The 56,395-nt window shown below is 70.2% G+C and carries 56 protein-coding genes and 1 pseudogene (1 of these 57 cut by a window edge); 11 read left to right on the top strand and 46 right to left on the bottom strand.

Translation table 11 applies throughout. The features are described from left to right. From AC0Z36_RS08010 to hisI, 14 genes are all read right to left on the bottom strand, one after another. Positions 1-549, bottom strand: the 5' portion of a protein-coding gene (locus AC0Z36_RS08010) for a DsbA family protein (protein ID WP_485462014.1). Its footprint begins 378 nt before the window's first position; 549 of the gene's 927 nt are visible here — the first part of the coding sequence; it begins with the start codon at positions 547-549; its stop codon lies beyond the left edge, outside the window. A gap of 61 nt (positions 550-610) precedes the next feature. Beyond that, positions 611-1,144 carry a MauE/DoxX family redox-associated membrane protein gene (locus AC0Z36_RS08005; RefSeq protein ID WP_485462013.1) on the bottom strand — a complete coding sequence of 178 codons (534 nt, stop codon included), beginning with the start codon at positions 1,142-1,144 and terminating at the stop codon, positions 611-613. A gap of 310 nt (positions 1,145-1,454) precedes the next feature. Next, positions 1,455-2,201 carry a DsbA family protein gene (locus AC0Z36_RS08000; protein WP_485462012.1) on the bottom strand — a complete coding sequence of 249 codons (747 nt, stop codon included), beginning with the start codon at positions 2,199-2,201 and terminating at the stop codon, positions 1,455-1,457. A gap of 126 nt (positions 2,202-2,327) precedes the next feature. Next, entirely contained in the window at positions 2,328-3,125 is a 798-nt protein-coding gene (gene trpA, locus AC0Z36_RS07995; protein ID WP_485462011.1) for a tryptophan synthase subunit alpha, read from the bottom strand. Positions 3,126-3,127: 2 nt separating this feature from the next. After that, positions 3,128-4,357 (bottom strand): tryptophan synthase subunit beta, encoded by a 1,230-nt coding sequence (gene trpB, locus AC0Z36_RS07990; protein ID WP_485462010.1) that lies wholly within the window; start codon positions 4,355-4,357, stop codon positions 3,128-3,130. Positions 4,358-4,571: 214 nt separating this feature from the next. Next, on the bottom strand, positions 4,572-4,724 hold the full coding sequence (trpM, locus tag AC0Z36_RS07985) for a tryptophan biosynthesis modulator TrpM (protein ID WP_485462009.1): 153 nt from the start codon (positions 4,722-4,724) through the stop codon (positions 4,572-4,574). Between the two features lie 8 nt (positions 4,725-4,732). Then, positions 4,733-5,542: an indole-3-glycerol phosphate synthase TrpC gene (gene trpC, locus AC0Z36_RS07980; RefSeq protein WP_485462008.1), complete on the bottom strand. Its 810-nt coding sequence runs from the start codon at positions 5,540-5,542 to the stop codon at positions 4,733-4,735. A 296-nt stretch (positions 5,543-5,838) separates the two neighbouring features. After that, positions 5,839-6,294 (bottom strand): DUF2752 domain-containing protein, encoded by a 456-nt coding sequence (locus AC0Z36_RS07975; RefSeq protein ID WP_485462007.1) that lies wholly within the window; start codon positions 6,292-6,294, stop codon positions 5,839-5,841. A gap of 3 nt (positions 6,295-6,297) precedes the next feature. Then, positions 6,298-6,729, bottom strand: coding sequence for a CD225/dispanin family protein (locus AC0Z36_RS07970; protein ID WP_485462006.1), 432 nt, complete (start codon positions 6,727-6,729; stop codon positions 6,298-6,300). Positions 6,730-6,812: 83 nt separating this feature from the next. Beyond that, positions 6,813-7,028 carry an HGxxPAAW family protein gene (locus AC0Z36_RS07965; RefSeq protein ID WP_485462005.1) on the bottom strand — a complete coding sequence of 72 codons (216 nt, stop codon included), beginning with the start codon at positions 7,026-7,028 and terminating at the stop codon, positions 6,813-6,815. A gap of 86 nt (positions 7,029-7,114) precedes the next feature. Beyond that, on the bottom strand, positions 7,115-7,774 hold the full coding sequence (locus AC0Z36_RS07960; protein WP_485462004.1) for a Trp biosynthesis-associated membrane protein: 660 nt from the start codon (positions 7,772-7,774) through the stop codon (positions 7,115-7,117). Further along, positions 7,771-9,348, bottom strand: coding sequence for an anthranilate synthase component I (locus tag AC0Z36_RS07955; RefSeq protein WP_485462003.1), 1,578 nt, complete (start codon positions 9,346-9,348; stop codon positions 7,771-7,773). Before AC0Z36_RS07955 ends, AC0Z36_RS07960 begins: the two co-directional genes overlap by 4 nt. A 113-nt stretch (positions 9,349-9,461) precedes the next feature. Further along, positions 9,462-9,830 (bottom strand): DUF4282 domain-containing protein, encoded by a 369-nt coding sequence (locus tag AC0Z36_RS07950; RefSeq protein WP_485462002.1) that lies wholly within the window; start codon positions 9,828-9,830, stop codon positions 9,462-9,464. A 196-nt stretch (positions 9,831-10,026) separates the two neighbouring features. Next, complete coding sequence (gene hisI / locus AC0Z36_RS07945; protein ID WP_485462001.1) at positions 10,027-10,407, bottom strand: phosphoribosyl-AMP cyclohydrolase; 381 nt, start codon at positions 10,405-10,407, stop codon at positions 10,027-10,029. Positions 10,408-10,644: 237 nt separating this feature from the next. Between hisI and AC0Z36_RS07940 the strand changes: the two genes are divergently transcribed. Both AC0Z36_RS07940 and AC0Z36_RS07935 read left to right on the top strand, forming a co-directional pair. Next, positions 10,645-11,568, top strand: a complete 924-nt coding sequence (locus AC0Z36_RS07940; RefSeq protein ID WP_485462000.1) for a septum formation family protein — start codon at positions 10,645-10,647, stop codon at positions 11,566-11,568. 63 nt (positions 11,569-11,631) lie between these two features. Beyond that, positions 11,632-12,558 (top strand): septum formation family protein, encoded by a 927-nt coding sequence (locus tag AC0Z36_RS07935; RefSeq protein WP_485461999.1) that lies wholly within the window; start codon positions 11,632-11,634, stop codon positions 12,556-12,558. Positions 12,559-12,634: 76 nt separating this feature from the next. On the opposite strand, the gene AC0Z36_RS07930 is transcribed toward AC0Z36_RS07935, so the two are convergent. Together AC0Z36_RS07930 and AC0Z36_RS07925 are read right to left on the bottom strand one after the other, a co-directional pair. Continuing rightward, the gene (locus AC0Z36_RS07930; RefSeq protein WP_485461998.1) at positions 12,635-14,488 is read right to left on the bottom strand and encodes an ABC transporter ATP-binding protein; all 1,854 of its coding nucleotides are present in this window, start codon (positions 14,486-14,488) and stop codon (positions 12,635-12,637) included. Continuing rightward, a complete protein-coding gene (locus AC0Z36_RS07925) occupies positions 14,485-16,476 on the bottom strand; it encodes an ABC transporter ATP-binding protein (RefSeq protein WP_485461997.1) in 1,992 nt (663 codons plus the stop codon). The genes AC0Z36_RS07930 and AC0Z36_RS07925 overlap by 4 nt, the downstream gene beginning before the upstream one ends. A 298-nt stretch (positions 16,477-16,774) precedes the next feature. Between AC0Z36_RS07925 and AC0Z36_RS07920 the strand changes: the two genes are divergently transcribed. Both AC0Z36_RS07920 and AC0Z36_RS07915 read left to right on the top strand, forming a co-directional pair. Further along, positions 16,775-17,935, top strand: coding sequence for an alpha/beta hydrolase (locus AC0Z36_RS07920; RefSeq protein WP_485461996.1), 1,161 nt, complete (start codon positions 16,775-16,777; stop codon positions 17,933-17,935). Positions 17,936-18,059: 124 nt separating this feature from the next. Beyond that, positions 18,060-18,728: a TIGR03085 family metal-binding protein gene (locus tag AC0Z36_RS07915; protein WP_485461995.1), complete on the top strand. Its 669-nt coding sequence runs from the start codon at positions 18,060-18,062 to the stop codon at positions 18,726-18,728. 83 nt (positions 18,729-18,811) lie between these two features. Here AC0Z36_RS07915 and hisF read toward each other — a convergent pair whose 3' ends face one another. From hisF to hisD, 8 genes are all read right to left on the bottom strand, one after another. Continuing rightward, positions 18,812-19,573: an imidazole glycerol phosphate synthase subunit HisF gene (gene hisF / locus AC0Z36_RS07910; RefSeq protein ID WP_485461994.1), complete on the bottom strand. Its 762-nt coding sequence runs from the start codon at positions 19,571-19,573 to the stop codon at positions 18,812-18,814. Then, a complete protein-coding gene (locus tag AC0Z36_RS07905) occupies positions 19,570-19,965 on the bottom strand; it encodes a RidA family protein (RefSeq protein WP_485461993.1) in 396 nt (131 codons plus the stop codon). Before AC0Z36_RS07905 ends, hisF begins: the two co-directional genes overlap by 4 nt. Then, the gene (priA, locus tag AC0Z36_RS07900; RefSeq protein WP_485461992.1) at positions 19,962-20,687 is read right to left on the bottom strand and encodes a bifunctional 1-(5-phosphoribosyl)-5-((5-phosphoribosylamino)methylideneamino)imidazole-4-carboxamide isomerase/phosphoribosylanthranilate isomerase PriA; all 726 of its coding nucleotides are present in this window, start codon (positions 20,685-20,687) and stop codon (positions 19,962-19,964) included. The genes AC0Z36_RS07905 and priA overlap by 4 nt, the downstream gene beginning before the upstream one ends. 70 nt (positions 20,688-20,757) lie before the next feature. Beyond that, positions 20,758-21,384 (bottom strand): imidazole glycerol phosphate synthase subunit HisH, encoded by a 627-nt coding sequence (gene hisH, locus AC0Z36_RS07895; RefSeq protein ID WP_485461991.1) that lies wholly within the window; start codon positions 21,382-21,384, stop codon positions 20,758-20,760. A 15-nt stretch (positions 21,385-21,399) separates the two neighbouring features. After that, on the bottom strand, positions 21,400-21,561 hold the full coding sequence (locus AC0Z36_RS07890; protein ID WP_485461990.1) for a hypothetical protein: 162 nt from the start codon (positions 21,559-21,561) through the stop codon (positions 21,400-21,402). A gap of 85 nt (positions 21,562-21,646) precedes the next feature. Beyond that, entirely contained in the window at positions 21,647-22,243 is a 597-nt protein-coding gene (gene hisB / locus AC0Z36_RS07885; protein ID WP_485461989.1) for an imidazoleglycerol-phosphate dehydratase HisB, read from the bottom strand. Next, positions 22,240-23,388, bottom strand: a complete 1,149-nt coding sequence (locus tag AC0Z36_RS07880) for a histidinol-phosphate transaminase (protein ID WP_485461988.1) — start codon at positions 23,386-23,388, stop codon at positions 22,240-22,242. Before AC0Z36_RS07880 ends, hisB begins: the two co-directional genes overlap by 4 nt. Positions 23,389-23,423: 35 nt before the next feature. Then, positions 23,424-24,770 (bottom strand): histidinol dehydrogenase, encoded by a 1,347-nt coding sequence (hisD, locus tag AC0Z36_RS07875; protein WP_485461987.1) that lies wholly within the window; start codon positions 24,768-24,770, stop codon positions 23,424-23,426. 310 nt (positions 24,771-25,080) lie between these two features. Between hisD and AC0Z36_RS07870 the strand changes: the two genes are divergently transcribed. Further along, complete coding sequence (locus tag AC0Z36_RS07870) at positions 25,081-26,679, top strand: oxidoreductase (RefSeq protein WP_485461986.1); 1,599 nt, start codon at positions 25,081-25,083, stop codon at positions 26,677-26,679. A gap of 154 nt (positions 26,680-26,833) precedes the next feature. On the opposite strand, the gene AC0Z36_RS07865 is transcribed toward AC0Z36_RS07870, so the two are convergent. Continuing rightward, positions 26,834-27,406 (bottom strand): Clp protease N-terminal domain-containing protein, encoded by a 573-nt coding sequence (locus tag AC0Z36_RS07865; RefSeq protein ID WP_485461985.1) that lies wholly within the window; start codon positions 27,404-27,406, stop codon positions 26,834-26,836. 2 nt (positions 27,407-27,408) lie between these two features. Then, positions 27,409-27,639, bottom strand: coding sequence for an AsnC family protein (locus tag AC0Z36_RS07860; RefSeq protein ID WP_485461984.1), 231 nt, complete (start codon positions 27,637-27,639; stop codon positions 27,409-27,411). A 113-nt stretch (positions 27,640-27,752) separates the two neighbouring features. On the opposite strand from AC0Z36_RS07860, the gene AC0Z36_RS07855 reads away from it, so the two are divergent. Continuing rightward, on the top strand, positions 27,753-28,445 hold the full coding sequence (locus AC0Z36_RS07855; protein ID WP_485462077.1) for an LON peptidase substrate-binding domain-containing protein: 693 nt from the start codon (positions 27,753-27,755) through the stop codon (positions 28,443-28,445). Between the two features lie 13 nt (positions 28,446-28,458). Beyond that, the gene (gene ybaK / locus AC0Z36_RS07850; protein WP_485461983.1) at positions 28,459-28,950 is read left to right on the top strand and encodes a Cys-tRNA(Pro) deacylase; all 492 of its coding nucleotides are present in this window, start codon (positions 28,459-28,461) and stop codon (positions 28,948-28,950) included. Positions 28,951-28,963: 13 nt separating this feature from the next. Here the strand turns inward: ybaK and AC0Z36_RS07845 are convergent, their stop codons facing one another. From AC0Z36_RS07845 to AC0Z36_RS07820, 6 genes are all read right to left on the bottom strand, one after another. Further along, positions 28,964-29,644 carry a DUF2567 domain-containing protein gene (locus tag AC0Z36_RS07845; RefSeq protein WP_485461982.1) on the bottom strand — a complete coding sequence of 227 codons (681 nt, stop codon included), beginning with the start codon at positions 29,642-29,644 and terminating at the stop codon, positions 28,964-28,966. A gap of 48 nt (positions 29,645-29,692) precedes the next feature. Then, a complete protein-coding gene (locus tag AC0Z36_RS07840; RefSeq protein WP_485461981.1) occupies positions 29,693-30,589 on the bottom strand; it encodes an ABC transporter permease in 897 nt (298 codons plus the stop codon). Beyond that, entirely contained in the window at positions 30,586-31,623 is a 1,038-nt protein-coding gene (locus AC0Z36_RS07835) for an ABC transporter ATP-binding protein (RefSeq protein ID WP_485461980.1), read from the bottom strand. The genes AC0Z36_RS07840 and AC0Z36_RS07835 overlap by 4 nt, the downstream gene beginning before the upstream one ends. Positions 31,624-31,799: 176 nt before the next feature. Further along, entirely contained in the window at positions 31,800-32,447 is a 648-nt protein-coding gene (locus tag AC0Z36_RS07830; RefSeq protein ID WP_485461979.1) for a hypothetical protein, read from the bottom strand. 202 nt (positions 32,448-32,649) lie between these two features. Beyond that, a complete protein-coding gene (dnaE, locus tag AC0Z36_RS07825) occupies positions 32,650-36,132 on the bottom strand; it encodes a DNA polymerase III subunit alpha (RefSeq protein ID WP_485462076.1) in 3,483 nt (1,160 codons plus the stop codon). A 205-nt stretch (positions 36,133-36,337) separates the two neighbouring features. Continuing rightward, positions 36,338-36,466, bottom strand: a complete 129-nt coding sequence (locus tag AC0Z36_RS07820) for a hypothetical protein (protein ID WP_485461978.1) — start codon at positions 36,464-36,466, stop codon at positions 36,338-36,340. A gap of 206 nt (positions 36,467-36,672) precedes the next feature. Between AC0Z36_RS07820 and AC0Z36_RS07815 the strand changes: the two genes are divergently transcribed. After that, positions 36,673-37,962, top strand: coding sequence for a mechanosensitive ion channel family protein (locus tag AC0Z36_RS07815; RefSeq protein WP_485461977.1), 1,290 nt, complete (start codon positions 36,673-36,675; stop codon positions 37,960-37,962). A gap of 155 nt (positions 37,963-38,117) precedes the next feature. On the opposite strand, the gene AC0Z36_RS07810 is transcribed toward AC0Z36_RS07815, so the two are convergent. The 4 genes from AC0Z36_RS07810 to AC0Z36_RS07795 all read right to left on the bottom strand — a co-directional run bounded on the left by AC0Z36_RS07810 (position 38,118) and on the right by AC0Z36_RS07795 (position 41,479). Continuing rightward, the gene (locus AC0Z36_RS07810; RefSeq protein WP_485462075.1) at positions 38,118-38,741 is read right to left on the bottom strand and encodes a dienelactone hydrolase family protein; all 624 of its coding nucleotides are present in this window, start codon (positions 38,739-38,741) and stop codon (positions 38,118-38,120) included. 67 nt (positions 38,742-38,808) lie between these two features. Beyond that, positions 38,809-40,425 (bottom strand): Na+/H+ antiporter, encoded by a 1,617-nt coding sequence (locus tag AC0Z36_RS07805; protein ID WP_485461976.1) that lies wholly within the window; start codon positions 40,423-40,425, stop codon positions 38,809-38,811. A gap of 202 nt (positions 40,426-40,627) precedes the next feature. Beyond that, the gene (locus AC0Z36_RS07800; protein WP_485461975.1) at positions 40,628-41,257 is read right to left on the bottom strand and encodes a hypothetical protein; all 630 of its coding nucleotides are present in this window, start codon (positions 41,255-41,257) and stop codon (positions 40,628-40,630) included. Positions 41,258-41,263: 6 nt separating this feature from the next. Continuing rightward, the gene (locus tag AC0Z36_RS07795) at positions 41,264-41,479 is read right to left on the bottom strand and encodes a hypothetical protein (RefSeq protein WP_485461974.1); all 216 of its coding nucleotides are present in this window, start codon (positions 41,477-41,479) and stop codon (positions 41,264-41,266) included. A gap of 127 nt (positions 41,480-41,606) precedes the next feature. On the opposite strand from AC0Z36_RS07795, the gene AC0Z36_RS07790 reads away from it, so the two are divergent. Continuing rightward, entirely contained in the window at positions 41,607-42,008 is a 402-nt protein-coding gene (locus AC0Z36_RS07790; protein ID WP_485462081.1) for a transposase, read from the top strand. Then, the gene (locus AC0Z36_RS07785; protein ID WP_485462074.1) at positions 42,005-42,463 is read left to right on the top strand and encodes an IS30 family transposase; all 459 of its coding nucleotides are present in this window, start codon (positions 42,005-42,007) and stop codon (positions 42,461-42,463) included. The genes AC0Z36_RS07790 and AC0Z36_RS07785 overlap by 4 nt, the downstream gene beginning before the upstream one ends. Before the next feature lie 303 nt (positions 42,464-42,766). Here the strand turns inward: AC0Z36_RS07785 and AC0Z36_RS07780 are convergent, their stop codons facing one another. The 3 genes from AC0Z36_RS07780 to AC0Z36_RS07770 all read right to left on the bottom strand — a co-directional run bounded on the left by AC0Z36_RS07780 (position 42,767) and on the right by AC0Z36_RS07770 (position 45,342). Next, positions 42,767-43,696: an RluA family pseudouridine synthase gene (locus tag AC0Z36_RS07780; RefSeq protein ID WP_485461973.1), complete on the bottom strand. Its 930-nt coding sequence runs from the start codon at positions 43,694-43,696 to the stop codon at positions 42,767-42,769. 150 nt (positions 43,697-43,846) lie between these two features. Continuing rightward, on the bottom strand, positions 43,847-44,443 hold the full coding sequence (gene lspA / locus AC0Z36_RS07775; RefSeq protein ID WP_485462073.1) for a signal peptidase II: 597 nt from the start codon (positions 44,441-44,443) through the stop codon (positions 43,847-43,849). 275 nt (positions 44,444-44,718) lie between these two features. Continuing rightward, positions 44,719-45,342: a TraR/DksA family transcriptional regulator gene (locus tag AC0Z36_RS07770; protein ID WP_485461972.1), complete on the bottom strand. Its 624-nt coding sequence runs from the start codon at positions 45,340-45,342 to the stop codon at positions 44,719-44,721. A gap of 808 nt (positions 45,343-46,150) precedes the next feature. Here AC0Z36_RS07770 and ileS point away from each other — a divergent pair. Further along, positions 46,151-49,306 (top strand): isoleucine--tRNA ligase, encoded by a 3,156-nt coding sequence (ileS, locus tag AC0Z36_RS07765; protein ID WP_485461971.1) that lies wholly within the window; start codon positions 46,151-46,153, stop codon positions 49,304-49,306. A 286-nt stretch (positions 49,307-49,592) separates the two neighbouring features. Here the strand turns inward: ileS and AC0Z36_RS07760 are convergent, their stop codons facing one another. The 7 genes and pseudogenes from AC0Z36_RS07760 to AC0Z36_RS07730 form a co-directional block, all read right to left on the bottom strand. Continuing rightward, positions 49,593-50,849 carry a DivIVA domain-containing protein gene (locus tag AC0Z36_RS07760; protein ID WP_485461970.1) on the bottom strand — a complete coding sequence of 419 codons (1,257 nt, stop codon included), beginning with the start codon at positions 50,847-50,849 and terminating at the stop codon, positions 49,593-49,595. Positions 50,850-50,897: 48 nt separating this feature from the next. Further along, positions 50,898-51,182, bottom strand: coding sequence for a YggT family protein (locus tag AC0Z36_RS07755; RefSeq protein WP_485461969.1), 285 nt, complete (start codon positions 51,180-51,182; stop codon positions 50,898-50,900). Between the two features lie 79 nt (positions 51,183-51,261). Beyond that, positions 51,262-51,906 (bottom strand): cell division protein SepF, encoded by a 645-nt coding sequence (locus tag AC0Z36_RS07750; RefSeq protein ID WP_485461968.1) that lies wholly within the window; start codon positions 51,904-51,906, stop codon positions 51,262-51,264. A 90-nt stretch (positions 51,907-51,996) separates the two neighbouring features. Next, entirely contained in the window at positions 51,997-52,710 is a 714-nt protein-coding gene (locus tag AC0Z36_RS07745) for a YggS family pyridoxal phosphate-dependent enzyme (protein ID WP_485462072.1), read from the bottom strand. A gap of 118 nt (positions 52,711-52,828) precedes the next feature. Next, entirely contained in the window at positions 52,829-53,554 is a 726-nt protein-coding gene (gene pgeF, locus AC0Z36_RS07740) for a peptidoglycan editing factor PgeF (protein ID WP_485461967.1), read from the bottom strand. Positions 53,555-53,743: 189 nt separating this feature from the next. Next, positions 53,744-54,815: pseudogene (gene ftsZ, locus AC0Z36_RS07735) on the bottom strand (cell division protein FtsZ); the annotation flags it as partial. A gap of 258 nt (positions 54,816-55,073) precedes the next feature. Then, the gene (locus AC0Z36_RS07730; protein WP_485461966.1) at positions 55,074-56,066 is read right to left on the bottom strand and encodes a cell division protein FtsQ/DivIB; all 993 of its coding nucleotides are present in this window, start codon (positions 56,064-56,066) and stop codon (positions 55,074-55,076) included. Between the last annotated feature and the right edge of the window lie 329 nt (positions 56,067-56,395).

Raw genomic sequence — 56,395 nt, 5'->3', positions numbered from 1 at the left:
GGTCTCCGCGGGCTGGTTGCCGTAGAGGACGTCGTGGTAGGCCCGGAACTTGCCGGCGTCGGAGGCGCAGGCGGCCGCGTTGGCCGCGCGACGGGAGCCGGAGCCGGGGATCATCTCGTCGAGGAACGAGGCGACGTGGTACTCGACCCGGATCCTGCCCTCGTCCGTGAGTTTCTTGATCGTGTCGCCGATGACCTTCTCGGTCTCGTGGCAGATCGGGCAGCGGAAGTCTTCGTAGACGGTCAGGACCGCGGGGGAGTCCATTTTGCCGTCGACCAGTATCACGCCGTCGGTGCCCGTGGCACCCTTCGGGTAGACCAGGGGGTTGTCCTTGGTCTGTGTGGCGACCGAGGTTGCTTCCTTGTCGTCGCCCTTGGACTTGTGCGTGCCGACGGCGATGCCGACGCCGACCGCGACGGCGAGCACGCCCACGACGGAGCCGACGACCAGGAAGGTGCGCTTGCGCTTGTCCGCGGTCCGCTGGCGGGCGCGGTCTTCGGCCATGCGTTCGCGGGCGGTGCGCTTGGCGTCGTTGTTCTTCTTACTCATGTCACCGATCTCTTCGTCTGCTCAGCGGGGTCTGCTCAGCGGGATCCGCGGGTCGCGGGTGTCAGGACCGGGCGGCCGGGGCGTCGTCGTCCCAGGCCAGCTGGTTGTCCAGGGACACGCGGGTTCGGGGGTAGACGATGAGCCACGCAGCCAGGGCCATGAAGCCGATGTCCCGGAGGATCTCCTGGAGGTACTTCGTCTTGTCGGCGTCGACGGCGCCGCCGCCGCCGAAGCAGCCGCAGTCGATGGCCAGGCCGCGGGCCCACGCCTGGGAGATGCCCGCGATGAAGACGACGAGCAGGACCGCGGAGATGATCCCGCAGGCCCGGACGCCCAGGCCGATGACCAGGAGTGCGGCCAGGCCGAGTTCGAGGTACGGCAGGGCGTAGCCGATCGGCTTGACCAGGGATTCGGGCAGGACGTCGAACGCCCGTACGGCCTGGGCGGCCTTGTCGGGGTCGAGTGCCTTCTCGTACCCGGCCCAGGCCCACACGACGGCCAGGCCGAGTCTGACCGCCACGCCGGTCCAGGGGGTGGCGGTACGGAAGCGCTCGGCGCGGCCCGGTGGCCGGTCCAGGGTGGCTGCCTCGCTCATCGGGCCCCTCTTGTCGTCGTCTGGTGCCCTGCGGCACCGGTGTCAGCGCATGGAGATCGTGTGCCGCCCGGCCCCGGCTTCCGGAGGAGTTCCAGCGGGGGTGCCTGGTCCGGGCGACCGGAAGATTAGCAATGCACGGTGTCGCCGCACTGTAAGAACTCAGCGTAAGGACTCAGCGCGGGGACGCTGTGTGTCCGCGCAGTGGCGGTTCGGAACCGGTTCGCTACCTGTGTTCAACGTGCGAGCGGCCCGGAGGTTCCTCGTTCAGAGCAACGGATCCGGGCGAAGGATCCGCCGGGCGGCTGAACGCTCAGGCCTTGCCGCCGGCGGCGGTGACCTTCTGGTCGAGCAGGGCCCGGAGTCCGGCGACGGTCTGCGCGGCCTGGCCGGTGACGTTCTTCCCGTCGACGGCGATGTTCGGGGTGCCGGTGACACCGGAGGCCTCGAAGGCGGCTTGTGCGGCGGTCACCCAGTCCTTGTTGGCCGTACCGGTGACGCACGCGTCGAACGCCGGGGTGCGCAGCCCGGGGACCTTGCCGGCCAGGGCGAGCAGGTTGGCGTCGGTGTAGCCGTCGGTGGACTCGTCGGGCTGGGCGGCGAACAGGACTTCGTGGTACGCGGCGTACTTTCCGGGTTCGACGGAGCAGCGGGCTGCGTTGGCGGCCTTGGCGGAGCCGGTGCCGCCGAGTTTCCCGTCGAGGAAGGAGGCGATGTGGTAGTCGACTTTGATCTTGCCCGCTTCGGCGTAGTCGGCCAGGAGCGGGCCCATGTTCTTTTCGAACTTCTGGCAGTACGGGCAGCGGAAGTCCTCGTACACGGTGACTGTGACGGGGGCGCCGGCGCGGCCGACGCGGATGAGTCCGTCGGCGGTGGCGGCGGCCGGGAGTGCCGCGAGGTCGACCTGCCGGACCGGCGGTGTGGTCGCGGCGTGGGACCCGCGGGTGTCGCCGTCACCGTCGGCCAGCCGGATGCCGAAGTAGACGGCGAGTGCGCCGATCGCCAGGACGAGGACTGTGCCCAGTGCGAGGATCCGGCGGTTGATGCTGTTGGTGGCCACCTGTGCTGCTCCAGCGGTCGTGTGTCGGCCCGCCCGCCGTTCAGCGGACGGATGGCCGCCGCAGAGCCTGCGGCGGCCATCCTCAATACTGCCATTTGTTCTATTTTGCCTGAATATCAAAACTTGTCAGCGGCGGCGTACGCCGTCGGCGAGTTCCTTCGCGAGTTCGCGTACGGCGTCGATGCCCGCTTCGGGGGTGGGGGCGTCGATCAGTGCCTGGACGAACACCGAGCCGACGATCACGCCGTCGGCGTACTCCGCCACTTCGGCGGCCTGGTCGGCGGTGGAGACGCCGAGGCCGACGCACACCGGCAGGCCGGTGACTGCTTTGGTGCGCGCGACCAGCGACCGGGCGTGCGAACCGACGGAGGCGCGGGTGCCGGTGATGCCCATGGTGGAGGCCGCGTAGACGAAGCCGCTGCCGTGGTCGACGGTGTACTTGATCCGCGCGTCGGTGGAGGACGGGGCGACCAGGAAGATCCGGTCGAGTCCGTGCTTGTCCGTCGCTGTGATCCAGTCGGCCGCCTCGTCGGGGATGAGGTCGGGGGTGATGACGCCCGCTCCCCCGCGCTCGGCCAGTTCGGTGGCGAAGCGTTCGACGCCGTAGCGCTCGATCGGGTTCCAGTAGGACATGACCAGCGCGGCGGCGCCGGTCTGCGCGACGGCCGCGACGTTGTCGAGGACGTGGTGGGTGTTGGTGCCGTGGGCCAGCGCGTGTTCGACGGCGCGCTGGATGACCGGGCCGTCCATCTGCGGGTCGGAGTACGGCAGACCGACTTCGATGACGTCGCACCCGCCTTCGACCATGGCGCGCATCGCGGCGGCGGAGCCTTCGACGGACGGGTAGCCGGCAGGGAGGTAGCCGACGAGGGCGGCGCGGTTCTGCGCGCGGGCTGCGGCGAGGACCTCAGAAAGCCTGGACATGATTAGTGGTCCTCCCCGGTCTCAAGCAGGTTGAAGTACTGCGCGGCGGTGTGCATGTCCTTGTCGCCGCGCCCGGAGAGGTTGACCATGATGACCGCGTCGGGGCCGAGCTCCTTGCCGACCTCGATCGCCCCGGCCAGCGCGTGGGCGCTTTCGATGGCCGGGATGATCCCCTCCGTGTGGCACAGGAGGCGGAAGGCCTCCATCGCCGCGTCGTCGTTGACCGGGCGGTAGGTCGCCCGACCGGTGTCGTGCAGCCAGGCGTGCTCGGGGCCGACGGCCGGGTAGTCCAGGCCGGCGGAGATGGAGTGCGACTCCTGGGTCTGCCCGTACTCGTCCTGGAGCAGGTAGGTGCGGGTGCCGTGCAGGACGCCGACTGAGCCGCCGTTGACCGAGGCGGCGTGCTTGCCGGTCTCGATGCCGTCGCCGCCGGCTTCGAACCCGTACAGCTTCACGTCGGCGTCGTCGATGAAGGCGTGGAACGCGCCGATGGCGTTCGAGCCGCCGCCGACGCACGCGACCACCGCGTCGGGGAGCCGGCCCGTCCTGGCGAGGATCTGCTGGCGGGCTTCGACGCCGATGATGCGGACGAAGTCGCGGACCATCGCGGGGAACGGGTGCGGTCCGGCGGCGGTGCCGAGCAGGTAGTGCGTGGTGTCGACGTTGGCGACCCAGTCGCGCATCGCCTCGTTGATCGCGTCCTTGAGGGTGCGCGAGCCGATGGCGACGGGGACGACTGTGGCGCCGAGCATGCGCATCCGGGCCACGTTGAGGGCCTGGCGCCGGGTGTCCAGCTCGCCCATGTAGACGACGCATTCGAGGCCGAGCAGGGCCGCGACGGTGGCGCTGGCGACGCCGTGCTGTCCGGCGCCGGTCTCGGCGATGATGCGGGTCTTGCCCATGCGCTTGGTGAGCAGTGCCTGCCCGAGCACATTGTTGATCTTGTGTGAGCCGGTGTGGTTCAGGTCCTCGCGCTTGAGGATGATCCGTGCGCCGCCCGCGTGCGCGCCGAAGCGCGGGGCCTCGGTGATGATGCTGGGCCGGCCGGCGTAGTCGCGCAGGAGGCCGGTGAACTCGTCCTGGAAGGCCGGGTCGTTCTTGGCCTTGTCGTACGCCTCGGTCAGCTCGTCGAGGGCGCCGACCAGCGCCTCGGGCAGGAAGCGTCCGCCGAAGACACCGAAGTGCCCGGCGGCGTCGGGGAGTTCACCCGTACCGGGTTCGAACATGGACATGGGAGTCCTTCTCGCTGTGGGGGTTGCGCGCAGGGCCTGGGTCAACTGTCGCGCCACGGGCGTGACAAAACCTTCGTTCAGCGCCGTGTCGGCCGGTCACCGGTGCCGCTGGTGAAGGGCAGAAGAAGGGCGTACGGGTTTTCACCACGGCGGAGCGCGGTGGAGAGGACCTGTGCCGCGTGCGGAACGGTGGTTGTGCGGGACCGGTGCAGTCTCAGACGGCGGGGTACCCGCAGCGCCATCGCATGCCCTGCACCTGGCCCGGCTCGCAGCCGAGGATGTAGCGCACCCGGCGGCCGTGCACCCGGCGGGCGGGCGCGCGGCAGCCGCGCGGCTTGCAGCCCCGGGCGAGTCGGCCGATGTGCATGTCCGCGGTCAGCCCCGCCCGTGCCGGATGGCCGGGTGCTTGCCCGCCGCGACCAGGTCGGAGACGGAACTGCGCGGGTCACGGCCTGTCACCAGGGACTCGCCGACCAGGACCGCGTCGGCGCCGGCGTTGGCGTACGCGATCAGGTCGTGCGGTCCGCGGACGCCGGACTCGGCGATCCGGATGACGTTGTCCGGGATCATCGGGGCGATCCGCGCGAAGTTGTTGCGGTCGACCTCTAGGGTCTTGAGGTTGCGCGCGTTGACGCCGATGACCTGCGCTCCGGCGTCCAGCGCCCGCTGGGTCTCCTCCTCGTCGTGCACTTCCACGATCGTGGTGAGCCCGATGGAGGTGGCCCGCTCGATGAGCGAGACCAGGGCGTTCTGGCCGAGGGCCGCGACGATCAGCAGGCACACGTCGGCGCCGTACGCGCGGGCTTCCCACAGCTGGTAGCTGGTGACCATGAAGTCCTTGCGCAGCACGGGGATGTCCACCCGGCTGCGGACCGACTCGAGGTCGGCCAGGGAGCCGCCGAAGCGGCGCTGCTCGGTGAGCACGCTGATGACCGCGGCGCCGCCGGCCTCGTAGTCGGCGGCGAGCCCGGCCGGGTCGGCGATGGCGGCCAGCGCGCCCTTGGACGGGCTGGACCGCTTGACCTCGGCGATCACCGCGATACCGTCGCCGTTGAGCGCCGACTTGGCGTCCTTGGCGGGCCCGGCGGCGGCGGCCTGCTCCTGGAGCTCTTCGAGGGTGACCTGGGCCTGCCGTTCGGCGAGGTCGGCACGGACACCGTCGATGATCTCGTCGAGCACACTCACGCGTCTGATCCCCTCGCTGTTATGCAGAAGTGCTTCGGGCCGGCGGTTGTACCGGTTTCCGTCCGGCACAGGCAGCATGCCGGGTCTGACCGACACAGCCGATATGCGGGGCCCCGTCGCTTCGATGGTATCCACCCGGCGGGCCGACTCTGTCCCACCCCGTCGCCCGCCGGTGTCCGTCCGTGTTCAGACGGTGCCGTTCCGACGACGTGGCGGCAGCATACGGTGTCGCATGGTGCGGCCCCGCGCCCGTCCACCGGCTGAACCGCCCGGTCCTGTTTCCGGCCCGGGGCGGGTCAGGGCGCGAGGACTGAACCGAATGGCAGGTTGCGGACCAGCCAGAACACGCAGACGACCCCGGACAGGGCCCACAGGAACGCCGGACGGGCCGCCGTCGTACGTTCGAGTCCCCGGGCCTGCCGCAGTGTCCAGCGCGCCCACAGGAACGCCAGGAGCGGTGCGAGCAGCACGGCGAGGGCGTTGTAGCCGAAGGCCGCGGCGAGGTCGCCGTGGGCGAGCGAGTGGGCGCAGCGCAGGCCGCCGCAGCCGGGGCAGGCGTAGCCGGTGAACGCGAGGAAGGGGCACACGGGGTAGTGCCCGGGTGTCGTGGGGTCCACGGCGGCGACGTAGGCCGTCCCGGCGGCGACGGCCGCGGCGACGACGGCGGGGGCGGCGAGGGCTCTGAGCCGCCCGGCCGTGGATGGGGCGGTGGCGGGCCGGTCGGTGCCGGGTCCTGCGGTGGTGGAGGTCATGTGTCAGATCCTGCCCAGAGTGTCCTTCCAACCCAGGACGAACACTCCGACCATCCAGGTGGTCCAGAAGATGACGCCGAGCAGGATGGTGCAGATGGTCCAGTTGCGGGCGCGCAGGGAGGCGGCCTGGGCGCCGGGTCCGTCGCCCGCGTGCCAGCGTTCGTTGACCGAGGTGGCGGCGAGCAGGGCGGGGACCCCGACGGCGAAGCAGCACAGGACGGTGGCGGCGACGGCCCAGACGAGGTAATTGTCCGGCGGCGGCCCGACGGGGCCGTAGGGGCCCGCGGTGTGGCCGAACGGCGTGGGCGGCCCCCAGCCCGGGGCGCCGGGCTGCCGGTGGCCCGGCGGGGTGTAGCCGTAGAGGGGCTGCCCTTCGGGTGTCGGCCGGCCGGGGCGCGGCGGATCCGGTGGCGGTCCCGGGTAGCCGGTGCTCATGGTGACGTCCCCCCGTCGTGCACGGCCGGTGGCTGCACGCTGGGAGCGCCGTGCGACGCCCCCAGCGGTTCATCCGTACGGCGTCAGCTCCTGGCGAGCTTCCCGTGGCCGGCCATGCGCAGCACGCCGCCGAGGGCGCAGCCCACGGCGCACACGCCGACGCCGGTCCAGAAGACGGCCTGGGAGGCCATGGGCAGCGCCACACCGGCGATACAGCTGCCGATCAGCACGACGATCGTCAGGGTCCAGGCGGCGACGGTGTTCCCGTGGTCATCGTGACCGTGGCTCTGCGACGACATCCAGTGCTCCTCAGTGGGGTTTTTCGTTGTCTGCGGCGGTCCGGGCGCCCGGCCGCCGGTTCTATTGTGCGGGCTCGTGGAGGTGCTCAGCGCGTGGGGTCCTCGCCCCGGTCGAGTGAGTTCCACAGGTCTGCCGGGGTTTCCGTACGGTCGGACCGGCCGGCTTCGGCCGCCGCCGGGGCTTCGTACCTGGTGGACGGGCCTGCCCAGCGGCGTCCGCGCACGGCGACGAGCAGTCCGGCGGCGAGCATCAGGAGGCCCCCGAGGGCTGCCGCGTAGGGCCAGACCGTATAGGTGACGTCGATGGCCCGCACCCCTTCGACGGCGGCTTTGGACGCGGCCGCGGCGTCCACCGCGGTGCGGTCGCCGACCGCCAGGAGGGAGGTGACTGTGACGGTCGCCCCGGCGGTGGCGAGCAGGACGCCGACGATGATGCGTCCGGTGCGCCGGGTGGCCAGCACGAGGAGGGCGCCGGCCAGGCCGAGCAGGGCGAACGCGGTGGGTACGCCGGTGGCGGCGTTGCCGGTGGTGTGGACGGCGAGTCTGGTGCCGTGCACGTCGGCGTCGCCGCCGGCCCAGGTGCGCCCGGCGACGGCCAGGACGAGGGCGGAGCCGAGCAGCGCCGCGGCGACGGCCGCGCCCTTCTCCCGGCCGGCCGTACGCCGTGATTTCTCTTCGGCTGCCGGCCCGGCGGCGGAGGGTCCGGCGGCGGACTGTTCGGCGGCGGACTGTTCGGCAGTGCTCATCGGGCCGGTTTCAGAGTCGAGGCGGTGGCCACCGCGCGCAGGACCGCGGCGGCCTTGTTGCGGCATTCGGTGTCTTCGGCGGCGGGGTCGGAGTCGGCGACGACCCCGGCTCCGGCCTGGACGTACGCGGTGCCGTCGCGCAGGAGTGCGGTGCGGATGGCGATGGCGGTGTCCAGGCCGCCGGCGAAGTCGATGTAGCCGACGCAGCCGCCGTACAGGCCGCGTCTGACCGGCTCCATCTGCTCGATGATCTCCATGGCCCGGGGTTTCGGCGCGCCGGAGAGGGTTCCGGCGGGGAAGCAGGAGGTCAGGACGTCGAGGGCGGTACGGCCTTGCGCCACTTCGCCGACCACGGTGGAGACGATGTGCATGACGTGGCTGTAGCGCTCGACCGACATGAAGTCGACGACTTCGACGGTGCCGGGCGCGCAGACCCGGCCCAGGTCGTTGCGGCCGAGGTCGACGAGCATGAGGTGTTCGGCTCGTTCCTTCGCGTCGGCGAGGAGTTCTCCGGCCAGTGCCGTGTCCTCCTCCGGAGTGGCACCGCGCGGGCGGGTCCCGGCGATGGGGTGCACCAGGGCGCGGCCGGATTTCACCGTGACGAGGGCTTCGGGGCTGGAGCCGATCACGTCGAAGCCGGACTCTTGGCCCGCCCGCCGCCCGCCCCCGCCCTTGCTGGGAGTCGCTTCGCTCCCGTCCCCGTTGCCCTCGAACCGGAAGAGGTACATGTACGGGCTGGGGTTGGTGGCCCGCAGAATCCGGTAGATGTCGAGCGCGGAGGCTTCCGTACGCGCTTCGAAACGCTGTGAGAGCACGATCTGGAAGGCTTCGCCGGCCCGGATCTCCTCCTTGGCGGCGTCCACGGCCTTGCGGTAGGCGTCGCTGCCCCACCCCGCGGTCCACTCGGGTGTGACGGTCGCGTCGAAGGCGGCGGGGGCTGCGTCCGCCGGGGCGGCCAGGTCGGCGGTCATCGCGTCGAGCCGGGCGACGGCCTCGTGGTAGGCCTCGTCGACGCCGGACTCCAGGCCGTCGTAGTTGATCGCGTTGGCGATCAGCAGGACGGTGCCGTCGGCGTGGTCCAGGACGGCCAGGTCGGTGGCCAGCAACATCGTGAGCTCGGGGATGCGCAGGTCGTCCCCGGTCAGCTCGGGGAGCTTCTCCAGGCGGCGGACCATGTCGTAGCCGAGGTAGCCGACCATCCCGCCGGTCAGCGGCGGCAGGCCAGGCAGCGGTTCGCTGTGCAGCGCCTCGACCGTGTCGCGCAGCACCTGGAGCGGGTCACCGCCGTCGCCGGGTACGGAGGCGGGCACGCGGCCCAGCCAGCGGGCCCGGCCGTCGGCCTCGGTGAGGGTCGCGGCGCAGCGCACGCCGATGAAGGAGTAGCGCGACCAGGTCCGGCCGTTCTCGGCGGACTCCAGGAGGAAGGTGCCGGGGCGTTCGGCGGCGAGTTTGCGGTAGAGGCCGACGGGTGTGTCCCCGTCGGCGAGGAAGCGCCGGGTGACGGGGATGACGCGACGGTCCCGCGCCAGCTCACGGAAGGTCGCCAGGCCGGGGGTGACGGTGCCGGTGGTCATGGGCGACAGTCTTCCACCCGCCCGCGGCGCGGGCCGCCCGGCCCGGCTCCGGCGGCCGGGCCGGGCCAGGCGGGGGCTCAGGCTCCGGACTGGCGGCCGGGCCGGGCGGAGGCTCAGGCTCCGGACTGGCGGCGCATGGCGTGCATGTCCTCGCTGAGGCGGAAGAGCACCACCATCAGCTCCATCCACATGCGGATGAGGATCAGCCAGAAGAGCCCGATCACCGGGGCGAAGATGAGCGCCAGGACGCCCGCGCCGCTGCCCTGGTTGAAGGCCGCGATGACGAAGAAGAGCAGGCCGACGCCCATCAGGACGACGGTCAGGATGTAGAAGAACCTGACCAGTTTGACCGTGACGAAGGACTCGAACTTGAAGTCGAAGAGCGAGGCGAGGAAGCCACGCTCGGGCGGCGGCGGCTGGTAGCCGCCGTATCCGGGCTGCGGGTAGTTCGGCGGCTGGCCGGGCGGCGGTGGCATCGACATGGCGGTCTCCCCCGGGAGGTGTGCAGATTGCGCCGGGCCGGGACTGAGGGACAGACCGGACGAGACGCTGAGGCTGCATGATCCCGCCATCCACGACCCGCCGGGCACTGCTTCCTGACGTTCCGTTATCCAATCGGTACGCAGTGCGCCGCCGCGGCCGGATCCGGCCCGGGGCCGTCGCCGGCGGCGCAGGTCCTCAGCGGCCGGCCGGCCCACCGGCCAGCGGGAGTACGCCCGCGTCGAAGCATGTGCGGTCGCCGGTGTGGCAGGCCCCGGCGGTCTGTTCGACTGTGACCAGGACCGCGTCGCCGTCGCAGTCGAGCGCGACCGAGATGACTTTCTGTACGTGTCCGGAAGTGGCGCCCTTGACCCAGTACTCCCGGCGGCTGCGGCTCCAGTAGGTGCACTGCCCCGTGGTGAGAGTGCGGTGCAGCGCCTCGTCGTCCATCCAGCCGAGCATGAGGACTTCGCCGGTGCCGTGCTGCTGGGCGACGGCCGCGAACAGGCCGTGCTCATCCCGCTTCAGGCGTGCCGAGATCGCGGGGTCGAGGTTCGTGGGGCGCACGGGGACGTTCATGCGGTGATTCTTCCAGACCGTTCCCGGAGCGTTCCCCGGTCGGTCCATGGCTGTTCCCAGTCCGGTTCTGTGACTGATCCCCCGCCGGTCCGCGACTGATCCCCGGCCGGATCTCCCTCGATCTCGCGCGCATTCCTTGAACACGCCGGGACAATCATCCGGAAATACGGTGAATAGTCTGACGGGTGCCGCATTACCCACCTGCGGGATGTTCACCCGATCGGGCAAGCTCTGGACATGACTATGCCGCCTTCGTCAGGCCGGGGGGACTACCCCGGATACGGCCAGCAGCCCGGACAGAACTATCCCAACGATCCGCAGTACCCCGGTGGCCAGGGACAGCCGCAAGACCAAGGACAGGGGCCGGGGCCGGGGCCGGGGTACGGCCAGCAGCAGCCCCCGTACGGCGGGGGCTACGGTCAACAGCCCCCGTACGGCGGTCAACAGCCGCCGTACGGCGGGAATTACGGACAGCAGCCGCCCTACGGCGGCGGCGGTCAGGGGGGCGGCTACGGCGGGCCCCCCGGACCGCCGTACGGGCCGTCGCCGGGCGGCGGCGGGCGCGGCCCGCTGATCCTCGTCGTGGTCGTGGGCCTGCTCATCGTCGGTGGAGTGATAGCCGTCCTGGTGAACACCCTCGGCGGGGACGGCGACAAGAAGGACTCCGCTTCCTCGGGCACGCCGAAGCCCACTGTCGCGATGCCTGACTTCTCCGTCCCGGCGATGCCTTCGTTCTCGGTCCCGGCGCTCCCGTCCTTCAGGATCCCGACGAAGTCGGCGACACAGACGCCGACTTCCACGTCGACGGGCTCCGCGGCGACCGACGTCCCGGAGACGGTGCAGGCCGTCCGGCTCGAAGTCGGCGAATGCATCAACCGCACCGGCTCGAAGATCGACAAGGTGGGCTGCACCACCCCGCACGACAACCAGGTGTTCAAGGCCTTCGAGCTGACCGGTGCCGTGCACCCCGGGGCGGACGGCATCCAGTCGCAGGTCGAAACGCAGTGCCTGGCGGGCTTCGAGTCCCTGGCCGCGAAGACCCCGGGGCTCAACATGACCTGGAAGTACCCGCAGCAGACCGCGTGGGACATCGGCAACCGCCGGGTCGAGTGCATGATCAAGAAGACCGACCAGTCGAAACTGACCAGGCCGCTGAGCTGACCTGGCGTCAGCAGGCTTAGTGCACAGGGTGCCGGGAATGCGCACGGAGGAAGGGGGCCTGTTGTGAGCAGTCCGAACGATGGTGGCTACGCCGGCGGAGGCTACGGGTCGCAGGGTCCGTACGGGCCCGCGCCGGGGAGCGGTTCCGGCGGCGGCTACGGGAGCGGGCCGCCCGGTGGCGGCAGCGGCTACCCCGGTGGTCCGTCCGAACCGACCATGCCCGCGGGCGGCTATCCCCCGCCGGGACAGTCGCCCCCGCCCCCCGGCGGGGGCGGCCCCTACGGCGGGGGCGGTGGCCCGTACGGCGGCGGCGGTCCCGGTGGTCCGTACGGCGGCGGTTACGGGGGCCCGCCCGGCCCCGCGGGGCCCCCGCCGGGCGGGGGCAACGGGAAGCTCATCGCCTGGCTGGTGGTCGGCGCGCTGGTGGTCGCCGCCGTGGTGATCGCCGTGGTGCTGAGCCTGGGTGACGACAAGAAGGGTGACAAGGCCGGGTCGAGTCCCCCGCCGACGACATCGCCGTCGCCCTCCGCCGACCGGCCTTCGGCGTCGGCGAGCCCGAGCGGGTCCGCCACGCCGAGTGACGAACCGAGCAGCGGGCCGCCGACCAGCAGTCCCCCGTCACCGACCGACTCGGCCGGTGCGCAGACGGTGGACAAGGTCGTGTTGACCCCCGGCGAGTGCGTGTCCTTCCCGACCGACTCCACCAGGATTGAAAAGGGTCTGTGCACCAGTCCGCACGACGCCCAGTTCGTCAAGAGCACGAGCCTCCCCGCCGGTGACTGGCCCGGCGACGCGCAGATGGACACCAAGGCCGCGACGGCGTGCAAACCGCTGGTCGAGTCGCTGCTCAACCGGCAGTCCAACTCCGCGGAACTGACCTGGGTGTACGTCTACCCCAAGGAGCGCGGCTGGCTCGTCGGCGACCGCGAGGTCCAGTGCTTCGCCGCCTACGACCAGGACGGGCGCAAGCTGACGGCACCACTGAAGTGACATGGGGGTCCCCGGGTGGTCCACAGGCTCCTGTGGACCACCCGGGGACCTTGTCGTGTACGGACGGACTGGACCGTCAGTGCTTCTTGTGCTGCGCCGACCAGGACGCGTGCATCCGCGCGTAGACCCCGCCGTGGGTGACGAGTTCGCGGTGCGGACCGCGTTCGACCAGCGTGCCCTGGTCGAACACCAGGACCTCGTCGGCCGATTCGGCCGTGGAGAGGCGGTGCGCGATGAAGACCGACGTACGGCCGCGGGTCAGGCCGTCGAGCGCGCGCTGGAGCCGTACTTCGGTGGCCGGGTCGACCGCCGAGGTGGCCTCGTCGAGCACCAGCAGGTCAGGGTCGGCGATGTACGACCGGGCCAGCGCGACCAGTTGGCGCTCCCCGGCCGACAGTGACTCACCGCGCTGGCCGACCCGGGTGTCCAGGCCGTTGGACAGTCCGTCCAGCCAGTCCCCCAGGCCGAGGTCGTCGAAGGCCGTACGGATTTCCCCGTCGGTCGCGCCCGGGAGGCCGTAGCGGACGTTGTCGCCCACGGTGGCGTCGAACAAGAAGCCCTCCTGCGGCACCAGCACGACCCGTTTGCGCAGCGAGCTGAACCGTACGGCCGTCAACGGAACGTCGTCGAGCAGGACTTCGCCCTCGTCCGGGTCGATGAGGCGGGTGAGCAGTTTCGCGAAGGTCGTCTTGCCCGAGCCGGTCTCGCCGACCACCGCGACGCGGGTACGCGGGGCGAGGGTGACGTTGACGTCGTTCATCACCCGCGGGCCGCCGGGGTAGGCGTAGGAGACGCCGTCGAAGCGCACGGAGACTGCTCCGCGCGGGAGTTCGACGCCGACCGGGCCCGGGTCGGCGACGTCGGGTCCGGTGTCCATGATTTCGAGTACGCGCCGCCAGCCGGCCAGGGCGTTCTGTGCTTCGTTCAGGACTTCGACGCCGAACTGGAGGGGGCTGACGAACAGCGTGGTGAGGAACAGGAAGCCGATCAGCTCGCCGAGGGTGAGCTGTCCGTCCACGCCGAGCAGGACACCGGCCACGACGACGGCCGCGTTGGCCACGCCGACGACCAGTTCGGTGGTCGGGAAGGTGACCGCGACGAGCTTCTGCGCGCGGGTCTGGGCCCTTTGGTGGTCGTCGACGGCCGCGTCGATGCGGGCGGCGGTGCGCGCTTCGATGCCGTGGGCGCGGACGACGGCCGCGCCGACGACCGGCTCGGAGATGGCACCGAGCATACGTCCGGTGTGCTCGCGGACGGCTGTGTAGGCGCCGGCGATCCGCTTCTGGAAGGCGCGGGTGAACCAGATGAGCGGAGCGAAGCACACCCACACCAGCAGGGTGAGCTGCCAGGAGTAGACGAGCATCAGGACGGTGACGACCAGGAGCTGGCCGAGGTTGACGACCAGCATCAGGCCGCCGAACTGGATGAAGCGGCTGATCGTGTCGACGTCACTGGTGACCCTGGAGACCAGGGAGCCGCGGCGTTCGGCGGCCTGGTTGAGCGTCGACAGGTCGTGGACGTGCCGGAACGCTTTGACGCGCAGGGCGGCGAGGCCGCGTTCGCTGGCGCGGTAGAGGCGGACGTTCATGAAGTACGCGGAGACCGTGGTGACGATCACCGCGACGGTGGCGAGCACCACCATGGTGCGGACTACGCCCAGGTCGGCGCCCCCGCCGTCAATGTCCAGACCGCGGTCGACGGTCTGCTGGACGGCCAGCGGGATGACGATGCGGCCGACGGTGGAGAGCAGGGCGAGCAGCAGGGTGACGGTCAGACCCCTGGTGAACTCGGGGGTGAGCGCCAGGCCGCGGCGCAGCACGCTGAGGCCGCCTTCGCGCTCGGCTTCCGGTGACTTCCCGGCCGGCGCGGGTCCCCCCGGCTGCCGGGGGGTCTTCGGCTGCTGTACGGGCGTTCTGGTGTCGGTGCTCATGCGGACACCTCCTCTGCGGCTGCTTCTTCGGCGGCTTCCGCTGCTCCGGCTGCTTCCAGCGCCGCTTCCTCAGCGGCGCGTTCGTAGGCGTTGACGAGGCGCCGGTAGCCGGGGGAGCCGTCGATGAGCTCCTGGTGGGTGCCGCGGCCCCGGACGCTGCCGTTCTCGATGTACACGACTTCGTCGGCCAGGGAGATGGTGGCCTTGCGGTAGGCGATGACCACCACCGTGGCCGGTGGTCCTGAGGTATGCCGGAGACCTTGGAGGATCGCGGCTTCGACGCGGGGGTCGACGGCGGAGGTGGCGTCGTCGAGGACGAGGAGCCGGGGGCGGCGCACGAGGGCACGGGCCAGGGCGATGCGCTGGCGCTGGCCGCCGGACAGCGTGGTGCCGCGTTCGCCGACCTGGGTGTCGAGGCCGTGGGGCAGTTTGTCGATGAACTGACCGGCCTGGGCGATGCGCAGCGCTTCGGTCATCGTCTCTTCGTCGACGTCGAGGCCGAGGGTGATGTTGTCGCGGACGGTGTCGTCGAACAGGAAGGCCTGCTGCGGGACGAGGGCGGCAGTCTGCGCGAGGCCGCCGGCGCGCAGGTCGCGCAGGTCGGTGCCGTCGAGGAGGATGGCGCCGCTGTCCGGGTCGACGAGGCGGACCAGGAGCGAGGCGAGGGTGGACTTGCCGGAGCCGGTGGGTCCGACGACGGCGACGGTGCTGCCCGGTTCGAGGGCGAAACTGATGTCGTGGATGACTTCGGTGGTGCCGCCGTTCTGGTCGGCGAACCCGAACCGTACGGCGCGCGCTTCAAGACCGGCCGCTCCGCTTGTCTCCGGCTCCACCGGTCCGTGGGTGTGCTCCCCTTCCGCCTCAAGCACGCTGCGGACCCGGTTGTAGCCGACGACCGAGCGGGGCAGTTCGCCGAGCACCCAGCCGATCGAGCGGACCGGGAAGGCCAGCAGGGTGAACAGGTAGGCGACCTGGACGAGGTCGCCGGGCCGCAGGTCGCCGCCGGCGACGCGCCACGACCCGACGAGCAGGATCAGCAGGACGCCGATGTTGGGGAGGGCTTCCAGGAGCGGGTCGAAGAAGCCGCGGACCCGGCCGACGGCGATGTTGGCCTCGGCCAGTTCCCGGGAGGCGACGGCGAAGCGCTCGGTCTCCTCGGTCTCGCGGCCCATGGTCTTGACGACGAGCGCGCCGTCGAAGCTCTCGTGGGCGACTTCGGACACGTCGGCGCGCAGTTGCTGGGCGCGGGTGGCCAGGGGGCCCTGGAGCTTCTGGTAGACGACGTTGAGGATGAAGATCAGCGGGAAGACGACGAAGCCGACGAGGGCGAGCGTCCAGTCGGTGGCGAGCATCGCCCCGGCCGCGACGACGAGCATGACCAGGACGCCGGTGGCCATCGGCAGCGGCGCGATGGGGTACCAGGCCGCTTCGACGTCGGCGTTGGCGTTGGACAGCAGTGATCCGGTGGGGTGCCGGTGGTGCCAGGACAGCGGCAGGCGCAGGTACTGGCGGGTGACGCGGCGGCGGTAGGTCGCCTGGAGGCGGTACTGCATGATGCCGGCGAACAGGCGACGGCCGAGGATGCCGAAGGCCTTGAGCACGGCGGCGGCGAGGATGACCAGGAGTGCGGCGGTCAGGGCGCCGGCGGTGGTGCGGCCGTCGTGGAAGGCGGGGACGATGACATGGTCGGTGACCCGGCCGATGACGATGGCGGAGCCGACGGTCATGACGCCGTACAGGGCGCTGGAGCCCACGGCGGCGCTGAATATCTTCGGTTCCCCGCGTATCGCCACGCCGAGGATGCGGAAGCCTTCGCGCATTCCCTCACGGTTTGTGGACTCGCCGACGGCGTCCGGGACTCCCGTGCCCGGTGTCCCGGTCACTTTGTCGCCTTTCACGCCGGCGTCTGCTCTGCCGTCCGATCCGCCGTCGTCTGCTGTGCCGCCGTCCGCTCCGCTGCCGTTCTTCCTGCTGCTGCCGTCCGCCACGCCCCACCGTCTCTCTGCCTGAACCCGCGTGCACCACCTGAGGCATCTTGTTACCACGGGATGAACAACGCCCTGGGCGGCGGATGATTCCCGCCACCGCTCCGACAGACCGTTCGGTAGTTCTTACGTTCGTTCTGGAACCGTGCCTCCCAGGCGTTCGTCTTCAGCTGCGATGCCCCGCCGGTCATCCGACATGTGGACGTCAGGGAATAATCACTACTGAACGCCTGCCCGGTTGTGGACCAGGCCCCGCCTGTGCCCGCCGCCGCGGCGCACGCCCCGTGAAGGAAACGCACCCGTGGGACTGACCAGTCTGAAGTTCACCGGCCTGCTCGGGCTGTTGGCCGTCGGCTTGTTCGCGGCGACGGTCTGGCTGTGGCCGCGCCTGGCCGGCCGGGGTGTGCGGCCGGTCGCGGGACGGATCGCCCTGTTCCTGGTCGTCCAGTTCGCCTTCATAGGCGTCATGGCTGTGGCGGGGAACCGCTACTTCTCCTTCTACACGACCTGGGACGACCTCCTGGGCCACAGCGGGAAGCCGAGGATGTCCTCGGTCGGCTCCGATCCGAACATCCCGGTGCAACTGGTGAAGGCCAAGGGCACCGAGCAGGTCGGCGTCAACGGCGACAAGGCCCCGGAGAAGGCCGGCCAGATCCAGAAAGTCGAGATCACCGGGCAGCGCAGCGGCATCGACTCCCCCGCGTTCGTGTACCTCCCGCCGCAGTACTTCCAGCCGGAGTTCAAGGACCGGAAGTTCCCCGTCGTGGTGGTGCTCACCGGCTACCCGGGTGACGCCCGCAACCTGATCACCCGCCTGGAGCTGCCGAAGTTCGCCCAGGAGGAGATCACCGCGGGCCGGGTGCAACCCACGATCTACGTGATGATGCGGCCGACGGTCGTCGTCAACCGCGACACCGAGTGCACGGACGTCCCCGGTGGGCCGCAGGCCGGGACGTTCTTCAGCCAGGACCTGCCCGAAGCGGTCCGCAGCGCCTTCCGGGCCGCCCCGGGCAAGGACGCCTGGGCGATGATCGGCGACTCCACCGGCGGCTACTGCGCGGCGAAACTGGCCATGCTCAACTCCGACCGGATCGGCTCGGCGGCCGCCCTGTCCGCGGACTACGGCGCGGTGCAGGACGGCGACACCGGCGACCTGTACGGCGGCAGCAAGGCGTTCAAGCAGTCGCAGGACCTGCCCTGGCGGCTGAAGAACATGCCCATGCCGCCGGTGAACCTGCTGCTGACCAGCAGCGAGAGCGGCGAGTCGAACCTGGGGCCGACCAAGGAGTTCCAGTCGCTGGCCAAGCCGCCGATGAAGGTGGACGTCCTGCTGCTGCCGACCGGCGGGCACAACTTCAAGACCTGGCAGGCCGTGCTCCCCGACGCGCTGCGCTGGCTGAGCCAGCGCCAGAAGGGTGAGAGCCACCCGGCCCCCGGCGGGACCACAGTCGTAGCCCGCTGACCGCCGGCCACCGGATCGGTCGGGTACGGAACACCCCCCTGGAGATCGTGGGGGGGGGTTCCGTACCCGACCGACACGCGCTGCCACTTGACCCCGGGCGGTTGAACGCACAAGCATCGCTGACATGGCCTCCCAGTCCCCGAACCACGCCCGCGTCGAACGCGACGCCCTCGCCGACCTGCTCACCGAGCTCGGCCCCGACTCCCCCACCCTGTGCGACGGCTGGACCACCCGCGACCTGGCCGCCCACCTGGTCGTCCGCGAACGACGCCCGGACGCGGGCCCGGGGCTGGTGGTCAAGGCATTCGCCGGCTGGACGGAGAAGGTCCGCAAGGGTGCGGCGGCGCTGCCGTACGACGAACTGGTGCGCCAGGTGCGCACGGGCCCGCCGCGGCTGTCCCTCTTCGGCATCCCGGGTGTGGACGCCGCCGCGAACACGGTGGAGTACTTCATCCACCACGAGGACGTCCGCCGCGCACAGCCTGCCCCTTCTGAACACAGTAAGCAGCGCCAGCTGGAGCCGGAGTTCGCCGACATCCTGTGGAAGCGCGCGCGGTCCATGGGGAAGATGTTCCTGCGCAAGGTGCCCGTCGGGGTGGCGCTGCGCCGGACCGACTCGTCGTACGACGAGACGCCCGTCCAGGTCCACCAGGGCGATCCGGCGGTTACGGTCTCCGGTGACGCCGGTGAGCTCCTGCTGTTCCTCTACGGCCGCAAGGACGCCGCGCAGGTGACGCTGGAGGGCGACCCGGCCTCGGTCCTGACTCTGAAGAACGCGAGTCTCGGCATCTGAGGGCCGGGGTCCACGACAGAAAACCTTTTTGTACGGTTCGCAGCTGCGAACCGTACAAAAAGGTTTTTCTGGTTGGAAACCGGTCAGCGCACCGGGTAACCCGCTGCTTTGAGCTCTTCCTTGACCTGCGGGATGCGCAGCATGCCGAAGTGGAACACCGAGGCGGCCAGGACCGCGTCGGCTCCCGCCCCGACGGCCGGGGCGAAGTGGTCGAGTGAGCCCGCGCCGCCCGAGGCGATGACGGGGACGGTGACCGCGGCCCGGACCTGGCGGAGCAGGTCCAGGTCGTAGCCGTCCTTGGTGCCGTCGGCGTCCATGGAGTTGAGGAGGATCTCCCCGGCGCCGAGTTCGGCGGCCCTGGCAGCCCATTCGACGGCGTCGGTGCCGGTGCCCCGGCGGCCGCCGTGGGTGGTGACCTCAAAGCCCGTGCCGCCGTCGGTGCGGCGCCGGGCGTCGACGGACAGCACCAGGACCTGGGAGCCGAAGCGGTCGGCGATCTCGGCGATCAGTCCGGGGCGGACGACGGCGGCGGTGTTGACGCCGACCTTGTCGGCTCCGGCCCGGAGCAGCTTGTCGACGTCGCCGACCGCCCGGATGCCGCCGCCGACGGTAAGCGGGATGAACACCTGTTCGGCCGTACGCCGGACGACGTCGTAGGTGGTCTCCCGGTCGCCGGACGACGCGGTGATGTCGAGGAACACCAGCTCGTCGGCGCCTTCCGCGTCGTAGACCCGGGCCATCTCGACCGGGTCGCCCGCGTCGCGGAGGTTCTGGAAGTTGACGCCCTTGACGACGCGGCCCTCAGTGACGTCGAGACAGGGGATGACACGTACGGACAGGCTCACCGCTTGTCACCCCGGTAAGCGTCCACCTCGACCTCGACGATCATCCGGGAGTCGATCAGCCCGGCGACGACGACCATGGTCGCGGCCGGACGGCTCGTGCCGAACAGCGCGCTGTGCGCCCGGCCGATGTCGTCGGAGTCGCGGGCATGGGTGATGTACATCCGGGTGCGCACGACGTCGGCGGCGCCCAGGCCGAACTCTTCGAGGGCCTTGAGCGCGGTGCCGAACGCGGTGGTGGCCTGGAGGTACGGATCGCCTTCGCCGACGACCGTGCCGCCGACCATCGCGGTGGACCCGGACACGTGGACGTAGTCGCCGGCCGCGACCGCGCGGGAGTAGCCGAAGGACTCCTCCCACGGACCGCCGGAGGAGAATCGTTCGATACCAGTCACTCGGACACCGCTTTCAGGGCTTCTTCCAGGGTGAACGCCTGGGCGTACAGCGCCTTGCCAACGATCGCACCTTCGACGCCCAGCGGCACGAGTTCGGCGATCGCGACCAGGTCGGCGAGCGAGGACACACCGCCGGAGGCCACGACCGGGCGGTCGGTGGCGGCGCACACGTCGCGCAGGAGCTGGAGGTTCGGCCCGGTCAGCGTGCCGTCCTTGTGGACGTCGGTGACCACGTAGCGGGCGCAGCCGTCGGCGTCGAGGCGGGCGAGGGTCTCGAAGAGCTCGCCGCCCTCGCGGGTCCAGCCGCGCCCGGCGAGGGTGGTGCCGCGGACGTCGAGGCCGACGGCGATCTTGTCACCGTGCTCGGCGATGGCCGAGCGCACCCAGTCCGGGGTCTCCAGAGCGGCGGTGCCGAGGTTGACCCGGTGGCAGCCGGTGGCCAGCGCCGCTTCGAGGGTCGCGTCGTCGCGGATGCCGCCGGACAGTTCGACCTTGACGTCGAGCCTGGCGGTGACCCCGGCGATGAGGTCCCGGTTGGTGCCGCGGCCGAAGGCTGCGTCGAGGTCGACGAGGTGGATCCACTCGGCTCCGGCGTTCTGCCAGGCCAAGGCGGCGGCGAGGGGGTCACCGTAGGAGGTCTCGGAGCCGGCTTCGCCCTGGACCAGGCGTACGGCCTGACCGTCGGCGACGTCCACGGCGGGGAGGAGTTCGAGGCGGCTCATGGGGGTGGTGCTCCTTGCGGTTCGCGGCAGGAAGGAGGGTTCTGCTGAAGATCTGGACGACCTGGGAGGTCTAGAAGCTCTTGAGCCAGTTCCGCAGCACCTGGGCGCCGGCGTCGCCGGACTTCTCCGGGTGGAACTGGGTGGCCCACAGGGGGCCGTTCTCCACGGCGGAGACGAACGGTTCGCCGTGGGTGGTCCAGGTGACCTTGGGCGGCTCGAACGGGGTGTCGGTGAGTTCCCACTCGCGGACGCCGTAGGAGTGGACGAAGTAGAAGCGGGCGTCCTGTACGCCGGAGAAGAGGTCCGTGCCCGCGGGGGGCTGGACCGTGTTCCACCCCATGTGCGGAACGATCGGCGCGCGCAGGCGCTCGACCGTGCCCGGCCACTCACCGCAGCCCTCGGTCTCGACGCCGTGCTCGACGCCGCGGCCGAAGAGGATCTGCATGCCCACGCAGATGCCCAGGACGGGCTGGCTCCCGGCCAGGCGGCGGCCGATGATCTGCTCGCCGCGGACCGCCTTGAGGCCCTTCACGCAGGCCGCGTACGCGCCGACGCCGGGCACCAGCAGCCCGTCGGCGTGCAGTGCCTTGTCGAAGTCTGCGGTGACTTCGACTTCCGCGCCGACCCGCTGGAGCGCGCGTTCGGCCGAGCGGAGGTTGCCCGACCCGTAGTCGAGGATGACGACTTTGTTGCCCATTTCAATTCCCCCCGGTCAGAGCATCGTCAGGACGCCGGCGACGATGAACATCGCCGCGCACAGGCCGATCAGGACGATGACGCCCTTGGGCAGGCCCTGTTTGGCGAACGAGACGACGCCGCCCACCAGGAAGAGCCCCACCGCGACGAGGCCGGTGCCGCTTCCGCTCCAGTTCATGCGTGTTCCTTGCCGTGGTTCTGAGGAGTCCTGCTGTCGTGGAGTGTGCCGCCGTCGTGCGGCGCCCGGCCGTGCCGGAGCGTGCTCACAGTGCGCCCTTCGTGGACGGGATGACTCCGGCGCGGCGCGGGTCCAGGACGCACGCGTCCGACAGGGCCCGGGCCAGGGCCTTGAACTGGGCCTCGACGATGTGGTGCGCGTTGCGTCCGTACGGGACGTGCACGTGCAGGCAGATCTGCGCCTGGGCGACGAAGGACTCCAGGATGTGCCTGGTCATCGTGGTGTCGTAGTCGCGGCCGATCATCGGCGCGATGTCCGCCGGCTCGGAGTGCACCAGGAAGGGACGGCCCGACAGGTCGACGGTGACCTGCGCGAGGGCCTCGTCCAGCGGCACCGAGGCGTCGGCGAACCGGCGGATGCCCTTCTTGTCACCGAGGGCCTGGCGGAAGGCCGCGCCCAGCGCGAGGGCGGTGTCCTCGATCGTGTGGTGGGAGTCGATGTGCAGGTCACCGTCGGTCTTGACGGTGAGGTCGAACAGCCCGTGCTTGCCCAGTTGGTCGAGCATGTGGTCGAAGAAGCCGACGCCGGTCGACACTTCGACCTGTCCGCTGCCGTCCAGGTCTATCTCAACCAGGACGGAGGTCTCCTTGGTGGTCCGCTCAGCACGGCCGACCCGTGTCATGACTTCTCCTTGAGGACGTTTCGCATCGCGGTGAGGAAGGAGGTGGTCTCCTCCCCGGTGCCGGCGGTGACGCGCAGCATGCCGGGGACGCCGTTGTCGCGGACGAGGACGCCGTGGCCGAGGAGCCGTCGCCAGACCTCGTCGGCGTCCTGGAAACGGCCGAACTGCACGAAGTTGGCGTCCGACGGGGTGACGTCGAGCCCCATGGCGGTCAGTTCGGCGACGATGCGGTCGCGCTGGACCTTGAGGTCCTCGACGAACGAGAGCAGCAGGCCGGTGTGCTCCAGGCAGGCCAGTGCGGTCACCTGGGTGATCGTGGAGAGGTGGTACGGCAGGCGGACGAGTTGCACGGCGTCGACCACCGCCGGGTCGGCGGCGAAGTAGCCCAGGCGCAGCCCCGCCGCGCCGAACGCCTTCGACATGGTGCGGGTGACGACCAGGTTCGGCCGCCCGTCGAGCAGTCCCAGGAGCGAGCCCCGGTGCGAGAACTCGCTGTAGGCCTCGTCCAGGACGACCAGCGACGGACGGGCGGCCTGGGCCGCGTCGTAGACCCGTACGACCGTCTTCTCGTCCAGCGCCGTGCCGGTGGGGTTGTTCGGCGAGCACAGGAACACCACGTTCGGTCTGTGCCGGGCGATCTGCGCCAGTGCCCCCCCGACGTCGATCTCGAACGCGTCGGTGCGGGCTCCGGAGGTCCAGCCGGTGCCGGTGCCGCGGGCGATGAGGTGGTGCATCGAGTACGACGGTTCGAAGCCCAGCGCGGTGCGGCCCGGGCCGCCGAAGGCCTGGAGCAGCTGCTGGAGGACCTCGTTGGAGCCGTTGGCGGCCCACACGTTGTGGTGCGTCAGCCCGTGGTCGGCGGTCCGGCACAGGTAGGCGGCGAGGTGCGTGCGCAGTTCGACGGCGTCCCGGTCGGGGTAGCGGTTGAGTTCGCGCGCGGCGACGCGGACCCGCTCGGCGATGCGGTCGACGACCTCGGGGGGCAGCGGGTGCGGGTTCTCGTTGGTGTTCAGCCGGGTGGGGACGTCCAGTTGGGGCGCTCCGTACGGGGACTGGCCTTTGAGCTCGTCCCGGACGGGGAGGTCACCGAGGCTGGCGGTGCCCGCTGTGGGACCTTTCGCCCGGCTGTCGTCCGTCGTGCTCACTGCGGGACCCCGCACCCGTCTGCCGTCCGTCGTGCTCACTGCGGGACCTTCCAGTCGAACCGGGCGCGGACGGCCGCGCCGTGCGCGGGCAGGTCCTCGGCGTCGGCGAGGGTCGTCACGAAGTGGGCGACCTCGGCCAGCGCCGCGCGGGTGTAGTCCACGACGTGGATGCCGCGGAGGAACGACTGTACGGACAGCCCGGAGCTGTGGCACGCGCAGCCGCCGGTGGGCAGGACGTGGTTCGACCCGGCGCAGTAGTCGCCGAGCGAGACCGGTGCGTACGCGCCGACGAAGACGGCTCCGGCGTTGCACACCTTCGCGGCGACCGCTGCCGCGTCGGCGGTCTGGATCTCCAGGTGTTCGGCCGCGTAGGCGTTGACGACCTTGAGCCCGGCGTCGATGTCGTCGACGAGGACGATCGCGGACTGGCGGCCCGCCAGGGCTTCGGTGATGCGCTCACGGTGCCTGGTGGCGGCGGTCTGTACCGCCAGCTCCGCGACCACCGCGTCGGCCAGGGTTTCACTGTCGGTGACCAGCACGGCGGCGGCGAGTGTGTCGTGCTCGGCCTGGCTGATCATGTCGGCGGCGACGTGCACCGGGTCGGCGGTGGCGTCGGCGAGTACGGCGATCTCGGTGGGCCCGGCTTCGGAGTCGATGCCGATGACGCCCTTGAGCAGGCGTTTGGCGGCGGCGACGTAGATGTTGCCGGGCCCTGTGACGAGGTTCACGGGCAGACACGGTGCTTGATCACCCCGCTCCGCCCCGTACGCGAACATCGCGACGGCCTGGGCGCCGCCGACCGCGTAGACCTCGTCGATGCCCAGGAGCGCGCACGCGGCCAGGATCGTCGGGTGCGGGAGCCCGTCCCAGCGTGGATCGTCGGGGGCCTTCTGCGGCGGGGAGGCGACCGCCATCGACGGCACCCCGGCCTCCTGCGCGGGCACGACGTTCATGACCACGGAGGACGGGTAGACGGCGTTGCCGCCCGGCACGTACAGGCCGACGCGGTCGACGGGGACCCAGCGCTCGGTGACCGTGCCGCCGGTCGCGACCACGGTCGTGACGTCCGTGCGCCGCTGCTCGCGGTGCACGATGCGGGCCCGGCGGATGGACTCCTCCAAGGCGGCGCGGATCTCCGGGTCGAGGGCGGCGAGCGCGTCGGTGAGCGCCTGCGCCGGGACCCGGATATCAGTCAGCCGTACGCCGTCGAAGCGCTCGGTGATCTCGATCAGCGCCGCGGTGCCGCGATGCTGCACGTCCTCGACGATGGGCCGGACTTTGTCCAGCGTCGCTTCGACGTCGATTTCGGCACGGGGCAGCACGTTGCGCAGCGCAGCGCCCTCGGGGAGGGCGGGGCCGCGCAAATCGATACGGGAGATCACCCCACCCAGTGTAGGGAGCGTCGGGAGCGGCGCGTCCGCGCGTGTCGGAAGGTGAGACGCGCTAAGGATCTCCGGCCGATCTGCGGCTGATCCGCACCGGCCGCCCGCTGGTGGGTATCCAGGCTCAGATATCCACTGTCGGCCGGGTCTAGGCTGCAAGTGACGTGGCGGAAACCATCGGGGGTTGGCACGTATGTCCGAAGCAGCTAACAGTTCAGTCGACGCGGCCAGCAGTCCGGTCGACCCGGCGAACAGTCCAGTCGATACAGCGAACAGTCCAGCGGGACAGACCGAGGGGACTCCTCCCGTCGTGGACACGGCGACGCGCCTGTCCGTCGAGCCTGTCCCGGGGGACGCCGACGACTACCCGCCGGACCTGAGTGCCGCCGAGCGCCGGGTCTGGTCCGCGTTCCGGCGCGGGCAGCGCTGCGACCTCTCGGTGGCGTCGGGCACGTTGCGCCCGTCGCGCAGTCAGTCGTTCGTGACGTCCGGGGAGGACCGCCTGCCGGCCCCGCGCCCGGCGTACGGGTCGGACTGGGGCGCGGCGCGGACCGTACGCGCCGAGGTCCTCGCCCGGCTGCTGCTGCACGGCCCGGAACCGGTGCCCGGGCATGTGCCGACGTTGATGCTGCACGGGGCGCGGATCACTGGCCGGCTTGATCTGCACTGCGCCGTCCTGGACAACTTCATCGAGTTCCGGGACTGCCGGTTCGAAGGGTCGATCGCGATCCCGGAGGTCAGCGCGGTCACCGTACGGATGGTCCGGTGCGTCATCCCGAAGATCAACGCCCGCCGGCTGCGGGTCGACGGTGAACTCCAGATCAAGGGCTGTCACATCAGCGGCGGAATCGGGATGACCGATGCGCACATCGGCCTGGACCTCGATCTGCGCGGCACCCGGCTCGGCCCCGACCCGCGCGGCCGGGCGCTCGCCGCCGACGGCTTGCAGGTGGGTGTGGACCTGACCGCGCACGGTCCCTTCTTCGCGCGCGGCACGGTGTCATTGCGCGGGGCGCGGATCGGCGGCCGGGTGGTGTTCCACGCTGCCCGGATCGAACCGCAGCCCGGCGCGCGGGCGCTCGACGGCCAGTCGATGCAGGTGGAGCAGTCACTGCACTGCGGTGACAGGTTCACGGCGACCGGTCCGATCCGGCTGACCGATGCCAGGTTCGGCGACGCCTGTGTGATCGATTCGCCGAACGTGTGCCAGGAGGAGGGCTCCGACCTGGTGATGTGGCGGATGCAGGCGCGGACCCTGCATCTGCGCCTCTCGCACCCGGCGAAGGGCCGGATCATCCTCAACGGGGTGACGGTCGAGCGGTTCACCGACGTCCCCGACTCGTGGCCGCAGGGGCCCGGCCAGGTGGAGATCTCCGGGTTCACGTACCAGTACCTGGGTTCCAGTGAGCCGATGACGGTCGAGCAGCGACTCGGTTGGCTCCAGTCCGCGGTGCCCGAGTACACACCGCAGCCGTACGAGCAGCTGGCATCCGCGTACCGGACTGTCGGGGAAGATGAGAACGCCCGGTACATCCTGCTCGCCAAGCAGCGGAACCGGCGCGGGACGCTGCCGTTCGCGGGCCGCCTCTGGGGCTACCTCCAGGATGCGACGATCGGGTACGGCTACCGCCCGACCAGGGCGCTGGCCTGGCTGGGGGTGCTGATCGCACTGGGGACCGCACTGTTCGCCTCGCACCCACCGGACCCGGTCAAGCCGGACGAGACGCCGAACTGGAGCCCGTTCTTCTACACCCTGGACCTACTGCTCCCGGTGGTCAGTCTGGGCCAGGGGACGGCCTGGAAGCCTGACGGCGTCTACCAAGTCGCTGCGTACGTCCTCGTCCTGCTCGGCTGGGTCTTCGCGGGCGCTGCGGCGACGGGGGCGACGCGGGTGCTGAACCGGCAGTGATTCCGGCTCTGCGCGGTGATCATTCTCCGCACCAATCAGTTGATCATGGGACTCTTGCGGTTCCGGTGCCCGAATCGCGCCTTTCATTCCGCAAGAAGCCCATGGTCAACGCGCCTGGGCCGCCAGACAACCCGGCCACCGAGCGGCCGTCCGGTCAGCCCAGCGTCGCCGCCGCATCCGCCCCGAGACCCGCCAGATCGACGCCGCGATCGCGCAGCAACTCCACCGCGCCACCGTCCCCTTTTCGCAGGACGGCGAGCAGGAAGTGCGCGGGCTCGATACTGCGGTGGTTACGGTCGGCCGCTTCCCGCAGGGAGAGCTCCAGGACCTTCTTCGCCCCCGGGCTGAACGGAATGCGGGCCCCCACGGCAGTCCGCCTGAACAGCCCCCGCCGCGACTCCTCCTTCTTCCTTCCGCTCAAAGCACCACGCCCGAAGGACCCTTCGACTTTTTCGCGCACCGCGTCGAGGTCGATGCCGATCGCCTCAAGCGCCGCGGCGTCCTTCTCCTCCTGAGCTCCGGCGGACCGCAGCCCCGCCGCGGCCGTACGGCAGGACTCCAGATCGAGCCCGGCGTCCGCGAGGAGCCGGGCGACCGGCGCGTCCGGGCGGCGGAGCAGCGCGAGGAGCACGTGCTCCGTACCGATGCGGCCGCTCTCCAGCCGCCGCGACTCCTCCTGGGCCAGCACGACCATCGCCCGGGCATCTTCGCTGAAACGTTCGAACATGCTCAATCACCGTCCTTTCCGAACCAGAGGCGCGCGTATTTCTTGTGGACCGCCTGGCGGCTCACACCCAGTTGCGCGGCGATCCGCTGCCAGGACCAGCCGAGCATCCGCGCGTTGCCCACCTGGAGCTCTTCGAGCCGGTCGGCCAGGGTGCGCAGAGCCCGTACGGCCGTCAGGCCCACCGCAGGATCGCGACTGCCCGCGTTGTCCGCGAGTTGCTTGGTCTCGCTCATGATGTCAACCTACGTTGACGCTTCGAATACCGTCAACCCTGGTTGACGGTTCAATGCGACATCCGGCCCCTCAACAGGTAAAAGGAAAAACACCCCGCCGGTCAGGCTCTACGCTGAGCCGTGTGACCGACCGGCTCCCGCTCTTCCCGCTCAACTCCGTGCTCTACCCGGGCCTGGTGTTGCCCCTGAACGTCTTCGAGGAGCGGTACCGCCATCTGGTGCGCGACCTGCGCGCCCTGCCCGAGGAGCAGCGCCGGTTCGGCGTGCTCGCCCTGCGGACGGGCACCGAGACGGGAGTCCTGCCCGGCGCCCCCGCCGACAGCATGTTCGACCTGGGGTGCGTGGCGGAGATCGCCACCCTCAAGCCGCACGCCGACGGCCGGTTCGACCTCGTCGCGACCGGGTCGACGCGCTTCCGGCTGCTCTCAGTGGACGACTCCGGGCCCTACCTGACCGGCGAGGTCGAATACCTCCAGGACCAGCCGGGCGAGACTGCCGCGGTGCTCGCCGCGCCCGCCGTCCGGGCGTTCACCGCCTACCAGCGGGCACTGCTCGCCGGGCAGGGCCGCACCCGCCTTGAGCTGCCCGACCTGCCGGCCGACCCGACAGTCCTGTCCTATCTGATCGCCGCGGCGGTCGTGCTCGACCTGCCGGACAAACAAAGGCTCCTCGGCGCGGCGGACACCGCGACCCGGCTTCGGGAGGAGCTGCGGCTGCTGCGCCGCGAGGTCGCACTGCTCGAAAAGCTGCCGCGCCCGACGCTGCCGGCCGTCGACTTCGTCCTCCAGGCACCCACTCCGAACTAGGCAGAGGGTCAGCGTGGTGAAGAAGGCCAAAGGCGGTCAGGGCACGCCCGCGACAGTCGCGCTGACACAGGCCGCGGTCCCCTTCGCAGTGCACGCGTACGAACACGATCCAGCAGCCGGGTCCTACGGCGGGGAAGCCGTGGACGCGCTCGGGATCGCCCCCGAACGGGTGTTCAAGACGCTGCTCGCCGATGTGGACGGCACGTTGACCGTCGCGGTGGTGCCCGTCTCCGGGAAACTGGACCTCAAGGCCCTGGCCGCAGCCGTCGGCGGCAAGCGCGCGTCGATGGCCGACCCCGCGGCGGCAGTGCGCTCCACCGGCTACATCCTGGGCGGCATCAGCCCGTTGGGCCAGCGCAGGCGTCTGCGCACAGTTGTCGACTCATCGGCCGAAGCGCATCCGACGGTGTTCGTGTCGGCGGGGCGCCGCGGCCTGGAGATCGAAATCAACCCCGCCGATCTCGTACGGATGACAGCCGCGGTCAGCGCGGCGATCGGGCGTTGACGGAGATCAATGCCTAGTGCTTGGTGAAGTCCGGGCCCGCAGCCGGCGGCCGTTGCGCGTCCGGGAATCCGTACATCTGCCGCTGTTGCGGCGGCCACACCGCCGGCGCCTGGTCCGACTGCTTCTCATCGCGGTCACCGAAGCCCGCGTTCAGGCCCAGGAACACCACAAGGGACGCGATCGGCCACAGGTAGAGCACCCCCTTGGCGTGCAGTTCGAGGGGCTGGTCGAACTTCTTGCCCAGGCCGATCCGCTTGACCTGGTCGACCACACTGTCCGGGCCGGTCCAGTGGCCGACCTTGTAGGCGAGGTACGCCCCGGCCAGTCCGCCGATACCAAGGCCGAGGGCCGTGCCGACGCCGTAGCGGCGCAGCTTCCAGAAGGCCAGCGGCGCGAGGACCAGCCCGGCGACCACGGTGACGACACCCAGCCAGCCGTCCTGCGCGATGGCGTGCTCAGCTTCGGGGGCGACCGAGTAGACGCCCTCCTGGGTGGCTGTGAGCGGCACCCGGGGGGCGATCTTCTCCCAGGCCAGTCCGGCGAGCGCGCCGAGCGCGAGGCTCACGGCGACGCAGACGGCGAAGGCGGTCGCGTCGCCGCGGTAGCGGGTCAGGTCCCGGACGGTTCCGGTCCGGTCCGTCGCCGTTTCCGGTTCGGTCACGTGCAGCGGGTCGGTCTGCCCTGGCGTGGTCATACGGTCAAGAATCCCATGATCGTCGATCGCTTGGTGGACTGGACGCGGTCAGTTTCTGGCGCTGCGCCGGAACGCCCACGTCGCCAGGGCCAGTGTGGCCACCCCGACGGCCGCGCACACCGCGAGGTTCCCGGCGACCGAGGCCCAGTCGGGGTTGTCCCGGTAGGTCGCGGCGAAGGCGTCCACCCCGTACGACGACGGGAGCAAGTCACGCATCCAGCGGACGACCTCCGGCATGCGGTCCACCGGGACGATCCCCAGGATGAGCGCCGCGGACATGCCCAACTGCCCGGCGAGTGTGGCCAGTTCCTGACGGGGTGAGAGCAGGCCGAACGCCGCGCCGACGCCGGCGAGCGCGGCCCCGGCCAGCGGGACGACCAGCAGCAGCACCCACAGGTTCAGCAGCGGGAGCTGGAACATCAGCGCGCCGACGACCGCGGTGATCACAGCCCCGGGGAGGGTGAACGACGCGTACGCGGCGGCCACCCCGAGGACCACCGCGGCCGGGCGGACCGGCAGCGTCAGGTAGTAGTCGAGCGAGTTGGCCGCGCGCAGCGCGCCGAAGTGCTGGGCGAGCAGGTTGAGCGCGACGAACGCCACGACCAGCACGCTGGACCCGGCGACGACGGCCTCACGGGCCGGGGCGCTGTCGGAGTCGACCACACCGCGCATCAGGATCATGATGCCGACGGACTGGAAGACCGCGACGAACAGCAGCGGGATGCGCGAGACGCGCGCCCGGGAGAGCTGGGCGCGGTAGACGGTGACCAGCCCGGGCCACAGCGGGACGGCCGGGGCGGGCTCGAACGGAACAGGAGCGGACGCAACAGGAGCGGACGGAGCAACCGCGGCCGGGGCCGGCGTGCTCTTCGCGGGTGCGGTCAGCGGGCTGACCGGCTGCGGTGTCACCGGCCGGGGGGGCACAGGCTGGGGGTTCACGGTCATCCCTTGATGAGTCCGGTGTGGCGTCCGCCCAGTGCGAGGTAGACGTCCTCAAGGCTGGGGGTGGAGAGGGTGAAGTCGTCCAGCGCGGCGAAGGCCGGGCCCGAGGTGACCTGCGCGAGCAGTTCGCGGGCGACGGCGGGTTCCATCCGGGTGCTCCAGCGGCGTCCGGTCCGTACGGCCTGCCCGGCCAGGAGCGCGACGCACGGCACGTCCAGCGGTGGTTCGTCGCGCCACACCAGGTCGAGCCGGACCTCGTCGCCGACCATCGCCTTGAGGCCGCCGGGGGTGTCGCACGCGATGACCCGGCCCTCGTCGATGACCGCGACGCGGTCCAGGAGCGTTTCGGCTTCGATGACGTTGTGCGTGACGAGGAGGACGGTGACGCCCTGGGCGCGGCGGCGGTCGAGTGCCGCCCAGACGGCCCGGCGGGCGACGGGGTCCATGCCGGTGGTGGGTTCGTCCAGGACGAGTACGGGACGGTCGCCCACCAGCGCGGTGGCCACGCAGGCGAGCCGGCGCTGGCCGCCGGAGAGCTTCTTCAGCGGCCGGTCGGCGAGTTCCGCCAGTCCGAGTTCCGCCATCACCTCGTCGCGGGCCGTACGGGCCCGCGCGACCGGGAGGGCCCGCAGCCGGGCGGTGGTCTCGACGGCCAGCGCCACGGTCAGCTCGTCGAGCGCGCCGGAGTCCTGGCCGAGGTAGGCGATGAGCCGCGCGGTGATGTCAGGGCGCCGTACGACGTCGTGGCCGAGCAGGTCGATGCTGCCGGAGTCGGGGCGGAGCAGGCCGGCGAGCTGGCGGACCAGGGTGGTCTTGCCCGCCCCGTTGGGGCCCAGGAGCCCGAAGATCTCGCCGCGGCGGACGGTCAGGTCGACCGCGTCGTTGGCGGTGACGACCGTCCGGTCCTTGCGGCGGCCTGTGGTGTACGACTTGGTCAGGCCGGTGACCGTGAAGCACGGTCCGCCGGCGGGCGGGCCCGCAACGCTCGGGCGGTCGGCCGAGGACCGCGCTGTCGCGGTCTCGTCGAGGATGGCCACGCTTCGCTCACCTGCTCCGGGTCCGGCCCGGGTAATCGTCGGTTGCTCTCAGGGGTCCGCGCGCCGGCCCGGCGGGTGGGCGGGGGTGGCCGGTGGCGCGACTGCACGACTCTACGCCGTCCCGGGCCCTGTCCGGGCCCGGGGTCGGCTGTCCGCGGATGTCGGTCAGTGCTGCGTCAGCGCTCCGTACGCCCGGTTCCGGCTTCCTTCGCGAGGTGGCGGCGGGCCCGGGTCCACTGGTCCCGCGGGAGGACGTTGCGCCAGTCGATGGCCCGCAGCGCCTGTTCCTGGTCGGCGGGGATGCGCCGGACTGCGTACGCGGCGCCCAGCTTCATCAGCATGAGGGGCCGGGGTGGCAGGCCGACGCGGTGGAGTTCGCGTTTGAGGTTGGGCCACCAGACGGTGACGGCGTCGCCGATCTCGTCCTCGACCGGGGCGAGGCGCTTGAACGCGCCGATCCGGCCGATGGCCCGGGCGATGACCCACTGGACGACCGCGGCGAGGACGAACAGGACCAGCAGGATGATGCCGAGGACCGCCAGCGGGCCGAGGAACAGCAGCACCACCCCCACGACGAGCAGCACGTATTTCAGCAGGAAGACCATCTCAAGGCGGCCGAGGACCAGTTGCCCGGCCAGGTAGCGCAGCAGCAGCGCGCCCTGGCCCGGGGTGAGCCTGGTGTCGACGTCCGACTCTTCCAGGGCGGGGCGGGGGCCCCGGGCGGCGTCCGCCCGGTCCGCGTCCCGCCCGGCCTGCTGGAGGCGCCGTCCACCCCTGGCCGCCGCCATGCCGAACTTCCCGGCCTGTCTGGCCCACTTGGGCATGTCGTCCGTCCCCTCGTACGTATTTCCGTGTCCACCGACGCCGCCATGCTGGCACGGCGGACGTCCCTGCGGCGCAAGCGACGGAGGCGGAGCGTCCCGAGTGGCACCACCACGGAAGGCGGGGGTGCGAATCGGACAGTTCATGGTCCGCCCGGTGAATCCGGAAATACGCTGACAGCGAAACCGGGGTGGGGGCACCGTCTCAGGCCAGACAGCCCAGGCCGAGCAGCGTCTTCAGCTCGCTCTTGAGCGCCGACGACGGGTCCACGGCCAGGGCGGGGTCCAGGCGCATCAGGACGTTGCGGCCCGGCGACTGGAGGCGCAGCCGTACCTCCGTCTTGCCCTTGTGGCTGCCCAGGACCTCCTTGAGCTGGGCGACCAGCGGCGGCACGATCCGGGAGACCGGCAGGTTGATCACCAGCGGCTGGGTCGGGTCCAGTTCGGAGAGTTCGGGGACCGTCATCTCCATCGCGACCAGGCGCGGTACGTCCTCGCGTTTGTCGAGGCGGCCCTTGACGAAGACGACGGTGTCCTCGACCAGTTGGGTGGACACCAGGAGGTAGGTCTGCGGGAAGAACATGCACTCGATCGACCCGGCGAGGTCCTCCACGGTGGCGATGGCCCAGGCGTTGCCCTGCTTGGTCATCTTGCGCTGGAGGCCGGAGATGATGCCGCCGATGGTGACGATCGAGCCGTCCTGGTAGTCGCCGCCCAACGCCGCGATCGGCGCGTCGGACTTCGACTTGAGGATGTGCTCGATGCCGAACAGCGGGTGGTCGGAGACGTAGAGGCCGAGCATTTCGCGTTCCTGGGTGAGCAGGTGCGACTTCTCCCACTCGTCGGTGGAGAACTCGACGTCCAGACCGAAGGCCGGGGTGTCGCTGTCGTCGTCACCGCCGAACAGGTCGAACTGGCCTTCGGCCTCCTTGCGCTTGACCGCCACCACGGCGTCGATCATGTTCTCGTAACGCTCGGTCAGGCCCTTGCGGGTGTGCCCCATTTCGTCGAACGCCCCGGCCTTGATCAGGGATTCGACGGTGCGCTTGTTGCACACGACCGCTTCGACCTTGTCCAGGAAGTCCGGGAAAGAGGTGAAGCGGCCCTTGGCGGTGCGGCTGCGGGCGATCGACTCGACGACGTTCTCGCCGACGTTGCGGACCGCCGACAGGCCGAAGCGGACCTGGGAGTCGCCCTGCGGCGTGAAGTTGGCGTCCGACTCGTTGACGTCCGGCGGCAGCACCTTGATGCCCATCCGGCGGCACTCGTTGAGGTAGACCGCCGACTTGTCCTTGTCGTCGCGCACCGAGGTGAGCAGCCCCGACATGTACTCGGCGGGGTAGTTCGCCTTGAGGTAGGCGGTCCAGTAGGAGATCAGGCCGTACGCGGCGGAGTGCGCCTTGTTGAAGGCGTAGCCGGCGAACGGGACCAGGACGTCCCACACCGCCTTGATCGCCGCGTCGGAGTAGCCGTTCTTCTTGCAGCCGGCCTCGAACAGGACGAAGTTCTTGGCCAGTTCGTCGGCCTTCTTCTTGCCCATGACCCGGCGCAGGATGTCGGCTTCGCCGAGGGAGTAGCCGGCCAGGATCTGCGCGGCCTTCTGCACCTGCTCCTGGTAGACGATCAGGCCGTAGGTGACACCGAGGATCTCCGCGAGGGGCTCTTCGAGCTCCTGGTGGATGGGGGTGATCTCCTGCTGCTTGTTCTTGCGCAGCGCGTAGTTGGTGTGCGAGTTCATGCCCATGGGGCCGGGGCGGTACAGAGCCGAGACGGCGGAGATGTCTTCGAAGTTGTCCGGCTTCATCAGGCGCAGGAGCGAGCGCATCGGCCCGCCGTCGAACTGGAACACGCCCAGGGTGTCGCCGCGGCCGAGCAGTTCGTACGTCTTCGGGTCGTCCAGGGTCAGCTTCAGCAGTTCGATCTTCAGACCCTTGTTGGCCTCGATGGCCTTGAGGGCGTCGTCCATGATCGTGAGGTTGCGCAGGCCGAGGAAGTCCATCTTCAGCAGGCCGAGCGACTCGCAGGTCGGGTAGTCGAACTGCGTGATCACCACACCGTCGGTGTGCCGGGTCCACACGGGGATGTGGTCGGCGATGGGCTCGGCGGACATGATGACGCCGGCCGCGTGCACGCCGGGCTGGCGGATCAGGCCCTCGATGCCCATGGCCGTGTCGATGACCTTCTTGACGTCCGGCTCGTTCTCGTAGAGCGCCCGGACCTCACCGGCCTCGCCGTAGCGCGGGTGCTTCGGGTCGGTGATGCCCGCGAGGTTCATGGACTTGCCCATGATGTCCTTCGGGTACGCCTTGGTGATCCGGTCGCCCATCGCGTACGGATAACCCAGGACCCGGGACGAGTCCTTGATGGCGGCCTTGGCCTTGATCGTGCCGAAGGTGACGATCTGGGCGACCTTGTCGGAGCCCCACTTGTCGGTCACGTAGCGGATGACGTCGCCGCGCCTGCGCTCGTCGAAGTCGATGTCGACGTCGGGCATGGACGCGCGCTCGGGGTTGAGGAACCGCTCGAACAGCAGGCCGTGCGGGATCGGGTCGAGGTCGGTGATCCCGGTGGCGTACGCGCACATCGCGCCGGCGGCGGAGCCACGTCCGGGGCCTACGGCGATGCCGTTGTTCTTGGCCCACATGATGAAGTCGGCGACCACGAGGAAGTAGCCGGGGAAGCCCATCTGGATGATGATCTGGAGCTCGTACTCGGTACGGGCCCGGTGTTCTTCGTCGAAACCGTCGGGGAAGCGCTCATCCATGCCCCGCCAGACTTCCTTGGTGAACCAGCTGTCCTCGGACTCGCCCTCGGGGACGGGGAAGCGCGGCATGAGGTTGTGGAAGTCGAACATGCCCGCGGGGTCGACGCGTTCGGCGATCAGGAGGGTGTTGCGGCAGCCCTCCTGCCAGGAGTCGGACTGGTCCATCCCGTACATCTCCGCGGCCGACTTGAGGTAGTAGCCGGTGCCGTCGAAGCGGAAGCGGTCCGGGTCGGCGAGGGTCTTGCCGGTCTGGATGCACAGCAGGGTGTCGTGGGCCAGCGCGTCGGACTCGCGGGTGTAGTGCGAGTCGTTGGTGACGACCGGGGGGATCTCCAGCTTCTTGGAGATCCTGATGAGGTCGTCGCGGACGCGCTTCTCGATGGACAGCCCGTGGTCCATGATCTCCAGGAAGTAGTTCTCCTTCCCGAAGATGTCCTGGTACTTCGCGGCGGCTGCGACGGCCTCGTCGAACTGGCCCAGGCGCAGCCGGGTCTGGACCTCACCGGAGGGGCAGCCCGTGGTGGCCATGAGGCCCTCGGCGTGCTCGGCGATGATCTCGGTGTCCATCCGGGGCCACTTGACGAGCCAGCCCTCCGCGTACGACCGGCTGGTCAGCTTGAAGAGGTTGTGCAGGCCGGTCTTGTTCCGCGCCCAGATGGTCTTGTGGGTGTACGCGCCGCGGGCGGAGACGTCGTCGGCCTTCTGGCCGGGGTTTCCCCAGGTGACGCGCTTCTTCTGGCCGCGGGCCTCGGGGGCGACGTACGCCTCGATGCCGATGACCGGGGTCACACCGGAGGCGACGGCCTCCCGGTGGAAGGCGTTGGCGCCCATCATGTTGCCGTGGTCCGTCATCGCCACGGCGGGCATGCCCTGGGTCTTGACCTCCTTGAACATCTCCTTGAGCCGGGCTGCGCCGTCCAGCATCGAATACTCGGTGTGGACGTGGAGATGGACGAAGGAGTCACTCACGGTTCGGTTCCCTCCGAGGGGTCTGCGATTGCGTCTGCCCGTACGGAGCGGATGACCGCAGGACGCCTCTGTCAGGGCTCCCACCTGCGGAAACACCAGCGGTCCTGCCCGGAACCGGGACTTGCGGGATGCCGTCTGCGCGCTCGTACGACTGGTGAGTCTACCGGCCCCGGGTGCCCTCTCCGGGGGACAAACGCCGGTTGGCCGCCCCGTCGGCGGGCAGACGGACGGGCTGGTGCGCCCGGTGCCCGGTGGTGCGGGCGTTGCCGGCGGGTGTGCTGTTCTTCACCACCGGCCTTCACCACCGGCTTCCACCACCGGCCTTCACCACCGGCGGACAGCGGACGGCCGCGCGGCGCCCGGGCCGGACCGTGACCGCCCGTTGGCGACAAATCGACAGGGCATACCGGCACGTCACCCCCCGCGCCGGTGGACCGGTGCCCGAATGGGTGACTACCGTACGAACAACCCCCAACCTGAAGGAGCACAACCGTCGTGGACGTCTGGAACGTACTCCGCCCGCTGATCGTGCTGGTGGTGGTGCTGTTGACCACCGTCAGCGCCGCCTGGGGCACCCGTCGGCTCGCCCGGGAGATCCAGACGCGCAGACCGGCCGCCGGCGGCGCGCTGTGGCCGATGCTGCGCCGCTCGCGGGCCTCGTTCGTGGTGACGCTCGGCACGGTTCTCCTGCTGGTCAGCGAGCCCGCCGCGGGGCTGCCCGAAAGCTCCCGGGGGGCGGTGCGGCACTTCCTGGTGCTGGCCGTGATCGGATCCTGCTCGTGGCTGGCCGTGCACGCCGCGACCGTGCTGGTGAACACATCGTTCGAGAAGTACGCGGCGGTGGCCACCGACACGGGGAAGGTCCGCCGGGTCCGGACGCAGATCGACCTGATCCGCCGGGTCGGCGCGGCCATCGTGACGATGATCGCGCTCGCTTCGATGATCATGACCTTCCCCGCCATGAAGACCATCGGCACCTCGCTGCTCGCCTCCGCCGGACTCCTGGGCGTGGTGGCCGGTCTGGCCGCGCAGAGTGCGCTGGCCAACGTGTTCGCCGGGGTGCAGATCGCCTTCAGCGACATGGTCCGCATCGGCGACTCGGTGGTCGTCAACAACGAGATGGGGACGGTCGAGGAGATAACGCTGACCTACCTGGTGGTGAACACCTGGGACCAGCGTCGGCTGGTCATGCCGGTCTCCTACTTCACCAGCCGCCCGTTCGAGAACTGGTCGCGGACCGACACCCGGATGACCGGCACGGTCTTCCTGCACCTGGACCACTCCGCGCCGATCGCCGAACTGCGCGAGGAACTGCACCACATCCTGAAGAACTCCGGGCTGTGGGACGGCATGGGCTGGAGCCTGTACGTCACCGAGACGCACCCCACCACGATCCTGGTCCGGGCTGTGGTCACCGCCAGGGACGCCGACGACGTGTGGACACTGCGGTGTGACGTACGGGAGAAGCTCCTGGAGTTCCTGCGCGGCAAGCACCCGTACGCCCTGCCGCGGATCGCCACGGCCACCGCGCCCGGCGCCGGGGAGGGCTACACGCCGGACAAGGCCGACTACGGCATGCAGCTGACGGAGACGAAGCCCGCCGAGGCACCCCGGCCCCCGGTGGCACTCGTCCGGCAGCGCCCCAAGCAGTACCTCCCTTCGGAGACCGGCGCGCTGAAGCAGGTCAGCCTGGACAAGCCGGCCGGCGAATCCGGCACGGAACTCGAAGAGCCCGGAATCGTCCCGGGCCAGCGCCAGGCCCGGGTCGACCAACGACAGGGCTGACCAGCGGCAGAGCTGACGACCACACCCGCGGGTAGGCGTCCGCTGGGACGGTCCCGGACTTCGCGGGGCGGCCCGTGGTGGTCACAGTGCCGCGGAAAGTCCAGGGCCGTCCCGGCGGAGCGCGTCCCGCGCGTTCCCGGCCGAACGGCACCGGGTCAGGCGCTGTCGGTCTCCGCGAGGAACGCCAGCGCCGCCGCCCAGGCCTCCTCCGCCGCCGCCGCGTCGTAGTCCGGCAGGTCGGCGTCCGTGAACAGGTGCCCGGCGCCCCGGTAGCGGTGGACCTCCACCTCGGCCCCGGCCTTGCGCATGCTCAGGTACCAGGCGTTCAGCCAGTCCTCCGACTCGAACGCGTCGGGCTCGGCCACGTGCAGTTGTACGGGGATCTCCGTCGCCGCGTCCGCCCGCAGGTCGGACGTACCGTGGAACATCAGCAGCCCGGCCGCGTGCCCGTCGGCCAGCGCGAGGTTCTGGGCCAGTGCGGCACCGAGTGAGAACCCGGCGTACACCAGGCCCCCGCCGAGCGGCGCGGCAGCGGCGACGACACGCTTGAGCAGTTCCTCGTTGCCGATCTGCTCGCTGATGGCCATGCCCTCTTCGACGGTGCCGACCGTACGGCCGTCGAAAAGGTCCGGCACGGTGACCTCGTGGCCGGCGTCGCGGAGCCGCTCCGCGGCGGCCCGGACGGCGGGGCGCAGCCCGTAAGCCGAGTGGAACAACACAATCCTGGCCACGGGGTGTGACTCCTTTTTTCCTGCCGGTCTGACCGCGGGTGCGGAAATCCCATGATCCCCCGGTCCACCCGGACGGTCCAAACCCGCCCGGCCTGGTGTCACGCACGACTCCGCGTCAGTGCAAGCGGGCGGACCGTACGCCGTGCACATCGAGGTTCTTCAGCACGCGGTCCACCGCGCTGGGGTCGACGCCCGTCTCGCCGCGGGCCTTCCGCAGTTCCCGGCGGGCGGCCCGCGCCATCTCCCGGTCGGCCCGGCGGTAGGCCTCCATCTGCTGGGCCCGTCCGGCGACCAGCTCGCGTTTGTCCTCCCGGACGGAGTCCGGGTTGAGCCTGGCCAGGATCGCGTGGTGCCGGGCACGGAGACTCATCGACACTTCCTCCGGCACATCGCCCTCGTCCTCCAGCACCCCGAGCCGGTGCAGTGCCGCTTTGTGCGCGCGGACGGCGAGCCCGCGGTCGGCTTCGGGGACAGCGTCGGCCGACAGCCGGACGCCCAGCCCGCGGACCACGAACGGCAGCGTGATCCCTTGCAGGACCAGCGTCACCAGGACCACGCTGAAGGCGATGGCGACCAGCCGGGCCCGCTCCGGGAAGGGACTGCCGTCGTCCATGGTCAGCGGGAGACCCAGGGCCAGCGCGACCGTGGCGACACCGCGCATCCCGGACCACCACAGGACCACGGTTTCGCGTGGGGCCAGCATCGGGAGGCGGTCGGAACCGGCTGCTGACGCCGCCTTGTTGAAGCCGCTCCGCTGGGCCAGCCCGGCAGCCGGGAACAGCCACAGCGCGCGGACCACGATCACGGTGAGGGACACCGCCCCGGCCTGCAGCAGGGTCTCCCCCAGGCCGTCGCCGAGTTCCCGCAGGACGGGCCGCAGCTCCAGGCCGACGATGCCGAACGCCAGACCGGTGACCATCAGTTCGATGACCTCCCACACGGAGTGGGCGGTCAGCCGGCCGACGATGTCGTCCGTCTCCAGGATCACGGAGCGCATCCGCAGCGCGGCCACGATCACCGCCAGGACCCCGGAACCACCGAGGTGGTCGGCCACGATGTAGGCGACGAACGGCACGAGCAGGCTGAAGACCGTCCCCGCCGCCGGATCGGCCAGCCGGTTGACGACAGGCACGCTCACCCCGGCCGCAGTCAGCCCGACCAGCACCGCGACCACCACGGTGAGTACGGCGACCGTGCCGATCTCCAGTCCGCTCACCGAACCGGCTACGGTGGCGATCACCGCGATCTGGTAGATCACGATCGCGGTGGCGTCGTTGTAGAGGCCTTCGCTCTCCAGGAGCTGGACCAGGCGGCGCGGCAACCGCAGCTGCCCGGCGACGGCGCTGGTGGCGATCGGATCGGGCGGGGCGACCAGCGCCCCGAGGGCAAGCGCGGCGGCGACCGGCAGCCCGGGCACGACCGCGTGGGCGACAGCGGCGACGGCGACCGTAGTGACGACCACCAGGGCGACCGCGAGCAGCATGATGGGCCGCAGGTTGGCCAGGAACTCCCGCCAGCTGGTCCGCCAGGCCGCCGCGTACAGCAACGGCGGCAGGAGCAGCGGGAGCATCAGCTCCGGGTCGAGCTTCAGATCGGGTACGCCGGGGATCAGCGCCAGGACCAGCCCGTACACCGTCATGAGGACGGGCCACGGCAGCTTGACGCGCCGGGCGAGGGTGACCGCCGCGACCGTGCCGAGCATGAGCAGGAACACGACGGTGAGCTGGTCCACGCACACCCCTCACGTCACGCTCGTTTTGTACGGGTTTCACCGTACGACGGGAGTGCTCTCCACGCGAGTCGCCGGACCCCACTCGGCACCGGTCAGCGCTGGACTGGCACGCCCGAATTCCCGGGCGCTTCGCGACCCCCGGGAGGATGCTTGGATCCGCGCCCGATCCACACACCCGGACTGGACCGGATCGCACCAGCGGTCAGCCCGCCGGCCCACGCTCCACCCGTCCGATCAGGTCTGCCAGTTGCGCCTGGACCCCTTCCGGCGTCCCGTCCACCAGGATGACGTTGGGCAGCACACCGATCTGAGCATCGAGAACGGCGAACCGCACAGTCGGATGCTCCGGGGCCACTGCGCTGACGGCTGAGGTGATGCTGCCGCCGCTCACGATGACCAGCCGACAGTGGTGGGCGAGGAGTCCGTCGAGCAGCGGTGTCGCTTCGTCTGGTGACGCGACCTTGGCCGGGATCTGCTGGAGGTTCACTTTGCCTGCTGCGACGGCGGGTTGCGCCGCGGACTGCACTGACATGGAAGGCCCACCCGCCAAGAGGGTGCACACCGTTGGCACAAGCGAGGCATTGTGGGCCTCCGGAAGTGCAGAATGATTATTTCCTTCGCCCCGGAACGCGAACCACAGCACCACGCCGAGCAGAAGGAGTAGCGGCACAGTCACCGCTGCTGCGATTTTCTGACTGCCAGCCATGCGTTCGAGAATTCCTCGCTGTTTGATCACCGGACCTGGCATGGCCTTCTGCGGTAATCCCGCTCCGTCGAGCGCCGATTCCCAGCGATGCCGGTACATGCACCCCTCAAGCGACAGCGTGACCAAATGAATTCACTCAGAGGATTTAGATCCTGGAGAAATCAAACGAACTCCGGCATTCAGCATCTCCTGAATCACCGATGCCCAGATCTCACCATCCTCAACAATTATCCCCTTCTCGGAGATTTCATTGAAAATAACATGCGGGAAACCCTGTCCAACATTCAACAAAATCCACCCTTTCTCGGTCCCATCCCAAAGATAAGAGAACGAATCCAAGCTCCCCATGCACGACACCCGCCGAAAAAATGCTTCTTGAATGGAACTGCAATCTCCTTGATCTCAACCGGTCGAAGCAATTGATCTTGGTCCCGTAGGCTCGGCGGCCTCATCCACCGACCGGAGACCGCCGCCTGTGAACGTCCCGCCCCGCCGCGCCCCCCTGTCGCCCGCAGACCGCGAGGAGATCTCCCGGGGCATCGTCGAGAACCTGGAAGGCGGACAGACAACCGCCCGGATCGGACGCCGCCCCTCGGTGGTCAGCCGGGAGATCCGCCGCCACGGCGGCCGGGCCAACCACCGCGCCCACCACGCGAACGACCAGGCCGGACGATCCCGTTGCCGACCCAAGGCGCGGAAACCCGACCGTCTTCCCGACCCGCGCCGCGAGGTACCGGCCCGCCCGGGCCGGGCCGAACGCCGCCCCCGCGGCCGGACGAAGCCGACCGGCGCCCGGATCGTCGGCACGCACTCCATCGACGACCGCCCCGCCGAAGTCGAGGACCGCAAGATCCCCGGAGGCCAGGCGACTGGCTGACAACACCCGGCAGGGACGGGAAGACCGCACCGGGCACCCTGGTCGAGCGCACCAGCCGCTACACGATCCTGGTCCCCCTGCCGTCGGGGAACAACGCCACCGACGTCTGCGACGCCCTCATCGAATCGGTCCGCGACGTACCCAGGCAGATGCCCACCAGCCTGACCTGGGACCAGGGCAGTGAAATGGCCCAGCATCAAGGACTGTCCCCCGCCACGGAGTCGGACGTGTACTTCGCCCACCCGCACTCCCCGTGGGAACGCGGCACCAACGAGAACACGAACCGGCTGCCGCGCGAGTACTTCCCCAAAGGCACCGACATCACCGCCCACGAGCCCTACCCGCGGGCCGTCGCCGAGGAACTCAACACCCGGCCCCGCCGTATCCTCGACCACCAGAAACCCGCTGAGGTATTCGCCGAGCTGCTGACCGCCTCAATTGCTTCGACCAGTTGAGATCAAGCTCCCCTGGACAGTGCGTCCAGAGTCTGGAAGAGGTCGTAGGCACCGTGGGTGTTCAACACAGGTTCAACGGCCATCACCGTCACGCCTCCTTCCCGTGAGCTCCCGGAGGAATTCCCCTCCAGCCTCCCACGCACACCTGGCACAGACCCACCGTCACCCGAAGGCCGTCACCAACTCGACGACCGAACGGGTGAAAGGTCACACCAAGCGTCACTTAGTCCTTCCGGAACCCAGCCCTGACGGAACCCGGTCCCGGCCGACCCCAGTCCCATCCGAACTCAGTCCCATCCGAACTCAGTCCTGGATGCGCTCCAGCGCCTCCGCCAGGTCCGGCGCGTACTCGCTGGTGTACTCGACCCACTCGCCCGTCCCCGGGTGGTGGAAGCCGAGCGAGACCGCGTGCAGCCACTGCCGGGTCAGGCCGAGCTTCTTGGCCAGCGTCGGGTCCGCGCCGTACGTCAGGTCGCCCACGCACGGGTGCCGGGTGGCCGACATGTGCACGCGGATCTGGTGCGTGCGGCCGGTCTCCAGCTTGATGGAGAGCAGGCTCGCGGCGCGGAACGCCTCAAGGGTGTCGTAGTGCGTGACACTGGGCTTGCCGTCCTTGACGACCGCCCACTTCCAGTCGCTGCTGGGGTGCCGGTCGATCGGCGCGTCGACGGTGCCGACGTGCGGGTCGGGGTGGCCCTGGACGAGCGCGTGGTAGCGCTTGTCGACCGTACGCTCGCGGAACGCCTGCTTGAGCAGGGTGTAGGCGCGCTCAGACTTGGCGACGACCATCAGTCCGGACGTACCGACGTCGAGGCGGTGCACAACACCCTGACGCTCGGCCGCGCCGGAGGTGGAGATGCGGTAGCCGGCCGCGGCCAGACCGCCGATGACGGTGGTCCCGGTCCAGCCCATCGACGGGTGCGCGGCGACGCCGACCGGCTTGTTGACCACGACGATGTCGTCGTCGTCGTGCACGATCGTCATGCCGGGCACGGGCTCGGCGATCAGCTCGACGGCGCGGGGCGCGCCGGGCATCTCGACCTGGATCCAGGACCCGGCCATCACCCGCTCAGACTTGCCGGCCCGCACGTTGTCGATCAGCACTTTGCCCTCGGCCGCCAGCTCGGCGGCCTTGGTCCGGGACAGGCCGATCATGCGGGCGAGGGCAGCGTCGACACGCTCCCCTTCGAGGCCTTCGGGGACGGGCAGGGTACGGATCTCAGGCGTGGTCACTCCACAAGTATGACCGGTCCGGCGGTACGGCCCTCCCGCACGGCCGCGGGCCCACCGCCGGCGCCTGGAAATCGGTCAGGCCCGAAACGCCGCGGCCCAAGGAATGGGTGACAGCGTTCCGGGCCTGACCGGCACAGGCGGAGTACGGGATCACCTGCTGCCGGCAGGCCCTTCCGGCGGCTCGGCGGCGGAGTCCCCGGCGGTGTCCCGCTCTTCGGAGTCCGCGTCGGAGCCGGTGTCCGGGTCAGTCTCGGAGTCGGTGTCCTTCGTGCCGTCCGGCTGCAACCCCATGAAGGACAGCAGCACGATCAGGCACCCGCCGACCACGATCGCGGAGTCCGCCAGGTTGAACACGGCGAAGCTCTTCGGCGCGATGAAGTCCACCACGTGCCCGCGCAGGAACCCGGGCGCCCGGAAGAACCTGTCAGTGAGGTTGCCGAGCGCTCCGCCCAGGAGCAGGCCCAGGGCCACCGCCCAGGGCAGGCTGTAGAGCTTGCGGGCCAGCCGGAGGATGATCACGACGACGGCCGCGGCGATCAGGGTGAACACGACGGTGTAGCCCTGGCCCATGCCGAAGGCCGCGCCGGAGTTGCGGGTGCCGTGCAGCTGGAGCCAGTCGCCCAGGAGCCGGATGGGCTCCTCACCTTCCAGCTCGGCGACGACCAAGAGCTTGCTGCCGAGGTCGAGGATGTACGCCAGAGCCGCGATGCCGAGCAGGACGCCGACCCGGCGCGCGCCGCGGTTCACCGGGGTGTCACCGCTGTCGGAGTCGCCGTCAGTGCCGCTTTCGGCACTGCGCTCAACAACACTGCGCTCAACAGCACTGCTGTCAACGGCACGGCTCTCAACAGCGCTGTCCTCCACAACACTGTCGACACTGCTGTCGGGCACTGCCGCGTCAGGCACTGTCTCGGACGCATGGGCCGCCCGGCCCTCCCGTGGTTCCGCTCCGGTACCGATGGCCGACGCTCCGCTTCACTCGATAGGCGCTGCGGGGCGTCGGCCGGGCCCGGACGGGTCGGCTATCGGCGCTCCTCGCGCTGTTTGCAGGTCACGCAAAGGATGGCACGCGGGAACACCTCAAGGCGGGCCTTCCCGATGGGCGAGCCGCAGGACTCACAGTCGCCGTACGTGCCGTCGGCGAGCCTGCGCAGCGCCCGTTCCGACTGGAGCAGCATGCCACGGGTGTTGTTCGTCAGGGACACCTCATGCTCCCTTTCGATGTTCTTGGTGCCCGCGTCGGCCTGGTCGTCGCCCGCGCCGTCACCGGAATCCCGCAGCAGGTCCGCGATGCCGTGCTCGGCCAGGGAGATCTCGCCGCGCAGCCGCTCGACGTCGGCGAGCAGGTTGTCGCGGACGGTGCCCAGGTCGTCGGCCGTCCACGGGTCCTCGCCGGAGCGCACCGCGTAGACGTCGGGGCCGCGGAAATCGCCCAGGGCCACCGCGGTCACCGTCGAGCCCGCGGCAGCGGCGCGCGCTGCCACCGCCGCCTTAGACCGGCTGGGCCGGGCCGTCGCCTTGACAGTCGACGCCGGTTTGACGCCGTTCGCCGGAGCAGCGCTCTTGACGCCCCCTCCGGCCGTGGCGACCGCCGTCGAGCCGCCTGGCCTGGTCAGTCCGCCGTCTGCTTTTCCGGTCTCCGCCATGGTCACGGCCCCCTTGGGATAAGTAGGGATTCTCTGGACGACTGTGTGCGACTGTGTGCGACTGTGTGCGACTGTGTCGCGCCGCTCCGCTGCCCGGACGCAGTCCGGGGCCCCGGAGACGGGGTGCGCCACCGCTGGTGCCGCGCCGGGGCGGCGACGCATCACGGTTGTGCCCACTGTCGGCGAGGGCTATCCCTTTTCCGCGTGTCCGTCTCGTTACCGACTGCTCCACGGCTCGTTAGCCACTCCTGGGCGTACGGCGTCCGGGCGGCGCAGGGCGGCACCGTGCATATCCAGGAGTCGGCGGCCGGTCGTTCGGCATACAATTCGTTCAGCGGGACGGTGCTGATGGGACGAGTACCGCCGCACGCAGCCGGAGGGGACTCCGAAGCGACCCGGGGACGGTGTGAGCCCGGGGGTGTGCGCGGCGCGAAGATCACCCCGGAGCCGTCGGAAGAAGGGCCTGTACAGAACTCTGTACGAACAGCGCACAGGCCCCGTAGAACCGGCACCCGCGGCGAATGAGTGGGCCGTACGCCGGATTCCTCCGCGAGGTCACACGCCGGGTCCGTCGGAGCCAAGCGACGACGGGACCGGACGACGTGTGACTTCGGGCGGTGTGAAACAGCGCCACGGCCAAGAAGGGTGGTACCGCGGGAGGCCCTGGGGTTTCGCCGCGAGGTCACACGCCGGGTCCGTCGGAGCGAAGCGACGACGGGACCGGACCACGTGTGACTTCGGGCGGCAGACCTCAGCACGGGCGTCTCGTCCCTTCCCCGGACAGACACGCCCGCGGAAGGAACAGCCCATGTACCGCCCGGTACCGGCGCAGGTCGACCTGCCTGCCATGGAACACGAAGTCCTGACGTTCTGGCAGCAGCAGGACATCTTCGGCCGCAGTCTGAAGCAGACCGCCGACGGCCCCCAGTGGGTGTTCTACGAAGGGCCCCCCACTGCCAACGGCATGCCCGGCGCGCACCACATCGAGGCCCGCGTCTTCAAGGACGTGTTCCCGCGCTACCGGACGATGAAGGGCTACCACGTCCCCCGCAAGGGCGGCTGGGACTGCCACGGTCTGCCGGTGGAGCTGGCCGTCGAGAAGGAGCTGGGCTTCGCCGGCAAGCAGGACATCGAGGCGTACGGCGTCGCGCCGTTCAACGACAGGTGCCGTGAGTCGGTCCAGCGGCACACCGACGCGTTCGAAGAGCTGACGACCCGGATGGGCTACTGGGTCGACATGTCCCAGGCCTACCGGACGATGGACCCGGACTACATCGAGTCGGTGTGGTGGTCGCTGAAGCAGATCTTCGACAAGGGCCTCCTCGTGCAGGACTACCGGGTCGCCCCGTGGTGTCCGCGCTGCGGGACCGGGTTGTCCGACCACGAGTTGGCGCAGGGCTACGAGACGGTCGTCGACCCGTCGGTGTTCGTCCGGTTCCCGCTGACCGGCGGGCCGCTCGCGGCCCCGGTGAACGGGCAGGGCACCGCGATGCTCGTGTGGACCACCACCCCGTGGACCCTGGTGTCCAACACCGCCGTGGCGGTCCACCCCGAGGTCACCTACGTCGTCGCCACGGACGGTACGGAACGCCTCGTCGTCGCCGAGCCGCTGGTGGAGAAGGCCCTCGGCGAGGGCTGGACGCTGACCGGCGAGAAGTACACCGGCGCGGAGATGGAGCGCTGGGCCTACCAGCGGCCGTTCGAGCTCGTCGACATGCCGGACGCCAACTTCGTGGTGCTCGGCGGCTACGTGACCACCGAGGACGGTTCCGGCCTGGTCCACCAGGCGCCGGCGTTCGGCGCGGACGACCTCATCGTCTGCAAGGCGTACGGCCTGCCCGTGGTCAACCCCGTCCGCCCGGACGGCACCTTCGAGGAGTCGGTCCCGCTCGTCGGCGGGGTGTTCTTCAAGAAGGCCGACGAGAAGCTCGTCGCCGACCTGCGTGAGCGCGGCCTGCTGTTCCGGCACGTCGAGTACGAGCACAGCTACCCGCACTGCTGGCGCTGCCACACCGCGCTGCTCTACTACGCGCAACCGTCCTGGTACATCCGCACGACCGCGGTCAAGGACGCACTCCTGCGGGAGAACGAGCGGACCACGTGGTACCCGGAGACGGTCAAGTGGGGCCGCTTCGGCGACTGGCTCAACGGCAACGTCGACTGGGCGCTGTCCCGCAACCGCTACTGGGGCACTCCGCTGCCGATCTGGCGCTGTGCGGAGGGGCACCTGACCTGCGCGGGTTCGCTGGGTGAGCTGTCGGAGCTGACCGGCCGCGACCTGTCGGAGCTCGACCCGCACCGGCCGTACATCGACGAAGTGACCTTCCCGTGCACCGCCGGGGGCTGCTCCGCCGAGTCGGTGCGGGTGCCCGAGGTCATCGACGCCTGGTACGACTCGGGCTCGATGCCGTTCGCGCAGCACGGCTACCCGCACAAGAACAAGGAACTGTTCGAGGGCTCCTACCCGGCGCAGTTCATCTCCGAGGCGATCGACCAGACGCGTGGGTGGTTCTACACGCTGATGGCCATCGGCACACTCGTGTTCGACCGTTCCTCGTACGAGAACGTCGTCTGCCTCGGGCACATCCTGGCCGAGGACGGCCGGAAGATGAGCAAGCACCTGGGCAACACCCTGGCCCCGGTGCCGTTGATGGACCAGCACGGCGCAGACGCCGTGCGCTGGTTCATGGCCGCGGGCGGCTCCCCGTGGGCGGCGCGTCGCGTCGGCCACGGAACCATCCAGGAAGTCGTCCGGCGGGTGCTGCTGACCTACTGGAACACGGTCAGTTTCCAGGCTTTGTACGGGCGTACCGCCGAATGGGTGCCCAGCGCCTCGGACCCGGCCCCGGCCGACCGTCCGCTGATCGACCGCTGGTTGCTCAGCGAACTGAACATCCTGGTCCGCGACGTGGACGCCGCCCTGGAGGCGTACGACACCCAGCGCGCCGGAAAGCTGCTCTCGCAGTTCACCGACGACCTTTCCAACTGGTACGTCCGCCGGTCGCGCCGCCGCTTCTGGGACGGCGAGCCGGCCGCGCTGCGCACGCTGCACGAGGTCATCGGGACGCTGACGAAGCTGATGGCGCCGCTGACCCCGTTCATCGCCGAGCGGGTGTGGCAGGACATGGTCCGCCCCTGCTCGGACGACGCTCCCGACTCGGTTCACCTGGCGGCCTGGCCGACCGCCGACGAGGCGCTGATCAGGCCGGAGCTGTCCACCCGGATGGCGTTGGTCCGCCGTCTGGTGGAGCTGGGCCGGGCCACCCGCGCCGACTCCGGAGTGAAGACCCGGCAGCCGCTGGGCCGCGCGCTGGTGGGCGCACAGGGCTGGGACACCCTGGACGACGAACTGCGCGCGCAGATCGCCGAGGAGCTCAACGTCCTGTCCCTGGCCTCACTGTCCGACGCGGGCGGGGACCTGGTCGAGTACAGCGCCAAGGGCAACTTCCGGGCCCTGGGCAAGCGGTTCGCCAAGGAGACCCCGAAGGTCGCCGGGGCGATCGCGGCGACCGACGCGGCGGCGCTGTACGCCGCGCTGCGGGCCACCGGCGAGGCCGTCGTGCTCCTGGACGGCGCGGAGATCACCGTGTCCTCCGAGGAGGTCATCGTGACCGAGACCCCGCGTGAGGGCTGGGCGGTGGCCAGCGAGTCCGGCGCCACCGTCGCCCTCGACCTGGAGATCACCCCCGAACTGCGGCTCGCGGGCATCTCCCGCGATGTCGTCCGGCTGATCCAGGAGGCCCGCAAGAACAGCGGCCTGGACGTGTCGGACCGGATCGTCGTGTGGTGGAGCGCCGACACCGCCGAGGAGACCACCTCGGCCCTGCTCGCCCACGGCGCGCAGGTGGCCGAAGAGGTCCTGGCCCTGGAATTCGTCCAGGGCACCCCGGAGGACGAGGAACTCCACGAGGTCCAGGAGGAGTCCCTGGGCCTGCGCGTGTGGCTGCGCAAGGCGAAGCGCTGACCGGCTGAAGATCAAAAAACGAGAGGGCCTGTACGGATTTCAAATCCGTACAGGCCCTCTCGCGTTCGGACGCGCAGCGTCCCGGCGGCCCCACCACGAGGCGACGGGCGCGCAGCACCCCGGAGCGCGCCCGGCGACCGCGGCCCGACCGGGCGACGCCCGCGCTTGGAGCCCGGCAGCAACACAGCCCGGCGAGAAACCTGAAGGGGCGCCGGGGCACACACCAGGTCCACGGACTGGTGGGTGTCCCGACGCCCCTTCAAGGGTCCGTCAGACGGTCACGACTTCAGTTGTCGTTGTCGTCCTCGATCAGGAAGCCGCGGACCTGGGCGGAGGGCCCGGTCGGCTGCATCTGCTGCGGCTGCGGCGCCTGCGGGCGCAGCGGGGCCATCTGCTGCGTCATCTGCGGGCCGCCCATGGGACCGCCCTGACCGCCGAGCGACGGGGTCATGGCCGGGCTCATGGAGGAGGGCGCCATCGACGACGGTCCCTGCTGACCCATGGTGGACGGCGGCAGCGAGACGGCCGGCTGGGACCGCGGCGGGGCCAGCGAGTCGTCGGCCTGGGCTTCGAGCTGGCGCAGCTGGCTGTCCAGGTAGGACTTGAGACGCGTGCGGTACTCGCGCTCGAAGGCGCGCAGGTCGTCGACCTTGCGCTCCAGCGTGGCGCGGGCGGACTCCAGGGAGCCCATCGCCACGCGGTGCTTCTCCTGGGCGTCCCGTTCCAGCGCGTCGGCCTTCGAACGGGCGTCCCGCTCCATGCCTTCGGCGCGGGTGCGGGCCTCGCTCACGATCTTGTTGGCTTCGGCGCGGGCTTCGGCGATCGCCTGGTCCGCGGTCTGCTGGGCGAGTGCCAGCACCCGGGCCGCGCTGTCGCCACCGCCCTGCTGCATCGGCTGCTGCTGCATGGGCTGCTGCATCTGCATCGGCTGCATCTGCTGCTGCTGGGGGTTGCCCATCGGGCCGCCCTGTCCGCCCGGGAGCTGCGGCGGGCCTTGGAGCTGGTGCTGGCCGCCCATCGGGCCGCCCTGCATCTGGCCCTGCATGCCCTGCTGCTGCATGGGCTGCTGCATCTGCATCGGCTGCATCTGCTGCTGGGGGTTGCCCATCGGGCCGCCCTGTCCGCCCGGGAGCTGGTGCTGGCCGCTCATCGGGCCGCCCTGCATCTGGCCCTGCATCTGCTGTTGCTGCTGCTGGGGGTTGCCCATCGGGCCGCCCTGCATCTGCTGCTGGGGGCCGCCCTGCTGGGGCGGCGGCGGAACCTGGTTGGGCCCGGATATGGCTGCCGGTACAGGCGCCTGCGGTTCGCGTTCCTTGCGCTGCTGCTGTTGCTGCTGCGCCTGCTGGGCCTGCTGCTGGCTCTGGGCCGCGGCACGTGTCGCAGCTGCGAGCTTGGCGCGCAGGTCCTCGTTCTCGCGCAGCAGTCGTGTCAGCTCCGCTTCGACCTCGTCGAGGAACGCGTCAACCTCGTCCTCGTCGTAGCCCTCTCGGAGGCGGACGGTCGTAAACTGCTTGTTACGTACGTCCTCGGGGGTCAACGGCATCTCTTCACCTCAGCGTGATCGTCGGCGTTTTCGGACAGACGGTACCGCTTACAACCCGCCGACCACGTAGATCAGGATCCACACAATGATCATGAGTACGAAGAACGACAGGTCTAGCGCTACACCCCCGAGGCGCAGCGGAGGAATGAACCTGCGCAGCAACTTCAGCGGTGGGTCCGTGATCGAGTAAGTGGTCTCCAGCACGACGACCATCGCCTTGCCGGGCTGGTAGGACCGGGCGAACTGGAACACGTAGTCCATGACAAGCCGGAACAGCAGCACGAGCATGAACAGGTACAGCGCGATATAGAGGATCTGTACCACGACACTCACTGCGCTGCCCCCTTGAGCACGTTCACCGGGCCGGCTTGGCCGGTACCACTGCCTTGCCTCAGATCCCGCATTTACCGCTCTAGCTCTGGTTGAAGAAACCGCCCTCGGCGATCCTTGCCTTGTCTTCCGCCGTCACATCGACGTTAGCAGGCGACAGAAGGAAGACCTTCTGGGTCACCCGTTCGATGCTTCCGTGCAGACCGAAGACGAGTCCTGCTGCGAAGTCCACCAGCCGCTTGGCGTCGGTGTCCTCCATTTCCGTGAGGTTCATGATGACCGGGGTCGATTCACGGAAGTGTTCGCCGATGGTACGTGCTTCGTTGTAGGTACGGGGGTGGAGCGTGGTGATGCGGTAGGGTTCACGCTCGCTCGCGACTTTATGCACGTTCACCACTGGGCTCTCGGGGCGGCGGTCGGACATGGTGGACACAGTCGCACGGTGCTCGTCCTGTTGGACAGGCACGATCGCGGACCGGTGGACGGCCTTGCCGTCACGGTGCTCCTCGCGGAGTTCCCGCGGCTCGCGGGTTTCCGCCGGCTTTTCCTGGCGCTGTTCCTGATGACGCTCCTCACGCCGTTCGTCACGGCGTTCGGCTGTCCGATCAGCGGTCTGGTCGGTACGTGACCGCGGCCCGAGGTCGTCCTCGTCGTAGTCGTCGTACTCGTAGACATCGTCCTCCACGAGGCCGAGGTAGACCGCCATCTTGCGCATCGCGCCGGCCATGTTCGCGTCCTTTTGGTCTGTGGCGGATCGGCTGGTCAGGTGGGCCTCTCCGCCCCGGTGCGGGGTGGTGGCAGACCCTTTCCGGTGACGCTACCGGAGGGATGGCCGGACTCCGAGCACCGCCGTACCGATGCGTACATGTGTCGCACCGGCGCTGACGGCCTGTTCGAGGTCGCCGCTCATCCCCGCCGAGACCATGGTTGCAGTCGGATAGGCATTCCGCAGGCGGGTTCCGATTTCTTCCAGTCCGGCGAACGCGCGGGCCGGTTCGACGCCCAGCGGCGCGACGGCCATCACGCCGCCGAGTTTCAGACCGTCAGATCCAGCCACCGCTTCGGCGAGCGCTTCGACGTCCGCGGGCAGCACGCCGCCGCGCGCGGGGTCGCCGTCGAGACTGATCTGCAGAAGGACCGTCAGTTCCCGTGCCCTGCGCAGCTGTTCCCGACTGCGGAGCACCGCGGCCGACAGCGCGCTGACGAGTCGTCGGCGGTCGACCGAGTGGACGACGTCGGCGTACGCGGCGACCGAGGCTGCCTTGTTCGTCTGGAGCTGGCCGATGTAATGCCACGTCAGGGGTAGGTCGTTGAGCACCGCGGCCTTCGGCGCGGCTTCCTGGTCGCGGTTCTCCCCCACGTGCCGGACGCCGAGTCCGGACAGCAGCCGGACGTCACTCGCCGGGTAGGTCTTGGTGACGACGACGAGGGTGACTCCGGCGCGGTCGCGGCCGGCCGTGTCGCACGCCGCGACGAGTCGCCGCTCGACGTCGGCGAGGTTGGCGGCGAGCTCTTCCTGACGTGACTTCAGCGCCGGATCTGCGGGTGTCGTACTCATGCCCTCCATGATTCCCGAACGTGAGTGCGGACGCCGGTCGGGGTGGTCCCCCGGAGCGGGCGGTACGGTCCGGCCGGTCGCGGGCACCGGCTCAGTCCAGCCAGACGTAGCCCGCGAGGCGGCCCGTTCCACCATCCCGCCGGTAGGAGAAATGGTCCTCCGACTCCTTGGTGCAGATGTGGGATTTGTCACCCTGCGTCACTCCTGTTCGGCGGAGCTGGGCCCACACTCCGGCGGTGACGTCCAGGGCCGGGGTCCCCGCGCGGGTGCGGCTGCGCGATCCGGGCTCCAGCGCGGCGACTTCGTCACACATGTCCGCCGGGACCTCATAGCAGGACCCGCACACGGCCGGTCCGGTCAGCGCGATGATCCTGCCGGGTTCGGCTCCGAGCGAAACCATCGTCCCGACCGTACGGATGACGAGTCCGGCTGCCATCCCCGGACGGCCCGCGTGCGCGGCTGCGGCGACACCGGCGACCGGGTCGGCGAGCAACACCGGAGTGCAGTCGGCCACCAGGACCGCCAGGGCCAGCCCCCGGGTACGGGTGACGACCGCGTCGGCGGCGGGGACTTCACCCGGGCGCGGGGCGTCGACGATGTCGACGGTGTCCCCGTGCACCTGGTTCATCCAGACCACCCGGGCCGGGTCCAGGCCCAGGCCCTGTGCGGCGAGGACCCTGTTGTCGGCGACCGCCCGCGGGTCGTCGCCGACGTGGCCGCCGAGGTTGAGCTGGGAAAAGGGAGCGGCGCTCACCCCGCCCCACCTGTCGGTGAAGGCGAAGTGAGCGCCGTCGGCACTGCTGCGCGTGGAGAACATGCGGCATTCCTACTACATGCGGTGCTGCTTGGTGCTCTGCTGCTCCGTACCGTGCTGCTTACCGCTTCAGGCCGTACCAGTTCATGCTGTGTTACTTCATGAAGGGCGGGACATCGAGGTCGATGTCCTCCTTCACCGGCTCAGGGATCAGCGGCGCGCGGGGTGCCGGAGTGGTCGGGTAGGAGCCGGGGTTGGCCGGCGCCGGCGCGGGTTCGGCCGCGAGCGCGCCGTGGCCGACGGGTGCCGCCGGCCGGGTCTGCCCCTGTTCGGCGGCCTGCGCGCGGGCCTTGGCAGCTTCGCTGCGCGACGGCGGCTGCCCTCCGTCAAAACCCGCCGCGATCACCGTGACCCGGACTTCATCGCCGAGCGCGTCGTCGATGACCGCGCCGAAGATGATGTTGGCTTCCGGGTGTGCGGACACGCTGACCAGCTGCGCGGCCTCGTTGATCTCGAACAGGCCGAGGTCGGAGCCGCCGGAGATCGAGAGCAGGACCCCACGCGCACCGTCGATGGACGCTTCGAGGAGCGGCGAGGAGATCGCCATCTCCGCGGCGGCCACCGCACGGTCGTCACCACGGGCCGAGCCGATCCCCATGAGGGCCGAGCCCGCCTCGGACATGACCGACTTGACGTCGGCGAAGTCGAGGTTGATCAGGCCCGGGGTGGTGATGAGATCAGTGATGCCCTGCACGCCGGACAGCAGGACCTGGTCCGCCGAACGGAACGCGTCCAGGACGCTGACCTGCCGGTCGGAGATCGAGAGCAGCCGGTCGTTGGGGATGACGATGAGGGTGTCGACCTCTTCGCGCAGCTGCGCGATGCCGTCCTCGGCCTGGTTGGCGCGGCGCCGGCCTTCGAAGGTGAAGGGCCGGGTGACCACGCCGATGGTCAGGGCGCCCAGCATGCGGGCGATGTTCGCCACGACAGGTGCGCCGCCGGTGCCGGTTCCACCGCCCTCACCGGCCGTCACGAAGACCATGTCGGCCCCCTTGAGGACCTCTTCGATCTCCTCGCGGTGGTCTTCGGCTGCCTTGCGGCCGACATCGGGGTTCGCGCCCGCGCCGAGACCGCGGGTGAGCTCACGGCCGACGTCGAGCTTGACGTCCGCGTCGCTCATGAGCAGGGCCTGGGCGTCGGTGTTGATCGCGATGAACTCGACGCCCTTGAGACCGACCTCGATCATCCGGTTGATGGCGTTCACGCCGCCACCGCCGATACCGACGACCTTGATGACTGCGAGGTAGTTCTGGGGTGCTGCCACGTCGAAGGCCTCTCGCCTCGAGTTCCTCGTCCTCACCGCGTGGGACCGCTGTGAGGACATTGCCGATGGGGGAAGCTCCGCAGGCTGCTTCCGCAACCTCCACAACCCTCACCCTCAGGTTTAGATTTAGGCCTTTGTCCATGCAAGCCGCGTCGACCTGGGGGGCCATAGCACTACGCAGGACATTAGGTGGCTACAGGACGCGGTTCAACGAACACGCCGGACCACGTCCCTTGTTTTCACTTCAAGTGATCAGCTTCACGTCCCCGGACGGACTGCGGCCGGCGTTGCCGGCGCGCTGGGGACCGGGGTCACCGGAGCACTCGTAGCCGTGTCCGCCGGTAACGGCGGCACGATGTCGACGGCCGACGCCGGAGCGGGGCCCGGCAGCGGTGCGGTCCGGGTCACCGGGGCGTCGGGCACACTCACGTCGTACACCTTCGCCTTCCGCTGCTCCAGGAGCACACCGAGGACGGCGGCCTTGCGCGCCGAGTCCTGCGCGCCGCCCCACAGTACGGTGATCCCGCCGTCGAGTGTCAGCCGGATGTCGTCCCGGCTGCGCGCCGCGATGCCGCGGACCTGTTCGGTCAGTGGCCCTGGCAACGCCCCGACCACCTGCGCGACACCGCGCAACGTGCCAGGTGAGACGGTGTCAGCGTCCGCGTCCACCACCGGAATCCGGTCCGGCGCCTTGTCAAGGCTGCCGAACCGTACACCGTTGGAGTCCACCTCCGCGAAACGGCCGTGGTCCGGCACCACCAGGGCGGCGGTGCGTTCGCGCACGGTGATCCGCAGTCCGTGCGGCCACTCGCGGGAGACTTCGACGGACGCGACCCGGGGCACGGAGGCGACCCGGCGGCGCACCGCGTCCAGGTCGACGCGGGCCAGCGGCTGCCCCTTCGGCACTGCGGCGACCTCCCGCACCTGACCGGCCTGAAGGGCCGTCAGTCCGCGCACGTCGACCGTACGGACGTCGAGGAGGGACGAGAACCAGACAGCCCAGCCGGCCAGGCCGGCCAGCACGAAGGCGCTGATGATGATCAGCAGCGGCTGGAGGTTGGTCCAGCGCCGCCTGGCCTTCGCGGCGGACTTCGCCCTCGCGACGGGCTTGGTCCGCACAGCGGATTTCTGGTGCCCGGCCGGGCGCGCGGCCGACCGTACGGACGGGCGCGTGGCGGCGGGACGCTCGGCCCGGATGCGCATCGGCTGCGGCTCGCGCCGCTTGACGTCGCCGTCCTGCCGCTGAGTCACCCGCACCCGCCCCGATCCGTTACCTGTCTGTTAATCCCTTCAGCTTCGTACGTATCCGCTGGAAAACACGCGCGACGCGCCGGTCAGCCCCGGCGACAACTACACCTTGAGTGAGCCCACCGCGAAGCACCCCTGCGGCACCACCGCGAGACGACAGCCAGGCAACGCCCCTGCGGCACCACCGCGAGGCGACGGGCGCGCAGCGTCCCGAGCGCAGCCGGAGGCTGCGGCTTGCCCGGGCGACGCGCAGGCGCCGAGCGACGACTGAGCGAAGCGAAGACGGCGGGAGGAAAACGCCTGCGCTTGGAGCCCGGAATCAGCACAGCCCG

This window comes from Kitasatospora sp. UYEF31 (assembly GCF_057291755.1).
This window is presented reverse-complemented; position numbering and strand designations above follow the sequence as displayed.

Excerpts from the sequence above, each read along its gene's own strand:
- AC0Z36_RS08005 (WP_485462013.1), bottom strand. The coding sequence starts at position 1,144 with ATGAGCGAGGCAGCCACCCTGGACCGGCCACCGGGCCGCGCCGAGCGC.
- trpA (WP_485462011.1), bottom strand. The coding sequence starts at position 3,125 with ATGTCCAGGCTTTCTGAGGTCCTCGCCGCAGCCCGCGCGCAGAACCGC.
- trpB (WP_485462010.1), bottom strand. The coding sequence starts at position 4,357 with ATGTCCATGTTCGAACCCGGTACGGGTGAACTCCCCGACGCCGCCGGG.
- trpM (WP_485462009.1), bottom strand. The coding sequence starts at position 4,724 with ATGCACATCGGCCGACTCGCCCGGGGCTGCAAGCCGCGCGGCTGCCGC.
- AC0Z36_RS07975 (WP_485462007.1), bottom strand. The coding sequence starts at position 6,294 with ATGACCTCCACCACCGCAGGACCCGGCACCGACCGGCCCGCCACCGCC.
- AC0Z36_RS07970 (WP_485462006.1), bottom strand. The coding sequence starts at position 6,729 with ATGAGCACCGGCTACCCGGGACCGCCACCGGATCCGCCGCGCCCCGGC.
- AC0Z36_RS07965 (WP_485462005.1), bottom strand. The coding sequence starts at position 7,028 with ATGTCGTCGCAGAGCCACGGTCACGATGACCACGGGAACACCGTCGCC.
- AC0Z36_RS07960 (WP_485462004.1), bottom strand. The coding sequence starts at position 7,774 with ATGAGCACTGCCGAACAGTCCGCCGCCGAACAGTCCGCCGCCGGACCC.
- AC0Z36_RS07955 (WP_485462003.1), bottom strand. The coding sequence starts at position 9,348 with ATGACCACCGGCACCGTCACCCCCGGCCTGGCGACCTTCCGTGAGCTG.
- AC0Z36_RS07950 (WP_485462002.1), bottom strand. The coding sequence starts at position 9,830 with ATGTCGATGCCACCGCCGCCCGGCCAGCCGCCGAACTACCCGCAGCCC.
- hisI (WP_485462001.1), bottom strand. The coding sequence starts at position 10,407 with ATGAACGTCCCCGTGCGCCCCACGAACCTCGACCCCGCGATCTCGGCA.
- AC0Z36_RS07940 (WP_485462000.1), top strand. The coding sequence starts at position 10,645 with ATGACTATGCCGCCTTCGTCAGGCCGGGGGGACTACCCCGGATACGGC.
- AC0Z36_RS07930 (WP_485461998.1), bottom strand. The coding sequence starts at position 14,488 with ATGAGCACCGACACCAGAACGCCCGTACAGCAGCCGAAGACCCCCCGG.
- AC0Z36_RS07915 (WP_485461995.1), top strand. The coding sequence starts at position 18,060 with ATGGCCTCCCAGTCCCCGAACCACGCCCGCGTCGAACGCGACGCCCTC.
- priA (WP_485461992.1), bottom strand. The coding sequence starts at position 20,687 with ATGAGCCGCCTCGAACTCCTCCCCGCCGTGGACGTCGCCGACGGTCAG.
- hisH (WP_485461991.1), bottom strand. The coding sequence starts at position 21,384 with ATGGGCAACAAAGTCGTCATCCTCGACTACGGGTCGGGCAACCTCCGC.
- AC0Z36_RS07890 (WP_485461990.1), bottom strand. The coding sequence starts at position 21,561 with ATGAACTGGAGCGGAAGCGGCACCGGCCTCGTCGCGGTGGGGCTCTTC.
- hisB (WP_485461989.1), bottom strand. The coding sequence starts at position 22,243 with ATGACACGGGTCGGCCGTGCTGAGCGGACCACCAAGGAGACCTCCGTC.
- AC0Z36_RS07865 (WP_485461985.1), bottom strand. The coding sequence starts at position 27,406 with ATGTTCGAACGTTTCAGCGAAGATGCCCGGGCGATGGTCGTGCTGGCC.
- AC0Z36_RS07860 (WP_485461984.1), bottom strand. The coding sequence starts at position 27,639 with ATGAGCGAGACCAAGCAACTCGCGGACAACGCGGGCAGTCGCGATCCT.
- AC0Z36_RS07845 (WP_485461982.1), bottom strand. The coding sequence starts at position 29,644 with ATGACCACGCCAGGGCAGACCGACCCGCTGCACGTGACCGAACCGGAA.
- AC0Z36_RS07840 (WP_485461981.1), bottom strand. The coding sequence starts at position 30,589 with ATGACCGTGAACCCCCAGCCTGTGCCCCCCCGGCCGGTGACACCGCAG.
- AC0Z36_RS07830 (WP_485461979.1), bottom strand. The coding sequence starts at position 32,447 with ATGCCCAAGTGGGCCAGACAGGCCGGGAAGTTCGGCATGGCGGCGGCC.
- dnaE (WP_485462076.1), bottom strand. The coding sequence starts at position 36,132 with ATGCTGGACGGCGCAGCCCGGCTCAAGGAGATGTTCAAGGAGGTCAAG.
- AC0Z36_RS07795 (WP_485461974.1), bottom strand. The coding sequence starts at position 41,479 with ATGGGGAGCTTGGATTCGTTCTCTTATCTTTGGGATGGGACCGAGAAA.
- AC0Z36_RS07770 (WP_485461972.1), bottom strand. The coding sequence starts at position 45,342 with ATGGCGGAGACCGGAAAAGCAGACGGCGGACTGACCAGGCCAGGCGGC.
- ileS (WP_485461971.1), top strand. The coding sequence starts at position 46,151 with ATGTACCGCCCGGTACCGGCGCAGGTCGACCTGCCTGCCATGGAACAC.
- AC0Z36_RS07760 (WP_485461970.1), bottom strand. The coding sequence starts at position 50,849 with ATGCCGTTGACCCCCGAGGACGTACGTAACAAGCAGTTTACGACCGTC.
- AC0Z36_RS07750 (WP_485461968.1), bottom strand. The coding sequence starts at position 51,906 with ATGGCCGGCGCGATGCGCAAGATGGCGGTCTACCTCGGCCTCGTGGAG.
- pgeF (WP_485461967.1), bottom strand. The coding sequence starts at position 53,554 with ATGTTCTCCACGCGCAGCAGTGCCGACGGCGCTCACTTCGCCTTCACC.